The 57,181-nt window shown below is 70.1% G+C and carries 48 protein-coding genes and 1 pseudogene (2 of these 49 running past the window's edge); 28 read left to right on the top strand and 21 right to left on the bottom strand.

Annotated elements, in window-relative coordinates; translation table 11 throughout:
* A protein-coding gene (locus tag ACIREE_RS20570) for a sensor histidine kinase (protein ID WP_404153830.1) crosses the window boundary here: on the bottom strand, positions 1 to 1,072 show its 5' portion. 179 nt of this gene lie to the left of the window's left edge; only the first 1,072 of its 1,251 coding nucleotides appear in the window; its start codon is at positions 1,070 to 1,072; the stop codon falls past the left edge of the window.
* Between the two features lie 5 nt (positions 1,073 to 1,077).
* Positions 1,078 to 3,264 carry an MMPL family transporter gene (locus tag ACIREE_RS20565; protein WP_404153828.1) on the bottom strand — a complete coding sequence of 729 codons (2,187 nt, stop codon included), beginning with the start codon at positions 3,262 to 3,264 and terminating at the stop codon, positions 1,078 to 1,080.
* A 185-nt stretch (positions 3,265 to 3,449) separates the two neighbouring features.
* Between ACIREE_RS20565 and ACIREE_RS20560 the strand changes: the two genes are divergently transcribed.
* The 7 genes from ACIREE_RS20560 to ACIREE_RS20530 all read left to right on the top strand — a co-directional run bounded on the left by ACIREE_RS20560 (position 3,450) and on the right by ACIREE_RS20530 (position 9,462).
* On the top strand, positions 3,450 to 4,280 hold the full coding sequence (locus ACIREE_RS20560) for an ABC transporter ATP-binding protein (protein ID WP_404153826.1): 831 nt from the start codon (positions 3,450 to 3,452) through the stop codon (positions 4,278 to 4,280).
* 160 nt (positions 4,281 to 4,440) lie between these two features.
* Positions 4,441 to 5,283, top strand: a complete 843-nt coding sequence (locus tag ACIREE_RS20555; protein WP_404153823.1) for an ABC transporter ATP-binding protein — start codon at positions 4,441 to 4,443, stop codon at positions 5,281 to 5,283.
* Positions 5,284 to 5,295: 12 nt separating this feature from the next.
* On the top strand, positions 5,296 to 6,633 hold the full coding sequence (locus tag ACIREE_RS20550; protein WP_404154263.1) for an FtsX-like permease family protein: 1,338 nt from the start codon (positions 5,296 to 5,298) through the stop codon (positions 6,631 to 6,633).
* 95 nt (positions 6,634 to 6,728) lie between these two features.
* Positions 6,729 to 7,115 (top strand): cell division protein SepF, encoded by a 387-nt coding sequence (locus tag ACIREE_RS20545; protein ID WP_404153820.1) that lies wholly within the window; start codon positions 6,729 to 6,731, stop codon positions 7,113 to 7,115.
* Between the two features lie 102 nt (positions 7,116 to 7,217).
* Positions 7,218 to 8,387 carry an AAA family ATPase gene (locus ACIREE_RS20540; RefSeq protein ID WP_404153817.1) on the top strand — a complete coding sequence of 390 codons (1,170 nt, stop codon included), beginning with the start codon at positions 7,218 to 7,220 and terminating at the stop codon, positions 8,385 to 8,387.
* 26 nt (positions 8,388 to 8,413) lie between these two features.
* Positions 8,414 to 8,773, top strand: a complete 360-nt coding sequence (locus ACIREE_RS20535) for a nucleotide pyrophosphohydrolase (protein ID WP_404154261.1) — start codon at positions 8,414 to 8,416, stop codon at positions 8,771 to 8,773.
* Positions 8,774 to 8,970: 197 nt separating this feature from the next.
* On the top strand, positions 8,971 to 9,462 hold the full coding sequence (locus tag ACIREE_RS20530; protein ID WP_404153814.1) for a DUF6099 family protein: 492 nt from the start codon (positions 8,971 to 8,973) through the stop codon (positions 9,460 to 9,462).
* A 111-nt stretch (positions 9,463 to 9,573) separates the two neighbouring features.
* Here the strand turns inward: ACIREE_RS20530 and ACIREE_RS20525 are convergent, their stop codons facing one another.
* Positions 9,574 to 9,753, bottom strand: coding sequence for a hypothetical protein (locus ACIREE_RS20525; RefSeq protein ID WP_404154258.1), 180 nt, complete (start codon positions 9,751 to 9,753; stop codon positions 9,574 to 9,576).
* 391 nt (positions 9,754 to 10,144) lie between these two features.
* Here ACIREE_RS20525 and ACIREE_RS20520 point away from each other — a divergent pair, with 391 nt between their 5' ends.
* From ACIREE_RS20520 to ACIREE_RS20495, 6 genes are all read left to right on the top strand, one after another.
* A complete protein-coding gene (locus tag ACIREE_RS20520) occupies positions 10,145 to 11,065 on the top strand; it encodes an LLM class F420-dependent oxidoreductase (RefSeq protein ID WP_404153811.1) in 921 nt (306 codons plus the stop codon).
* Between the two features lie 75 nt (positions 11,066 to 11,140).
* Positions 11,141 to 12,634, top strand: a complete 1,494-nt coding sequence (locus tag ACIREE_RS20515; protein ID WP_404153808.1) for a 3' terminal RNA ribose 2'-O-methyltransferase Hen1 — start codon at positions 11,141 to 11,143, stop codon at positions 12,632 to 12,634.
* Positions 12,631 to 15,183, top strand: coding sequence for a polynucleotide kinase-phosphatase (locus ACIREE_RS20510; protein ID WP_404153805.1), 2,553 nt, complete (start codon positions 12,631 to 12,633; stop codon positions 15,181 to 15,183). The genes ACIREE_RS20515 and ACIREE_RS20510 overlap by 4 nt, the downstream gene beginning before the upstream one ends.
* A 189-nt stretch (positions 15,184 to 15,372) precedes the next feature.
* Positions 15,373 to 16,608, top strand: a complete 1,236-nt coding sequence (locus ACIREE_RS20505; protein WP_404153803.1) for an arginine deiminase — start codon at positions 15,373 to 15,375, stop codon at positions 16,606 to 16,608.
* Between the two features lie 109 nt (positions 16,609 to 16,717).
* A complete protein-coding gene (gene argF / locus ACIREE_RS20500; protein WP_404153801.1) occupies positions 16,718 to 17,734 on the top strand; it encodes an ornithine carbamoyltransferase in 1,017 nt (338 codons plus the stop codon).
* Positions 17,735 to 17,917: 183 nt separating this feature from the next.
* Complete coding sequence (locus tag ACIREE_RS20495; RefSeq protein ID WP_404153798.1) at positions 17,918 to 19,375, top strand: amino acid permease; 1,458 nt, start codon at positions 17,918 to 17,920, stop codon at positions 19,373 to 19,375.
* Here the strand turns inward: ACIREE_RS20495 and ACIREE_RS20490 are convergent.
* Complete coding sequence (locus tag ACIREE_RS20490) at positions 19,329 to 19,715, bottom strand: ATP-binding protein (RefSeq protein ID WP_404153795.1); 387 nt, start codon at positions 19,713 to 19,715, stop codon at positions 19,329 to 19,331. The two genes, ACIREE_RS20495 and ACIREE_RS20490, sit on opposite strands and share 47 nt — an antisense overlap.
* A gap of 391 nt (positions 19,716 to 20,106) precedes the next feature.
* Between ACIREE_RS20490 and ACIREE_RS20485 the strand changes: the two genes are divergently transcribed.
* On the top strand, positions 20,107 to 20,937 hold the full coding sequence (locus tag ACIREE_RS20485) for an enoyl-CoA hydratase family protein (protein WP_404153793.1): 831 nt from the start codon (positions 20,107 to 20,109) through the stop codon (positions 20,935 to 20,937).
* A gap of 7 nt (positions 20,938 to 20,944) precedes the next feature.
* On the top strand, positions 20,945 to 23,245 hold the full coding sequence (locus ACIREE_RS20480; protein WP_404153790.1) for a bifunctional salicylyl-CoA 5-hydroxylase/oxidoreductase: 2,301 nt from the start codon (positions 20,945 to 20,947) through the stop codon (positions 23,243 to 23,245).
* Positions 23,246 to 23,441: 196 nt separating this feature from the next.
* Here the strand turns inward: ACIREE_RS20480 and ACIREE_RS20475 are convergent, their stop codons facing one another.
* From ACIREE_RS20475 to ACIREE_RS20440, 8 genes are all read right to left on the bottom strand, one after another.
* Positions 23,442 to 24,653 (bottom strand): sulfate adenylyltransferase subunit 1, encoded by a 1,212-nt coding sequence (locus tag ACIREE_RS20475; protein WP_404153787.1) that lies wholly within the window; start codon positions 24,651 to 24,653, stop codon positions 23,442 to 23,444.
* 2 nt (positions 24,654 to 24,655) lie between these two features.
* Positions 24,656 to 25,570, bottom strand: a complete 915-nt coding sequence (gene cysD / locus ACIREE_RS20470) for a sulfate adenylyltransferase subunit CysD (protein ID WP_404153784.1) — start codon at positions 25,568 to 25,570, stop codon at positions 24,656 to 24,658.
* Positions 25,567 to 26,139 carry an adenylyl-sulfate kinase gene (cysC, locus tag ACIREE_RS20465; RefSeq protein ID WP_404153781.1) on the bottom strand — a complete coding sequence of 191 codons (573 nt, stop codon included), beginning with the start codon at positions 26,137 to 26,139 and terminating at the stop codon, positions 25,567 to 25,569. Before cysC ends, cysD begins: the two co-directional genes overlap by 4 nt.
* Positions 26,136 to 27,383 (bottom strand): glycosyltransferase family 4 protein, encoded by a 1,248-nt coding sequence (locus ACIREE_RS20460; protein ID WP_404153778.1) that lies wholly within the window; start codon positions 27,381 to 27,383, stop codon positions 26,136 to 26,138. The genes cysC and ACIREE_RS20460 overlap by 4 nt, the downstream gene beginning before the upstream one ends.
* Positions 27,380 to 27,847: a hypothetical protein gene (locus tag ACIREE_RS20455; protein WP_404153776.1), complete on the bottom strand. Its 468-nt coding sequence runs from the start codon at positions 27,845 to 27,847 to the stop codon at positions 27,380 to 27,382. The genes ACIREE_RS20460 and ACIREE_RS20455 overlap by 4 nt, the downstream gene beginning before the upstream one ends.
* Entirely contained in the window at positions 27,844 to 28,734 is an 891-nt protein-coding gene (locus ACIREE_RS20450; RefSeq protein ID WP_404153773.1) for a sulfotransferase family protein, read from the bottom strand. Before ACIREE_RS20450 ends, ACIREE_RS20455 begins: the two co-directional genes overlap by 4 nt.
* 112 nt (positions 28,735 to 28,846) lie before the next feature.
* Positions 28,847 to 29,689 (bottom strand): PaaX family transcriptional regulator C-terminal domain-containing protein, encoded by an 843-nt coding sequence (locus ACIREE_RS20445; RefSeq protein WP_404153770.1) that lies wholly within the window; start codon positions 29,687 to 29,689, stop codon positions 28,847 to 28,849.
* Positions 29,690 to 29,693: 4 nt separating this feature from the next.
* Positions 29,694 to 31,331 (bottom strand): AMP-binding protein, encoded by a 1,638-nt coding sequence (locus tag ACIREE_RS20440; RefSeq protein ID WP_404153767.1) that lies wholly within the window; start codon positions 31,329 to 31,331, stop codon positions 29,694 to 29,696.
* Between the two features lie 159 nt (positions 31,332 to 31,490).
* On the opposite strand from ACIREE_RS20440, the gene ACIREE_RS20435 reads away from it, so the two are divergent.
* The 3 genes from ACIREE_RS20435 to ACIREE_RS20425 are packed head-to-tail and all read left to right on the top strand — an operon-like array spanning position 31,491 to position 33,925.
* On the top strand, positions 31,491 to 32,630 hold the full coding sequence (locus ACIREE_RS20435; RefSeq protein WP_404153765.1) for an acyl-CoA dehydrogenase family protein: 1,140 nt from the start codon (positions 31,491 to 31,493) through the stop codon (positions 32,628 to 32,630).
* Entirely contained in the window at positions 32,627 to 33,052 is a 426-nt protein-coding gene (locus tag ACIREE_RS20430; protein WP_404153762.1) for a RidA family protein, read from the top strand. The genes ACIREE_RS20435 and ACIREE_RS20430 overlap by 4 nt, the downstream gene beginning before the upstream one ends.
* Positions 33,053 to 33,076: 24 nt before the next feature.
* Positions 33,077 to 33,925 carry an alpha/beta fold hydrolase gene (locus tag ACIREE_RS20425; protein WP_404153759.1) on the top strand — a complete coding sequence of 283 codons (849 nt, stop codon included), beginning with the start codon at positions 33,077 to 33,079 and terminating at the stop codon, positions 33,923 to 33,925.
* Here ACIREE_RS20425 and ACIREE_RS20420 read toward each other — a convergent pair.
* From ACIREE_RS20420 to ACIREE_RS20410, 3 genes are all read right to left on the bottom strand, one after another.
* Positions 33,905 to 35,335 carry a hypothetical protein gene (locus tag ACIREE_RS20420; protein ID WP_404153756.1) on the bottom strand — a complete coding sequence of 477 codons (1,431 nt, stop codon included), beginning with the start codon at positions 35,333 to 35,335 and terminating at the stop codon, positions 33,905 to 33,907. The two genes, ACIREE_RS20425 and ACIREE_RS20420, sit on opposite strands and share 21 nt — an antisense overlap.
* 91 nt (positions 35,336 to 35,426) lie before the next feature.
* On the bottom strand, positions 35,427 to 36,956 hold the full coding sequence (locus ACIREE_RS20415) for a helix-turn-helix domain-containing protein (RefSeq protein ID WP_404153753.1): 1,530 nt from the start codon (positions 36,954 to 36,956) through the stop codon (positions 35,427 to 35,429).
* An 85-nt stretch (positions 36,957 to 37,041) separates the two neighbouring features.
* Complete coding sequence (locus tag ACIREE_RS20410) at positions 37,042 to 37,242, bottom strand: DUF4236 domain-containing protein (RefSeq protein ID WP_404153750.1); 201 nt, start codon at positions 37,240 to 37,242, stop codon at positions 37,042 to 37,044.
* Positions 37,243 to 37,591: 349 nt separating this feature from the next.
* On the opposite strand from ACIREE_RS20410, the gene acnA reads away from it, so the two are divergent.
* Positions 37,592 to 40,306 (top strand): aconitate hydratase AcnA, encoded by a 2,715-nt coding sequence (gene acnA / locus ACIREE_RS20405; RefSeq protein WP_404153748.1) that lies wholly within the window; start codon positions 37,592 to 37,594, stop codon positions 40,304 to 40,306.
* 62 nt (positions 40,307 to 40,368) lie between these two features.
* Here the strand turns inward: acnA and ACIREE_RS20400 are convergent, their stop codons facing one another.
* Complete coding sequence (locus ACIREE_RS20400; protein ID WP_404153745.1) at positions 40,369 to 40,599, bottom strand: DUF397 domain-containing protein; 231 nt, start codon at positions 40,597 to 40,599, stop codon at positions 40,369 to 40,371.
* Positions 40,599 to 41,432 carry a Scr1 family TA system antitoxin-like transcriptional regulator gene (locus ACIREE_RS20395; protein ID WP_404153742.1) on the bottom strand — a complete coding sequence of 278 codons (834 nt, stop codon included), beginning with the start codon at positions 41,430 to 41,432 and terminating at the stop codon, positions 40,599 to 40,601. Before ACIREE_RS20395 ends, ACIREE_RS20400 begins: the two co-directional genes overlap by 1 nt.
* A gap of 113 nt (positions 41,433 to 41,545) precedes the next feature.
* Here ACIREE_RS20395 and ACIREE_RS20390 point away from each other — a divergent pair.
* Both ACIREE_RS20390 and ACIREE_RS20385 read left to right on the top strand, forming a co-directional pair.
* Positions 41,546 to 41,935, top strand: a pseudogene (locus tag ACIREE_RS20390) (ATP-binding protein); the annotation flags it as partial.
* 67 nt (positions 41,936 to 42,002) lie between these two features.
* Positions 42,003 to 42,650, top strand: a complete 648-nt coding sequence (locus tag ACIREE_RS20385; protein ID WP_404153739.1) for a dihydrofolate reductase family protein — start codon at positions 42,003 to 42,005, stop codon at positions 42,648 to 42,650.
* A 56-nt stretch (positions 42,651 to 42,706) separates the two neighbouring features.
* On the opposite strand, the gene infA is transcribed toward ACIREE_RS20385, so the two are convergent.
* The 4 genes from infA to ACIREE_RS20365 form a co-directional block, all read right to left on the bottom strand.
* Positions 42,707 to 42,931, bottom strand: coding sequence for a translation initiation factor IF-1 (infA, locus tag ACIREE_RS20380; RefSeq protein WP_404153736.1), 225 nt, complete (start codon positions 42,929 to 42,931; stop codon positions 42,707 to 42,709).
* Complete coding sequence (locus ACIREE_RS20375; RefSeq protein ID WP_404153733.1) at positions 42,931 to 43,695, bottom strand: GNAT family N-acetyltransferase; 765 nt, start codon at positions 43,693 to 43,695, stop codon at positions 42,931 to 42,933. Before ACIREE_RS20375 ends, infA begins: the two co-directional genes overlap by 1 nt.
* A gap of 251 nt (positions 43,696 to 43,946) precedes the next feature.
* On the bottom strand, positions 43,947 to 47,771 hold the full coding sequence (locus ACIREE_RS20370; protein ID WP_404153730.1) for a GH92 family glycosyl hydrolase: 3,825 nt from the start codon (positions 47,769 to 47,771) through the stop codon (positions 43,947 to 43,949).
* 115 nt (positions 47,772 to 47,886) lie between these two features.
* On the bottom strand, positions 47,887 to 48,219 hold the full coding sequence (locus ACIREE_RS20365) for an STAS domain-containing protein (RefSeq protein ID WP_404153727.1): 333 nt from the start codon (positions 48,217 to 48,219) through the stop codon (positions 47,887 to 47,889).
* Positions 48,220 to 49,380: 1,161 nt separating this feature from the next.
* On the opposite strand from ACIREE_RS20365, the gene ngcE reads away from it, so the two are divergent.
* The 7 genes from ngcE to ACIREE_RS20330 all read left to right on the top strand — a co-directional run.
* Positions 49,381 to 50,787, top strand: a complete 1,407-nt coding sequence (gene ngcE / locus ACIREE_RS20360) for an N-acetylglucosamine/diacetylchitobiose ABC transporter substrate-binding protein (protein WP_404153724.1) — start codon at positions 49,381 to 49,383, stop codon at positions 50,785 to 50,787.
* Between the two features lie 7 nt (positions 50,788 to 50,794).
* Positions 50,795 to 51,856: a carbohydrate ABC transporter permease gene (locus ACIREE_RS20355; RefSeq protein WP_404153721.1), complete on the top strand. Its 1,062-nt coding sequence runs from the start codon at positions 50,795 to 50,797 to the stop codon at positions 51,854 to 51,856.
* Positions 51,853 to 52,761, top strand: a complete 909-nt coding sequence (locus ACIREE_RS20350) for a carbohydrate ABC transporter permease (RefSeq protein ID WP_404153717.1) — start codon at positions 51,853 to 51,855, stop codon at positions 52,759 to 52,761. Before ACIREE_RS20355 ends, ACIREE_RS20350 begins: the two co-directional genes overlap by 4 nt.
* A gap of 209 nt (positions 52,762 to 52,970) precedes the next feature.
* On the top strand, positions 52,971 to 54,170 hold the full coding sequence (locus tag ACIREE_RS20345; protein WP_404153714.1) for an ROK family transcriptional regulator: 1,200 nt from the start codon (positions 52,971 to 52,973) through the stop codon (positions 54,168 to 54,170).
* 121 nt (positions 54,171 to 54,291) lie between these two features.
* Positions 54,292 to 55,416: a substrate-binding domain-containing protein gene (locus tag ACIREE_RS20340; RefSeq protein WP_404153711.1), complete on the top strand. Its 1,125-nt coding sequence runs from the start codon at positions 54,292 to 54,294 to the stop codon at positions 55,414 to 55,416.
* Positions 55,417 to 55,597: 181 nt separating this feature from the next.
* The gene (locus ACIREE_RS20335) at positions 55,598 to 56,389 is read left to right on the top strand and encodes an ATP-binding cassette domain-containing protein (RefSeq protein ID WP_404153708.1); all 792 of its coding nucleotides are present in this window, start codon (positions 55,598 to 55,600) and stop codon (positions 56,387 to 56,389) included.
* Positions 56,386 to 57,181, top strand: the 5' portion of a protein-coding gene (locus tag ACIREE_RS20330) for a sugar ABC transporter permease (RefSeq protein WP_404153706.1). Its footprint extends 485 nt past the window's final position; only the first 796 of its 1,281 coding nucleotides appear in the window; it begins with the start codon at positions 56,386 to 56,388; its stop codon lies off the right edge, out of view. Before ACIREE_RS20335 ends, ACIREE_RS20330 begins: the two co-directional genes overlap by 4 nt.

Genomic DNA, 57,181 nt, shown 5'->3' with positions numbered 1-57,181 from the left:
TCTCCAGATCGATCCCGTACGGGCCGGGCGTCAGCACCACGATCACCGTCGAGGCACGCGCGTGCTTGCGGACGTTGGCGAGGGACTCCTGCGTGCAGCGCAGCAGCGCGATCCGGGTCTGCTGGTCGCAGTCGACGTCCGCGAGATCCGCGTCGACCGCGGTGCCGGTGTCCTCGGCGAACCGGTCGAGGGTGCGCAGCAGGGTCGCGGAGACCGAACCCTGGACCGCGCCGCCCGGCGGTGGTGTCGCCCCGACGAGGGCGCGCGCCTCCGCGAGGTTCTCCCGCGCGGTCTGCTCGATGGACGTCAACTGCTGTGTGGTGCGCGCCGGTTCGGTCTCAAGGCCTGAGCGGGCCGCCTCCGCCAGCACGATGATCGAGGCGAAGCCCTGGGCGAGGGTGTCGTGGATCTCGCGGGCCAGCCGCTCCCGCTCGTCCGTCGCGCCCTGCCGTCGATGGGCTTCCGCCAACTCGGCTTGCGTGTCGGCAAGTTGGTCCGTGAGCTGTTGGGCGCGGGCCTCGCCCTGCTCGCTGATCCGGTGTACGAGGAGGCCGACCCCGGCGCCCACGAGGTACCCGAGAACGACGGACACCGTGTTCCCGGTGAGGAGTTGGGGTTCGGGGTCGCGTCCCGCGGCACTCGCCAGTGCGGTGATGACCGCCGCACCGCCGCTGAAGGAGAGGGCGGCGGCGGGACCGGACGCGTAGACCCAGAAGTGCGGCAACGCCACGATGAACAGGGCGGCGCCGCTGCCCATCACATAGGCGACGGCGCCGAGTCCGACGGTCAGGACCGTCAGATACACCGGCGGCCGCAGGACCGGGTTCGAGGGGAACATCGCCACGGCCGCGTAGGAGAAAGTGAGGACGGCCAGCAGCCCGTACGTCGTGTACTTCGTCCCTCCCGCCGCGTCCGAGACCGCGATGGCGGGCGGCATCAGGCCGCACAGCACCCACACCACCGCGTTCCAGCGGTGCGCGACGGGGACGACGGAGACGGGGGCGGTGGACACGGGGACCGCGGACGCGGGCGCTCCCGGGGTGTCGACGACGGGCTGCCGGCTCGGGTCCATGGTGATCAGCCTACGTTCGCCAGTGGCGGGGCGACCGGCGTCCCGGTCTGCCGCCGCGCCCCGCCCATCCCGCGTGAAGGCCACCAACTCGCGTTGCCGAGCAGCAACATGAGGGCCGGCAGGATCAGTACGCGGATGACGAAGGCGTCGAGCAGCACCGCCACCGCCAGGCTGAAGCCGATCTGCTTCATCTCGATGAAGTGCAGCGACACGAAGCTCGCGAACACCGTGACCATCACGAACGCCGCGCTCGTCACGACGCCCGCCGAACTGCCGACCCCGTCGAGCACGGCCTGCCGCGTCGGCACCCCGCGCAGCGCAGCCTCCCTGATCCGGCTGATCACGAACACCTGGTAGTCCATGGACAGGCCGAACAGGATCACGAAGAGGAACAGCGGTACGCGCGAGCCGATCGTCCCGGTCGAGTCGAAGTCGAGCGGTCCTTCGGCCCAACTCCCTTGGAATGTAAGGGTCAGGATGCCCAGCGACGCCGCGGCCGACAGCAGGTTGAGCACGACGCCGACCAGGCCGAGCACCACCGAGCGGAACGCCCACACGGTCATCGCGAACGTCACGAGCAGCAGCGCCCCGATGATCAGCGGCAGCTTCTCCTTCTGGTGCGCGGGGTAGTCGGCGTAGCGGGCCACGTCACCGGTCACGGCGGAATCGACCTTGCCGCTCAACTTGCCCACGGTGTCCGGGAGATAGCGGTCGCGCAGCCGTTCCAGGGAGTCCTGCGCGGGCGGTGCGCTCACGTAGTGCGGGACGGGCAGTTCGAGCGAACTGACACGGTGGTCGGCGGAGGTGCGCAGGGTGTACGTGCCGGCCAACGCCTGGTCGTCCTTCGTGGCGGTCACGGCGAGCTCGCGCAGCGCGCCCCGCACCTCGTCCGACCGGTCGGCGTCGGCGCGTACGACGACCTGATGCACGGCCTTGACCTCGGGGAACGCCGCGTTGAGCCGGTCGAACGTGGGCATCGACTGTGTCTGCCGCGAGTGCGTCTCGCGGCCCATGTCGGTCAGCTTCATACCGAGCACCGGGGCGGCCAGAGCGAGCAGGGCCACGACCCCGACGGTCAGTACGGCGGTGGGGCGGCGGGCGGTGAGGCGCAGCAGGGCGTTGTGGCGTACGGGCTTCGCCGCGGCGGGGCGCTTCCCGCGGCGGGCCGCCCGGCGCTCGGCCCGTGCCCCGATCTTGACGAGCAGAGCGGGCAGCACCGTCAGGGAGCTGACCACGGCCACCAGCGTCACCACGATCGCCGCGGTGGCGATCGAGGAGAAGATCACGTCGTCGGCGAGGTAGAGCGTCGCACTGGAGACGGCGACCGCGAACCCGGAGAGCACCACGGCCCGGCCGGAGGTGGCGGCGGCCAGCTCCACCAACGCCTGCGAGCTCAACTTCCCTTCCGCACGCGCCCGTTCCTCGCGTTCTCGCTTCAGGTAGAAGAGCGTGTAGTCGACGCCGACGGCAAGGCCGATGAGAAGAATGATGTTGGTGCCGACGCCCGCGTCGGGGAAGACGTGCGAGGCCAGCATCGACAGGCCCACGGACGCGATGATCGAAGTGAGCGCGAGCAGCAGCGGCACGGTGGCCATCGCCACGGAGCGGAAGACGAACAGCAGAGTCAGCAGCGTGATCGGCAGCGCGATCATCTCCGTACGCGACAGATCGCTGCCGCGCAGCTTGTCGACGCCCTGGCTGATGGAGGGGCCGCCGGTCTCCTCGACGCGCAGCCCCGGGTGCGCCTTCTGCGCCGCGGCGGTCTGCGCGCGCAGCGGATCGACGTGCTTCTTGCCGTCGAGCTCGGCGCCCTTCAGGGTGACGTCGACGCGGACCGCCCGGCCGTCCTTCGACCACACGGGCGCGGCCACGGACCGCACCTCGGGCAGCTTGCGCATCCGGGCCGCGACCTCGCGGGCGACGGCGCCGCCCTCGGCGCGGTCAAGCCGGGCGGCGGCGTCGCGATGCTCGACGAGGACCCGTTCGACGGGCCGCTGCGCGAGCCCGCCGTCCCGGGCGATCGCCTCACCGCGCCCGGCCTCGCCGACGCCGAAGTCCGCCGATCCGGCAGGGTTCGAGCCGACGGCGATACCGGCGCCCAGGCAGAGAACGACGAAGAGGAACCAGCCGGTGATCGCCCGCCAGGGATGTCCAGCGCTCCAACGAGCCATATGTTCGGGGTAGTTGGTCATGACGTCCATGCTGGTCGCGGCGGTGTGCCGAGGACAGCAGCGGCCGGTTGAACCTGGCGTCCACCGGTCGGTGGACCCCGGGCGGCGGGGCCGCCGCCGGCCCGCGTCCACGACTCGGACGCGGCCGCGGATAAATGCCACCTACAGCTATTCTCCGTCCGGTACGCGACGAATCGGGAGGCGCCATGAGCGGGACGGACGAGCAGGCGGACAGCACGGGGAGCGGGCGCGTCGTCGCCGCCCTGGACGGCGCGAGCATGCGCCGCCTCACCACCGGCCAGGTCATCCTCGACAGCATCGACTGGACCGTCCACCCCGGTGAGCACTGGGCGCTGCTCGGCCCCAACGGCGCAGGCAAGACCAGCATCCTGCGCCTCGTCGGCGCCACCACGTTCCCCACCACCGGCACGGTCGAGGTTCTCGGTCACCGGCTCGGCCGCGTCGACGTGCGCGAACTACGTGCCCACATCGGCCACGTCTCCACTTCCCAGCGCGTCCCGCAGGACCTCCCGGGCCACACCGTGGTCCTGACCGGCCACACCGGTACGGTCCAGCCGCTCTGGAAGTCGTACGACCACGAAGTGCGCGAGCGCGCCCACGAGTTGCTCGCCGAACTCCAGATCAAGGATCTCGCCGACCGGCCGTACGGGGTCTGCTCGGGCGGCCAGCGCGCCCGCATCCTCATCGCCCGCGCCCTCATGGCGGACCCGGCGCTGCTGCTGCTCGACGAGCCGTTCAACGCGCTCGACCTTCCCTCCCGCGAGGACCTCATCGACACCATGCGTCAACTGGCGGTCAGCCGCCCGGAGTTGGCTACGGTCACCGTCACTCATCACCTGGAGGAGCTCTCCCCGGCGATCAGTCACGCCCTGCTCCTGCGCGAGGGCCGCGTCCTCGCCCGTGGGCCTGTCGAGGAGGTCCTGACGGCCGAGCGCATGACGGCCTGCTTCGGCCGCCCCATCGAGGTCACTCGGCACTCCGGCCGCTGGCTCGCCCGCTCGGGCGGCCACCTCTAGGACGCGGGCGTGAGTGCCGGGTGTACCTGTCGGGTGTGCGGACCGGGTGGGTGTACGTAGCGACACCCCCGGTCCGGGCCGTACGCCCAATGTGCCGCGCGGCCGTCGTCCCTAGCGTCGTAGGCGAGGCGCACGGGGCGCCGGACGAGGGGTCGGCGACATGCGCAACCATCATCGGCAAGGACAGGCACACGAGCACGGCCGCGGCGAGGCGCTCCGTCTCGTCAAGGTCACCAAGACGTACGGCGCGGCGGAGGACGGCGCGGGGGCGGCGGGCGGCACGCAGGCGGCGGGCGGCACCTTGGTCAGGGCGCTCGACGACGTCACCCTCACCCTCCCCACCGGCAGCTTCACGGCCGTGATGGGACCCTCCGGCTCAGGCAAATCGACGCTGCTGCACTGCGCGGCCGGGCTCGACCGGCCCGACAGCGGCCTCGTCGTGGTCGACGGCGAGGAGATGACCGGCGGCCCCGGACCGGCCCGCGGCGAGGCCGCGCTCACCAAGTTCCGCCGCACCCGCGTCGGCTTCGTCTTCCAGCAGTACAACCTGCTGCCCACGCTCACCGTCGCGCAGAACACGGTGCTGCCGCTCCGGCTCGCCGGGCGGCGCGTGAACCGGACCGAAGTCGAGCGGATCCTCTCCGACGTCGGTCTCGGCGACCGGCTCGGGCACACTCCCGACCAGCTCTCCGGCGGGCAGCGCCAGCGCGTCGCCATCGCCCGCGCCCTGGTCACCGAGCCCTCCGTGATCTTCGCGGACGAGCCGACCGGCGCCCTCGACACCCGCAGCGCCCGCGACGTGCTGCGGCTGCTCCAGGAAGCGGTGCGACAGCACGGCAGGACCGTCGTGATGGTGACGCACGACCCGGTCGCGGCCTCGTACGCGGACAGCGTGCAGTTCCTCGCCGACGGCCGCCTCGCCGGGCAGCTGGCGGCCCCGACCGTCGACCAGATCGCCGAACGTCTCGCCCACCTCGGCGACGACACGCTCCTGGAGGCATGAGCCATGTTCACGATGCTCGGACTCGCGGCACGCTCCGTACGGCAGCGTCCCGGCCGCTTCCTCGCCACCTTCCTGTCCGCGTTCCTCGGCGCGGCCGTCATCATGACGTTCAACTCGATGCACGACACGGCGGGCGCGCCCGGCGTCGACAAGACCAGCGCGGACACGCTCACCACCGCGGCGAGCGTCGTCGGCGGCTACGGCACCCTCCTCGTCTTCTTCGCGATCGCATCAACATTGACGGTCAACGTTCGTCAACGTACGGACGAAATCAACCTGTTGCGCACCACAGGCGCCACGCCCGCCCAGATCAAGCGCATGGTCGTGGGCGAAGCCGTGGCCGTCGCGCTCGTGGGCACGCTCCTCGCGATCGGCCCCGCGGTGCTCGGCGGAACCGTCCTGCTCGACGTGTTCAAGGACAGCGGCCAGGTCGCCGACACCGTCGACCACTCCTTCGGTCCGATCGCCCTCATGTCCGGCATCGCCGTCACGCTCCTCGCGGCGGCAGGCGCGGCCTTCCTCGCCGTGCGCCGTGCCACGAACGCGGCCGCGGGCGTACGCCGACGCGGCGGACGTGCCCGGAAATTCGCGTCGTGGGCGGCTCTCCTGGCCGGCGCGCTCGCCGTGTCGAGCACCTTCGCCATGAAGGCCACCGACGCGGCCCTGATGGCGGCTCCCGCCTACGGGGCGATCCTGCTCTCCGTCGGCTTCGCCCTCGTCTCGACGAGCCTGCTGCGCACCGTCCTGGGCCGCGTGGAGCCCCTCCTCACCGCCCTCACCGGAGTGAGCGGCTACCTGACCGTGCGGAACATGCGCCGTCGGGCGCCCGAACTCTCCGGCATTCTCATGCCGTTGATCCTCTTCACGGGCATGGCCACCGCGACGCTGTACATGCAGGCCGTCGAGAACGACGCGATCAAGGCGTCCGGGTTGACCCGATCAATAGAGGACAAGAACCTCGAGACGCTCAACTTCACCGTGGTCGGCATCATCGTCGTCTTCGCCTGCGTCATGCTGATCAACTCTCTGTACGCCGCCACGGCCTACCGCGTCCGTGAGTTCGGGCAGCAGCGGCTGGCCGGGGCCACCCCCGCCCAGGTGCTCGCGACGGTCGCGGTGGAAGGCGTCGTCCTGACCGTCACGGGCGTGTTCTTCGGCACACTCGCGGCGCTCGCGGGCATCCTCCCGTTCACCGCCGTCCGCACCGATGGAACGCTGCCCGAAGGGGGCCCCGGCATCTGGATCACGGTGGTGGCCATAGCCGCCGCGGCCACCTTGGTCACCAGCCTGGCCACCGCGCGCCGCGGCGTCCGGGTGCCCGCGGTGGAGGCCGTCGACCTCGCCGCGTGAGACTCCCGTCCGTGTCGGTGTTGGGCTGAACGGGTGACATGGCGTAAGAATTGATCGGTGCAGACAACAGTGCGAGCCCGGACGGGGTGGGAGCAGTGAACGGCCACGACGTCACTGACGAACAGTGGGAAGGGCTCGCCCAGGTAGTACCGCTGCGCAGCCGCAACGAATGGCCGTCGGCTGTCGGCCACCGGGCGCTTCCCGAACCCGAGACCGAGCCGCGCCGCCGCTTCGTCGTCCTGCGTGTCAACGTCTTCGGTGACGCGCGCGACGTCGCCGAGACGGTCATGACCGGCATTCCGGTGCTGCTCGACCTGTCCGGCGCCGAGACCGAAGTGGCCAAGCGCGTCCTGGACTTCAGCAGCGGTGTCGTCATGGGCCTCGGCTGCGGCATGCACCGCGTCGACCGCAACGTCTTCCTTCTGGCTCCACCCGGAACAGAGGTCCAGGGGCTGGTGGCGGGAGCCGGCGCCCTCTCCTGACCCGTGGCTCCGGTGGCAAGCCCGGAAGGCATAGTCCCCCGATCGTAGGAAGGTCGCGGGGATGAACGGTTCTGCCGCCGACGGGCGGCCTACGTTCGCCGCATGACCGTGCTCCACCGGGGCGCGCCCCCGCTGCCCCCGAGCGTGTCCCCGGACCGACCGCGCGTAACCGAACTGCGGCTCTCGGCCTTCGGCCGCCACCGCGGCCTGACCTTCTCCCTCGGCCCGTTCACCGTGCTGACCGGGCCGAGCGGCAGCGGCAAGACCAGCGCGCTGCGCGCACTCGAGGCGCTCGCCGGACTCGCCGGTGGAGCGAGCCTGGCGGACGTCTTCCCCGATCCGCGGCGGTACGTCCCCGAACGCGCCAGGCCGGACGCACAGCACCGCCGCGGGTTCCACCTCGGCTGCACCGTCGAGGGACCGGCCGGACCCGTCCGGCTCGACCTCGCCGTACAGGCCGAGCCCGAACTGCGCGTCGTGGGCGAGCGGTTGACCGGCCCCGGCATCACCTACCTGGAGACCGCGCTGCGCGACCCCGGCCGCCGCCACGTCCAGGCCGCCTGGCACACCGCCGGATCGGTGCCCGTGACGCGCGCCCCGCTCCCCGACGACCTGCTCGGCACGGCGCTGCTCCCGCTGCGCGTCGCCGGCCGGACGGAAGGGCAGCGCCAGGTCCTCGCCGCCGCAGAGCAGGTCGTGGTCGGGCTGCGCTCGGTGTTCGCCTGCGACCCGGACCCGGCCCGCATGCGCGCCCCGGTGCGGACACACACCGACCGGCTCTTCACCGGCTGCGAGAACCTCGCCTCGGTGCTGCGCCGCACCCGCGCCGAATGCGGCACCCGGCACTCCCTCCTCGTCGCCGCGGCCAGGGCCGGGCTCGCGGGGCCGGTGGCGGACGTGCTCGCCGAGCGGACGCCGACCGGTGCCGTACGCGCCGTCGTGGACCGCGGTGACGGGCCACGCACCCCCGTCGAGCGGCTCGCCGACGGCGAGTTGCGCTATCTGGCCCTCGCCCTCGTCCTGCTCACCGGGCCCCGCGTCCTGGAGGTCGACACGGCGGCCGAGGTCCCCGAGGCGTACCAGAACCTCACTGTGCTCGCGGACGGCCTGGACCGTGGGCTCGACCCGGCCCAGAGCACCGAACTCGTCGCGCTGGCGAGCCGGATGTGCGCCCGCGGCCACATCCGGCTCGTCGCCACGGTGGGCGAGGACGGCCCCGCGGTCCGGGCGGCGCGGGAGCACGGCGCGACGGTGGTAGACCTGGAGACGTGACGGACGGAAACAACAGCAATCAGGCCCTGGGCCAGGGCGCCTCGGACGAGGGCCGGGCGCCCGTTCTCGACGTGGCGGGTCTGCAGACCCGGCTCGCGCGCTTCGCGGACGCCCGGGACTGGGGGCCCTTCCATACCCCGAAGAATCTGGCCGCGGCGCTCAGCGTGGAGGCATCCGAACTGGTCGAGATCTTCCAGTGGTTGACCCCCGAGCAGTCGGCCCGCGTGATGGACGACGCGGAGTCGGCGCACCGGGTCGAGGACGAGGTCGCCGACGTTCTCGCGTACCTGCTGCAACTGTGCGAGGTGCTCGGCATCGACGCGCTGGCCGCCCTCGCGGCGAAGATCGACCGGAACGAGAGCCGCTTTCCCGTGCCGGGCGCGTAGAGGACGCATAGATGACGTACGGACGGACCCCTGATCCGCCGACCCGCGATCACAGATCGTCACTCTCCGGAGTCATGGAATTATCCAGAACGGACTCTGTGTCCACAGATTTCGGGCTTCCTCTGGCTTTTCGTCTCGCAGACCCTCACTCTGGGTAGTGGACAAGGGAGTTCGATTAAGGATGGACGGGGACGCGGATGGATGCGGTGCGGCTCACCGGGGTCGGCCGACGGGCCTTGGCACAGAGCCAGGACGCGCCGGACATCATGAGGGAGGCGTGGCAGGCGCAGGCATTGGCCCAGGCGATCGGCGTTCGGCTCGCGCTGCTGGGGCCGCCGGAGTTACGGGGCGAGGCGCGCGGCCTGACCGAGGCGGGGGCGCGCGGCAGCGGCGGCTCGGCGGTCCCGGTGGTGGGCGCGGGCGGGATACGGGCGGCGCAGCTGACCGAACTGGGTGATGTGCAGGCGGCGTTGCGCGGCCTCGGCGCCCTGCTCGGCGATGTCGGTATCGCGCTCGTCGCGGTGGCGAGCGCGTCCTTCGAGGAGGGGGCTTATTGGCAGTGCATGGACGCGATCGACGCGGCGGACGAGTCCAGGGACCGGGTCCTGGAAATACTGCGGCGACTTCCGCAGTGGGACAGCCGCCCGCGCAGGCCCGAGGCGGAGCCCGGCTCGGACTCGGCGGCCTGACCAGGAGTGCGGCGGCTTCACCGGAGCGGAGGGGTGTCAGCAGAGCAGAAGGGTGTCAGCAGAGCAGAAGGCGTCAGCGGGTCGGCACCGCCGCACCATCGCCACCGTCCGTCAGGCGTCCTCTGGGTCCGGCCGCGAGGTGCCGGGGGACCGCTGGATGTCGAGGGGGGACTGCTGGAGATCCGCGTCGAGTCGCGACAGATCGGCGTTGAGCGCCGCCATCAGCTCCTCCATCTGCTGCAGCAGACCCGTCGGTGCACCTTGCTGCTCCGGCACGGTCGTCTCGTGCAGCGTCGTCTCGTGCAGCGATGCCTCGTGCACAGGCATCTCGTGCACAGGCATCTCGTGCACAGGCATCTCGTGCACGGGCATCTCGTGCACGGGCGTCTCGTGCACGGCCTGTTCAGGCACGGCTTCCTGGGACATGACGGCCTCCTCGGCCTTCGCCCCTCCCGCGGGGGGACGGGCTGTCGACGCAAGTGACGCCCGGCAGCGACCGCCGGCGCGGGTGCCGGGCGGTCCGGCTCCGCCCCGGCCAACGATCACGCGAGGCGCCGGGTCACTGGGGCGGTCCGCCGTCGGGCCTCGATGGACGCGTTTTCACCCGACCGTGGGAGCGAGGGACAAGCAGGGCCAGTGGGGTTGACGCACGGTCGCACGCGCGGACGTGCAGGATGGAGGTATGGATCTTCGAATCTTCACGGAGCCCCAGCAAGGGGCCACCTACGACACGCTTCTGACCGTGGCCAAGGCGACCGAGGACCTCGGCTTTGACGCGTTCTTCCGCTCGGACCACTACCTGCGCATGGGGTCCTCCGACGGGTTGCCCGGCCCGACGGACGCCTGGATCACGCTGGCCGGTCTCGCCCGGGAGACCCGGCGGATCCGGCTCGGCACGCTGATGACAGCGGGCACGTTCCGGCTGCCGGGCGTGCTCGCGATCCAGGTGGCGCAGGTCGACCAGATGTCGGGCGGCCGGGTCGAACTCGGTCTTGGCACGGGCTGGTTCGAGGAGGAGCACAAGGCGTACGGGATCCCGTTCCCGAAGGAGAAGTTCGCCCGCCTGGAGGAGCAGCTGGCGATCGTCACCGGGCTGTGGTCCACCGAGATCGGCACCTCGTTCAGCTACGACGGCACGTACTACCAGCTGACCGACTCCCCGGCGCTGCCCAAGCCGGCGCAGGGCAAGGTGCCGGTGCTGATCGGCGGGCACGGGGCGACGCGCACGCCGCGGCTGGCCGCGCGGTACGCGGACGAGTTCAACATCCCGTTCGCGTCGATCGAGGACAGCGAGCGGCAGTTCGGCCGCGTCCGGGCGGCGGCCGAGCAGGCCGGGCGCGCGGGCGGCGATCTGGTGTACTCGAACGCCCTGGTGGTGTGTGTCGGCAAGGACGACGAGGAGGTGAAGCGCAGGGCGGAGAAGATCGGCAGGGATGCCGAGGAACTGAAGGCCAACGGGCTTGCGGGGTCCCCGGCCGAGGTGGTCGACAAGCTCGGCCGGTACGCGGCGATCGGCTCGCGGCGCGTCTACCTCCAGATCCTCGACCTCGACGATCTCGACCACCTGGAGCTGATCTCCTCGCAGGTGCAGTCGCAGCTGTAGGGCGACCGGGCACGAGGTCCCGCGTGTGGCGAAAAGCGCTGGCCAGGGGCCGTGCCGGCGCGGGACACTCGGCTTGTGTTTCTGACGATCAGCACGACCGGCACCCCGGAACGCCCCGCGACCGACCTCGGATTCCTGCTGCACAAGCATCCCGAGAGCGCGCAGGAGTTCTCCACCTCCTACGGCACCGCGCACGTCCTCTACCCCGAGGCGAGCGCGGAGCGCTGCACGGCCGCGTTGCTCCTGGAGGTCGATCCGGTGGCGCTGGTCCGGCGCGGCAAGGGCAAGGGCCGGGGCGGTGCTCCCGACGCGGCGCTCGCGCAGTATGTGAACGACCGGCCGTACGCCGCGTCGTCGCTGCTCGCCGTGGCGCTGAGCAGCGTGTTCTCCAGCGCGCTGCGCGGGGTCTGCACGGCGCGCCCCGAGCGCGCCGAGGAGGCTCTGCCGCTGCGGATCGAGGTGCCCGCGGTGCCCGCGCGGGGCGGCCCCGACCTCGTACAGAAGCTGTTCGAGCCGCTCGGCTGGGCCGTGGAGGCCGAGTCCGTGCCGCTGGACGAGAAGTTCCCGGAGTGGGGGGCGTCGCGGTACGTACGGCTCGTCCTGGAGGGCGAGTTGCGGCTGGCGCAGGCGCTGCGGCACCTGTATGTGCTGCTGCCGGTCCTCGACGACGCCAAGCACTACTGGGTGTCGGCCGACGAGGTCGACAAGCTGCTGCGCGCGGGCGACGGCTGGCTGGCCGAGCACCCCGAGCAGAAGCTGATCACCAGCCGGTACCTCTCGCGGCGCTGGTCGCTGACCCGGCAGGCGACGGAGCGGCTCGAACTGGTGCGGCTCGCGGACGCCGACGACGTGCAGGTCGAGAACCTCGACAATGCCGTCGGCGCCGACGACGAGCAGAGCGGTTCCGAGGAGCGGCCGGTGCCGCTGGTCGTACAGCGACGCGAGGCGATCCTCGACGCGCTGCACGCGTCCGGTGCGGCGCGGGTGCTCGATCTCGGATGCGGGCAGGGCCAGTTGGTGCAGGCGCTGCTCAAGGACGTGCGGTTCAGCGAGATCGTGGGCGTCGACGTGTCCGTGCGGGCGCTCACCATCGCCGCCCGGCGGCTCAAGCTGGACCGGATGGGGGAGCGGCAGGCCGCGCGCGTGCAGCTGTTCCAGGGCTCGCTCGCGTACACCGACAAGCGGCTCAAGGGGTACGACGCGGCGGTGCTCAGTGAAGTCGTCGAGCACCTCGACCTGCCGCGCCTGCCCGCTCTCGAGTACGCGGTGTTCGGGTCGGCGCGGCCCCGCACCGTCCTCGTGACCACGCCGAACGTCGAGTACAACGTGCGCTGGGAGACGCTGCCCGCCGGACACGTCCGGCACGGCGACCACCGGTTCGAGTGGACCCGTGCGGAGTTCCGCGACTGGGCGGAGCGCGTTGCCGGACGGCACGGCTACCAGGTGCGGTACGTGGCGGTCGGGCCCGACGACGCCGAGGTGGGCCCGCCCACACAGATGGCCGTCTTCACCCTGGCCGAGCAGACGAACCCGGGCGCGAACCCCGAGAAGGAGGAGAAGGCGGCATGACCGACACCGAGAAGAGCGGCGCGCGCACGCTGTCCGTCACCGACCTCTCCCTCGTCGTACTGATCGGCGCGTCGGGCTCGGGCAAGTCCACGTTCGCACGCGCCCATTTCGGGCCCACCGAGACCATCTCCAGCGACTTCTGCCGGGGCCTGGTCGCCGACGACGAGAACGACCAGAGTGCCAGCCGCGACGCGTTCGACGTGCTGCACTACATCGCGGGCAAGCGGCTCGCCGCCGGCCGGCTCACCGTCGTGGACGCGACCAACGTCCAGCCGGAGGGGCGCAAGCAGTTGGTCGAGCTGGCACGCGAGTACGACGTGCTGCCGATCGCCGTCGTCCTCGACGTACCGGAGGACGTGTGCGCCGCGCGGAACGCGGCACGCACCGACCGCGCCGACATGCCGCGCCGCGTCATCACCCGCCACACCCGCGAACTCCACCGCTCCCTGCGGTATTTGGAGCGCGAAGGCTTCCGCAAGGTGCACGTGCTGCGCGGCGTGGCGGAGGTCGAGGGCGCGAGCGTCGTACGCGAGAAGCGGTTCAACGACCTCACGCACCTCACCGGGCCGTTCGACATCGTCGGCGACATCCACGGCTGCGCGAGCGAACTGGAGTCACTGCTCGCCAAGTTGGGTTACGAGGACGGCGTGCACCCCGAGGGGCGCACCGCGGTCTTCGTCGGCGACCTCGTCGACCGCGGGCCCGACACCCCGGGCGTGCTGCGCCGCGTCATGGGGATGGTGAGGGCCGGCACCGCGTTGTGCGTGCCCGGCAACCATGAGAACAAGCTGGAGCGCTGGCTCAAGGGCAGGAACGTGCAGCACACGCACGGACTCGCCGAGACCGTCGCGCAGTTGGGGAACGAGAGCGAGGAGTTCCACGAAGAGGTGCGCGCGTTCGTGCGCGGCCTGGTCAGCCACTACGTCCTCGACGGCGGCAAGCTCGTCGTGTGCCACGCCGGGCTGCCCGAGAAGTACCACGGGCGGACCTCGGGGCGGGTGCGCTCGCACGCGTTGTACGGGGAGACGACCGGCGAGACCGACGCGTTCGGGCTGCCCGTGCGCTACCCGTGGGCCGAGGACTACCGGGGCAGGGCGGCCGTGGTCTACGGCCACACCCCGGTCCCTACGGCGACCTGGCTCAACAACACGATCTGCCTGGACACCGGCGCCGTGTTCGGCGGCAAGCTGACCGCGCTGCGCTGGCCGGAGCGCGAACTCGTCGACGTGACCGCCGAGCAGGTCTGGTACGAGCCGGTCAGGCCGCTCGCGTCCGAGGCGCCCGGCGGGCACGAGGGCCGGCCGCTCGACCTGGCCGACGTGCACGGCCGCCGGATCGTGGAGACCCGGCACACCGGCCGGGTCACCGTCCGCGAGGAGAACGCGGCGGCGGCGCTGGAGGTCATGAGCCGGTTCGCGGTCGACCCGCGCCTGGTGCCGTATCTGCCGCCGACGATGGCGCCCACCGCCACGTCGTCGCAGGACGGCTACCTGGAGCACCCGGCCGAGGCGTTCGCCCAGTACGCCGCCGACGGCGTGGCCCGCGTCGTGTGCGAGGAGAAGCACATGGGGTCGCGAGCCGTGGCGCTCGTCTGCAAGGACGCGGACGCGGCGCGCGAGCGGTTCGGCGTCGAGGACGGCGCGGTGACGGGCTCCCTCTACACCCGCACCGGACGCCCGTTCTTCGACAGCCGGGAGACGACCGAGGAGGTGCTCGGCCGGATCCGGGACGCGGCGACCGCGGCCGGGCTGTGGGCCGAGCTCGACACCAACTGGATCCTGCTGGACGCCGAGTTGATGCCGTGGTCCCTCAAGGCGTCGGGGCTGCTGCGCTCGCAGTACGCGGCGGTCGGCGCCGCCTCCGGGGCCGTGTTCCCCAGCGTGCTCGGCGCACTGGAGACGGCGGCCGCGCGCGGGGTCGACGTGGCCGGGCTGCTGGCGCGCCAGCGCGGGCGGGCCACGGACGCCGCCGCGTTCACGGACGCGTACCGGCGCTACTGCTGGAGCACGGACGGCCTCGACGGGGTGCGGCTCGCGCCGTTCCAGATACTCGCCGCGCAGGGCCGCTCGCTGGCCGCGCTGCCGCACGACGAACAGCTCGGGCTCATCGACCGGATGGTCGAGCACGACGGGAGCGGGCTGCTGCGGACGACACGGCGCCTGTACGTGGACACCGCGGACCCGGAGTCGGTGCGATCAGGCGTGGACTGGTGGCTGGAGATGACCGGGCGCGGCGGCGAGGGCATGGTCGTCAAGCCCGTCGGGGCGCTGGTCAGGGACGAGAAGGGGCGGCTCGTGCAGCCCGGCGTCAAGTGCCGGGGGCGTGAGTACCTGCGGATCATCTACGGGCCCGAGTACACGCGTCCGGAGAACCTGGAGAAGCTGCGGCAGCGGTTCCTCGGGCACAAGCGGAGTCTTGCCATCCGGGAGTACGGCCTTGGCCTGGAGGCGCTGGACCGGCTCGGGGAGGGGGAGCCGTTGTGGCGGGTGCACGAGGCTGTGTTCGCGGTGCTGGCGCTTGAGTCGGAGCCGGTCGACCCCCGGCTCTGACGCGTTCGGCTCGGGCCCGTCGCAGGCGCCGACGCGCCGTTACCGGTTGCGGCGTTGGCGCGGGCGCGGCGCCGTCGTGGTTGCCCGCGCAGTTCCCCGCGCCCCTGAGAGGCGCACTGCGTGCGCGGGCTCAGGGGCGCGGGAGCGGAACGCAGCGCATAAGAAGATGCGCCGGGGAAAGATGACGCCATGGGATTCCACGTCGACTCCGAGACCGGGCGGCTGCGCCGCGTCATTCTGCATCGGCCCGATCTGGAGCTGAAGCGGCTCACGCCCAGCAACAAGGACCAGCTCCTCTTCGACGACGTGCTGTGGGTGCGGCGCGCCCGGCAGGAGCACGACGGGTTCGCCGACGTGCTGCGCGACCGGGGCGTCACCGTGCATCTCTTCGGCGATCTGCTCACCGAGACGCTCGAGGGCGACGCGGCCCGCTCCCTCGTCCTGGACCGCGTCTTCGACGAGAAGGAGTACGGCCCGCTGGCCACGGGAGCGCTGCGGGCCGCCTTCGAGACGCTGCCGGCGCAGGAGCTGGCCGAGGCGCTCATCGGCGGGATGACCAAGCGCGAGTTCCTCGACCGGCACGCCGAGCCGACGTCCGTCCGTTTCCATGTCATGGAGCTCGACGACTTCCTGCTCGGCCCGCTGCCCAATCACCTGTTCACGCGCGACACCTCTGCCTGGATCTACGACGGCGTCTCCATCAACGCCATGCGGTGGCCGGCCCGGCAGCGGGAGACCGTGCACTTCGAGGCGATCTACCGGCACCATCCCCTCTTCCGCGACGCGGGCTTCCACGAGTGGTCCGAAGGGCAGGCCGACTACCCGTCGACCATCGAGGGCGGTGACGTGCTCGTCATCGGACAGGGCGCCGTGCTGATCGGGATGAGCGAACGCACCACCCCACAGGCCGTGGAGATGCTCGCCCACAAGCTGTTCGCGGCGGGCTCGGCGCGGACCATCGTCGCGCTCGACATGCCGAAGCGGCGGGCCTTCATGCACCTGGACACCGTGATGACGATGGTCGACGGCGACACGTTCACGCAGTACGCGGGGCTCGGCATGCTGCGCTCGTACACCATCGAACCGGGCGGCTCCGCAACGGAGTTGAAGGTCACCGACCATCCGCCGGAGCACATGCACCGGGCCATCGCCGCCGCGCTCGGGCTGAGCGGGATCAGGGTCCTGACCACCACCCAGGACGTGCACGCCGCCGAGCGCGAGCAGTGGGACGACGGCTGCAACGTCCTGGCCGTGGAGCCCGGCGTCGTGGTGGCGTACGAACGGAACGCGACCACGAACACGTATCTGCGCAAGCAGGGCATCGAAGTGATCGAGATTCCCGGCAGCGAGCTGGGCCGGGGGCGGGGCGGGCCGCGGTGCATGAGCTGCCCGGTCGAACGGGATCCGGTGCCGCACCCGATGTGACCCCCTGCACCGGCAGGTCCGTAGCCGTCGTGACCGTATAGAAATGTGAGAGGTCGTATATACTTCCACTGTTCTCATGTTCTGCCCCGTCGTATCCCAGGAGCGCCCCATGGCGACTGACCAGCGTCCCGACCTCACCGGCCGCCACTTCCTCAAGGAGGTGGACTTCACGGCCGAGGAGTTCCGTGCCCTGGTCGACCTGGCCGCGGAGCTGAAGGCCGCCAAGAAGGCGGGCACCGAGACGCAGCGGCTGCGCGGTAAGAACGTCGCCCTGATATTCGAGAAGGCGTCGACGCGTACGCGCTGCTCCTTCGAGGTGGCCGCCGCGGACCAGGGCGCCGCCACGACGTACATCGACCCGGCAGGCTCGCACATCGGCAAGAAGGAGTCGAGCAAGGACACCGCCCGGGTGCTCGGCCGGATGTTCGACGCCATCGAGTTCCGGGGTGACGCGCAGGGCACCGTCGAGACGCTCGCCGCATACGCGGGCGTCCCCGTCTACAACGGGCTGACGGACGACTGGCACCCCACCCAGATGCTCGCCGACGTGCTCACGATGACCGAGCACAGCGACAAGCCGCTGACCGACATGGTCTTCGCCTACCTCGGTGACGCCCGGTTCAACATGGGCAACTCGTACCTGGTCACCGGCGCCCTGCTGGGCATGGACGTCCGGATCGTCGCGCCGAAGTCGTACTGGCCCGCGGACTCGGTCGTCGCCAAGGCGCGTGAGCTCGCCGCCGGGAGCGGGGCCCGCATCACGCTCACCGAGTCGGTCGAGGAAGGCGTCGTGGGCGCCGACTTCGTCGTCACGGACGTCTGGGTGTCCATGGGGGAGCCCGAGGAGGTGTGGGACGAGCGCATCAAGTCGCTCACGCCGTACGCGGTGACCATGGACGTGCTGCGCGCCACGGGGAACGCGGACGTGAAGTTCCTGCACTGCCTGCCCGCCTTCCACGACCTGGGTACCAAGGTCGGCCGCGAGATACACGCGAAGTACGGCCTGGACTCCCTGGAGGTCACCGACGAGGTCTTCGAGTCGGCGCACTCCGTAGTCTTCGACGAGGCCGAGAACCGGATGCACACCATCAAGGCCGTCATGGTCGCCACCCTCGGCGAGAAGTAACAAACTGGCTCGGCCAGAAGTGACAAACTGCTCGAACAGGTGCTGAACCGCTCGAAGTGGCAGTAACTGGCTCGAATCAGTAGCAACCGTTCAAACTGGTGGACCGGAACACCTTCTCCGGCCACACCGGCCCGCGGCACACCCCGCCGCACCGCACGCACCACAAGAAAAGAGCACCACCCCATGTCGCCGTCGCCGACCCCCACCGGCCTGCGCATCAAGTCCCCCGAGTCCCTTCTCGCCGAGTCGGGCGCCGACCTGGAGGGGCATGGCCTCAAACGCACGATGGGGCTCTTCCAGCTCGTCTGCTTCGGGGTCGGCGCGATCGTCGGCACCGGCATCTTCGTCGGCCTCTCCGACACGGTCGCGGAGGCGGGCCCCGCCGTCCTCGTCTCGTTCGTGCTCGCCGGGATCACCTGCATCTTCACGGCGTTCTCGTTCGCCGAGCTGGGCGGCGCGATCCCGGTCTCCGGATCCTCGTACTCGTTCGCCTACGCGACCCTCGGCGAGCGCGTCGCGTTCCTCGTCGGCTGGTGCCTGCTCCTGGAGTACGGCGTCTCGGTCTCGGCCGTCGCCGTCGGCTGGAGCCAGTATCTGAACGAGCTGCTCGACAGCCTCTTCGGTCGGCAGTTGCCCGCAGCGCTGTCCGCCGGACCCGGTGACGGCGGCGTCGTGAACCTGCCCGCCGTGATCGTGATCCTGATGGCCGCCACGCTCCTGGTGCGCGGCATCCGCGAGAGCGCGCGGGCCACCGCGGCCATGGCGATCCTCAAGATCGGCATCCTGATCGCGTTCTGCGCGATCGGCTTCAGCGCCTTCGAGGCGGGCCATCTGACGCCGTTCATGTCCGCGGGCATCAGCGGCGTCACCTCGGGTGCTTCCCTCGCCTTCTTCTCGTACATCGGCTTCGACGCGATCACCACGGCCGGCGAGGAGGTCAAGAACCCGCGGCGGAACATTCCGATCGCGATCATGATCTGCATCGGCCTCGTGACGCTGCTCTACTGCGCGGTCGCCGTCGCGGCCATCGGCGCGCTCGGCGCGGACGCCGTCGGGGACAAGCCCGCCGCGCTCTCGCTCGTCGTCAACCAGGTCACGGACTCCACCGTCGGCGGCGGCATCATCGCGTTCGGCGCGGTCGTCGCCATCGCGTCCGTCGTGCTCGCGGTGATGTACGGGCAGACGCGCATCCTGATGTCGATGTCCCGGGACGGACTGATCCCGCGGATCTTCGAGCGGGTCTCCCCGAAGACGTCGACGCCCGTCGCCAACACCTGGATCGTCGCGCTCGTCTTCGCGGTCCCTGCGGCCTTCTCCTCGCTCGACGCCGTGGTCAATCTGACCACCATCGGCACGCTCGCCACCATGGCCGTCGTCAATGTCGCCGTCGTCGCCCTGCGCCGCTCGCACCCCGGGCTCACGCGTTCCTTCCGGGTGCCGCTGTACCCGCTCAGCCCGGTGCTCGGTGTGGCGATGTGCCTGTATCTGATCTGGGGGACGGGCTGGACGACGTGGGTCCAGTTCGCGGCGTTCCTCGTCGTGGGCGCGCTGGTCTACGCGTTCTACGGCCGCCGGCACTCGCGCCTGGGCGGGGCTACAGCTCCGACGCCGGACGCTGGCGCGGCACCGCGGGAAGGGTGAACCAGACCGCCTTGCCGGACTCGGTGGGGCGGTGCCCGCACGACGAGCTGAGCATGCGGATGAGCAGCAGGCCGCGGCCGTGCTCCTGCCAGGGGTCGGGCATCTCGGAGTCGCCCGGGTTGGTGAGATCCGCGGGCGGCGCCGGGTCCGGGTCGTGCACCTCGACCTGGCAGCCGGTCTCCAGAAGCTCCACCACCAGCTCGATCGGGGTGTCGCCCGTCGTGTGCTCCACCGCGTTCGCCACCAGCTCCGCCGTGAGCAGCTCGGCCGTGTCCGTGTCGGTCGCCGGCGACTCGATCTCGGCCAGCGCGGTGCGCACGAGGGCACGTGCGACCGGCACAGCGGCGGCCGTGTGCGGCAGGGCAAGACGCCACGACGTGGGAGTGGGGGGACCGGAAGGTGGGGGCAAGGCGAGTCCTGAGTGGGGTGGCTCGGGAGCGGCTGAAGGGCGCGGGGTGAGAGGAGCGGGCTGAAGGGACCGGGCTGGAGGGCGACAGGTCCCAGGGTTGCCGGTCCAGGGATTGCCGTCCTGCTTTCAACCTTATGAATGGTACGGCGTGCGCCGATAGAGGCTCCCGGTGGTGTTCCTCGGGACATTGGTCCCTATGGGCGGACGCGGGGCTTATGCCGGGCCCTGAATTCGGGTTATCGCGCCCTGCTGACGGCGGTCACAAAGCGGTGATAACTTCGAGAGGTAGCCGCCGCGCACGCCCGTAGGAGGCAGCACGCGTATGAGTCCCTTCACCGGCTCCACCCCGCGCACCGAGACCTGGCGCCATCTGTCCTACGCCGTGGACGAGGGCGGGGTCGCGACCATCACGCTCGCCCGGCCCGAGAAGCTCAACGCCCTCACCTTCGGCGCCTACGCCGACCTGCGCGACCTGCTCGCCGAGCTGGCCCGCGAGAAGACGGTGCGCGCCCTCGTCCTCACCGGGCAGGGGCGCGGCTTCTGCTCCGGCGGTGATGTCGACGAGATCATCGGCGCCACCCTCTCCATGGACACCGCCCAGCTGCTCGACTTCAACCGGATGACGGGCCAGGTGGTGCGGGCGGTCAGGGAGGCGCCGTTCCCCGTGATCGCGGCCGTGCACGGGGTCGCGGCGGGCGCGGGCGCCGTGCTCGCCCTGGCCGCCGACTTCCGGGTCGCCGACCCGAGCGCCCGCTTCGCGTTCCTCTTCACCAAGGTCGGCCTCTCCGGCGGCGACATGGGCGCGGCCTACCTGCTGCCGCGCATCGTCGGCCTCGGCCACGCCACCCGGCTGCTGATGCTCGGCGATGCCGTCCGCGCCCCCGAAGCCGAACGCATCGGTCTCATCAGCGAGTTGACCGAGGAGGGCCGGGCCGACGAGGCGGCCCTCGCCCTCGCGCGGCGCCTCGCCGAAGGCCCCGCGCTCGCGTACGCACAGACGAAGGCGCTGCTCACCGCCGAGCTCGACATGCCCCTCGCGGCGGCCGTGGAGATGGACGCGGCGACGCAGGCGCTGCTCATGAACGGCGAGGACTACGCCGAGTTCCACGCCGCCTTCACCGAGAAGCGCGCACCCAAGTGGCAGGGGAGGTGAGTCCACGGTGAGTACGCGGGCGACCACGCGCGCACAGCGCATCGCCGTCATCGGCGGCGGTCCGGGCGGCCTGTACGCGGCCGCGCTCCTCAAGCGTCTCACCCCGGACCGAGAGATCACGGTCTGGGAGCGCAACGCCCCGCTCGACACGTTCGGCTTCGGCGTCGTCCTGTCGGATGAGACCCTCGGCGGCATCGAGCACGCCGACCCGGCCGTGTACGCGGCCCTGCGGGAGGAGTTCGTGCGCTGGGACGACATCGACGTGGTGCACCGGGGCGTGCGCCACACCTCGGGAGGCCATGGTTTCGCGGCCCTCGGCCGCCGCCGGCTCCTGGAGATACTGCAGGACCGCTGCCGCCGGCTCGGCGTCGACCTGCGCTTTTGCACCGAGGCGCCACCGGTCGCCGAACTCCGTGCGGCGCACGACCTCGTCATCGCCGCCGACGGGGTGCACAGCCGGACGCGTGAGACGTACGCCGACGCGTTCGGCCCGCACGTGGAGGAGCACCGCAACCGCTACGTCTGGCTCGCCGCCGACTTCGCCTTCGACGCGTTCCGCTTCGAGATCGCGGAGACCGAGCACGGGGTGATGCAGTTGCACGGCTACCCGTACAGCGCCCACGAGTCCACGGTCATCGTCGAGATGCGGGAAGAGGTGTGGCGGGCGGCGGGCCTCGCGGACCTGGACGTGCGCGAGACGATCGAGCGCGCCGCCAAGGTCTTCACCGACGCCCTGGGCGGCCGCTCGTTGCGGTCCAACAACTCGTCCTGGCTGACCTTCCGAACCGTCACCAACGACCGCTGGTCGCACGGCAATTGCGTCCTGATCGGGGACGCCGCGCACACCGCTCACTTCTCCATCGGCTCCGGCACCAAACTCGCCGTGGAGGACGCGCTCGCGCTCGCCGCGTGTCTGCACGAACACCCCACGACCGAGGGGGCGTTGGAGGCGTACGAGGCGGAGCGCAGGCCCGTCGTCGCCTCCACGCAGCGCGCGGCGCGGGCCAGCCTGGAGTGGTTCGAGGATCTGCCGCGCCATCTCGGGCAGCCGTCACGGCAGTTCGCCTTCAACCTCCTCACGCGCAGCCGCCGGGTCACGCACGACAATCTCCGGCTGCGCGATGCCCGCTTCACGGCGGCGGTCGAGGAGGAGTTCGGCTGTCCGGCGGACACGCCCCCGATGTTCACGCCGTTCGCGCTGCGGGGGCTGCGCCTGCGCAACCGGGTCGTGGTCTCCCCGATGGACATGTACTCGGCCGTGGACGGTGTCCCCGGCGACTTCCACCTCGTCCATCTCGGGGCGCGGGCGCTGGGCGGGGCGGGCCTGGTCATGACGGAGATGGTGTGCGTCAGCGCCGAGGGCCGCATCACTCCGGGCTGCGCGGGCCTCTACACGGCCGAACAGGCGGATGCCTGGGGGCGGATCACGGAGTTCGTGCACGCCCGGGCACCCGGCACGGCGATCGGTGTCCAGCTCGGGCACGCGGGCCGCAAGGGTTCCACCCGGCTCATGTGGGAGGGCATGGACGAGCCACTTCCCGTGCCGGAGGACAACTGGCCGCTGGTGGCGGCGTCTCCGGTCCCCTACACGCCGGGCAGTCAGACGCCACATGAACTGACGCCCAGTGAGATGGGCACTGTCCGTGCAGAGTTCGTCGCTGCGGCGCGGCGTGCGGCGGACTCCGGCTTCGACCTGCTGGAGCTGCACTGCGCGCACGGCTACTTGCTGTCCGGGTTCCTGTCACCGCTGACGAACCGGCGTACGGACGCGTACGGGGGTTCCCTGGACGGTCGGCTCAGGTTCCCCCTGGAAGTGTTCGACGCGGTGCGCGGTGTGTGGCCCGGCGACCGCCCCATGACCGTGCGGATCTCCGCGACGGACTGGGCCGAGGGCGGCACGAGCGCCGAGGACGCGGTGGCGATCGCGCGGGCGTTCGCCGCGCACGGGGCCGACGCGATCGATGTGTCGACGGGACAGGTCGTGGCCGAGGAACGACCCGCGTACGGGCGCTCCTACCAGGTGCCGTACGCCGACCGGATCCGGAACGAGGCCGGCATCCCGGTGATCTCGGTCGGGGCGATCTCGTCCTGGGACGACGTCAACTCCCTGATCCTGGCGGGCCGTACGGACCTGTGCGCACTGGCCCGCCCGCACCTGTATGACCCGAACTGGACGCTGCACGCCGCCGCGGAGCAGGGGTATGCGGGGCCGGGGGTGGTGTGGCCCGAGCAGTATCGGGCCGGGAGCCGCCGCCCCCAGACGGGCCGTCTGGACGCACCCCGGCCACGGTTGTCCTTGCCTGGGTAGGTACGGGCCATGCGACTGCCAGGTGCGGTTGCTCGGTGGCTGCGGGCCGGTGGGGCTTCTCGCGCAGTTCCCCGCGCCCCTGAGAGGCGCACTTCGTGCGGCCTCTCAGCCTGGAGATGCGGCGAAGCCGCATGCCTTCAGGGGCGCGGGGAACTGCGCGACCAGCCACGACGAAACCGTCAGTGGGCAACCGGTCTCAGCGAGGCACTTCGGCCATCCCAGCCGTGAGCGTCGTCCCGTCCGACGGGTCGATCAGCAAGAACGCCCCGGTCCACCGGATCTCCGCGTAATCGTCGACGACAACCGGCTCGGCCGTGCGCAGTACCACCCGGCCCAGATCGTTCGCCGTCAACTGATCCGCCCCGTCGAGCGACTTGACGAGGGCCTGCACCGTGCGCGTGGTGTGCCGCAGCAGGACTCGGTCTCCGACCCTCAGGGGCTTGTCCGCCAGGTGGCAGACGGATCCCCGTACGTCCTGCGTGACCGTCGGTGCGGACGGGCCGGTCGGGGCGAGCAGGTCGCCGCGGGACACGTCCACTTCGTCGGACAGGCGTACCGTCAGAGACGACCCGGCCCACGCCGTGTCCACCGCCGTGCCCAGGATGTCGAGGGCCGCGATCGTCGACGTACGCCCTGAAGGGTGCACGGTCACGGCGTCGCCCACTCGTAGCGTGCCGGACATCAACTGGCCTGCGTAGTAGCGGGATTCGCCGTGTCGGATGACGTACTGGACCGGGAACCGGGCCGGGGCGTCGGGCGGGGCGGCCGCGACCGGCACCGTCTCCAGGTGTTCGAGCACGGTCGGGCCGCCGTACCAGTCCATGTGCGCGGACACTTCGACCACGTTGTCGCCGGCCAGCGCGGAGACCGGGATCGCCGTGACGCGCGGGACGCCGAGTTCCGTGGCGTACGCGGTGAACTCCTCGGCGATCGCCGCGAAGACGGACTCCTCGTAGCCGGCCAGGTCCATCTTGTTCACGGCGAGGACGAGGTGCGGGACGCGCAGGAGGGCGGCGATGGCCGCATGCCTGCGGGTCTGGTCGACGACGCCGTGGCGCGCGTCCACGAGGATGATCGTCAGCTCGGCGGTGGAGGCGCCGGTGACCATGTTGCGGGTGTACTGCACGTGACCGGGGGTGTCGGCGAGGATGAAGCGGCGGCGCGGGGTGGCGAAGTAGCGGTAGGCCACGTCGATGGTGATGCCCTGTTCGCGCTCGGCGCGCAGGCCGTCCGTGAGGAGGGCCAGGTCCGGGGTGCCGGTGCGGGAGATCGACTCCAGCTGGTCGGTGAGCACCGACTTGGAGTCGTGCAGCAGACGGCCCACGAGCGTGGACTTGCCGTCGTCGACGGAGCCGGCCGTGGCAAGCCGCAACGTGTCGGCCCCGGCAGCAGTGGTGGTGGTGCTCATGGTCAGAAGTACCCTTCGCGCTTACGGTCTTCCATCGCGGCCTCGGACATCTTGTCGTCGGCGCGGGTGGCGCCCCGCTCGGTGAGGCGGGACGCCGCGATCTCGGCGATGACCTGCTCCAGCGTCTCCGCGTCGGAGTCGACGGCGCCGGTGCAGGACATGTCGCCGACGGTGCGGTAGCGGACCTGGCGCTTCTGCGGTGTCTCGCCGTCCTTCGGGCCGCCCCACTCGCCGGCCGTCAGCCACATGCCGTGGCGGCTGAACACCTCGCGGCGGTGCGCGAAGTAGATCGACGGCAGCGCTATGCGTTCGCGGGCGATGTACTGCCACACGTCCAGCTCGGTCCAGTTGGAGAGCGGGAAGACACGGACGTGCTCGCCCGGCGCGTGGCGGCCGTTGTACAGCTGCCACAGCTCGGGGCGCTGGCGGCGCGGGTCCCACTGGGAGAACTCGTCGCGCAGGGAGAAGACGCGCTCCTTGGCCCGCGCCTTCTCCTCGTCGCGCCGCCCGCCGCCGAACACCGCATCGAACCGCTCCGCCCGGATCCTCTCCGTGAGCGGGAGGGTCTGGAGGGGGTTGCGGGTTCCGTCCGGACGTTCGCGCAGCACACCTCTGTCTATGTACTCCTGCACGGACGCCACATGGAGGGTGAGCCCATGTGCGTCGACCACCCGGTCCCGGTGGGCGAGGACCTCGGGGAAGTTGTGCCCCGTGTCGACGTGCAGAAGAGGGAAGGGCACGGGGGCCGGCGCGAACGCCTTCAGCGCCAGATGCAGCATCAGGATCGAGTCCTTGCCGCCGGAGAAGAGGAGCACCGGCCGCTCGAACTCGCCCGCCACCTCGCGGAAGATGTGCACCGCCTCGGACTCCAGCACGTCCAGGTGGCTCAGAGCGCCGGAGGAAGCAGACGTACTCATACCAGGCCCCTCGCCGCCATCACCGCGTGCACCGACGCCGCCGACTCCCGCGGCGTCTGGGCTTGCGTCTCCAGGAACAGATCGGGGGAGACCGGCGCCTCGTACGGATCGTCCACGCCGGTCAGACCCTTCAACGCGCCCGCCGCCTGACGGGCGTACAGGCCCTTCACGTCGCGTTCGCTGCACACTTCCAGCGGGGTGGCGACATGGATCTCGAAGTACGGGGTGGAGCTGGAGGCATGGCGTTTGCGCACCGCCTCGCGGCTGTCCGCGTACGGGGCGATGACGGGTACGACGGCGAACACGCCGTTGCGGGCGAGGACTTCGGCGACCAGGCCGATGCGCTGCACGTTCGTGTTGCGGTCCTCGCGGCTGAAGCCGAGGCCCGCCGAGAGGAAGCGGCGGATCTCGTCGCCGTCGAGCACCTCGACGCGGTGTCCCTCCGTGCGCAGTCGCCCGGCGAGGGCGCGCGCCACGGTCGTCTTGCCCGAACTGGGCAGCCCCGTCAGCCAGATCGTGGCTCCCTGGGCGCGGCCTTGTGGGGGCCGGGCCGTCGTGGCCGTTGTCATACGTGCTGTCCTTCCGCGGCGCCGGACGCGGGCCGCTTGCCATCGGGGGTGGTCAGTTCGGTGAAGAGGGCCTCCCAGCGCGGGTGCACCGCGTCGGGCCCGTAGGCCGCCGCCGTCAGGAGCGCCGCCGTGCCCATCTCCGCCCGCAGGTCGCGGTCGCCCATCAGGCGGCCGAGCGCGTCGGCGAGGGCATCGGGGTCCTGCTCCGGCACGAGCAGCCCGTCCACGCCGTGCGTCAGCACGTCCGACGGTCCCGTCGGGCAGTCGAAGGAGACCACTGGGAGCGCGTGGCTCATCGCCTCGATCATCACCATCGGCAGCCCCTCGAAGCGCGAACTCAGCACGTACAGGGAGGACTTGGCGAGTTCGTCGTCGAGCCGGTCGGTGTGGCCCATCAGGAGGACGTGGTTGTAGAGGTGATGCTCCTCGATGAGCGCCCGCAACTGCGCCTTCTTCTCGCCGCTGCCGTAGATCCGCAACTGCCAGTCGGGGTGGGCCCCGACGAGCTTGGCCCACGCGGGGATCAGCAGGTCGAAGCCCTTCTGCGGGAAGAGCCGGCCGGCCGCGACGACGATTTTGGAGCTGTGGTTCGCGAGGGTCTGGTCCAGCGAGTGCACGGCGTTCGGGATGCGGACGACGCGGGTGCCGGGGAGCAGCCGCGCGTACTCGCCGCGGTCCCGCTCCGTGAGCACCGCGACCACGGCGAACCGCTCGTAGGTCTCGACGATGCGTTTCTGCACGTCGGGCCGGTGCGTGCCGTGGTTCATGTGCTCCTGGGCCACCCGCACGACGCCGTTGGTGGCGTGCGCGGCGGACAGGAAGTTCAGGGCGGGGCGGGTCGTGACGAGCACCCCGTCGGTGAGCGAGCGCAGATAGGCGCCGAGGGCCAGTTCGAGGCGCCGGTCGAAGAACCGGTAGCCGAACTCGCCGCTGGGGATCTCCCGCGCGGGGCGGTCGATCCGCTTGTCGCGCCTGCGCGCCCGCCACCAGCCGACGAGGCCGCGCTCCCCGACCCGGACCGGCTCCTCGGCCGGGACCGGCTCCTCGCGCAGGTCGACGACCGTGGTCACCGGTACGCGCTCGTCCAGCGGGAATTGCAGGGCGTCCCGCCGCCGCACCGCGCTGACGATCTCCACGTCCCAGCCCGCCGCCACCAGGGAGTTGGCCTGGTTGAAGACCGTACGGATGGTGCCGCCGCGGCCGTAGGCGTGCAGCAGCAGATAACGAATCCTCGGAGAACTCATGAGCGGCTCCCCAGAGATGAGCGGCTCTCCAGAGACGCGCGGCACTCCAGCGACAGGTTGTCCTCGACCGTGAAGTACGGCCGTACGTCGAAGCCCGCGCCCGGCACCGCCTGCCGCGGGTAGACGAGTACGGCCTTCTTGCCACGGATGTCGTCGAGCTTGCGGCCGACGCGCAGCTTCAGGCGGCCGCCGTCCGTGAGATGCAGATCCCACTGATCGGTACCGGTGAAGCCGTCGTACGCGGCGAGGTCGGCGACGTCCCACTCGCACGCGTAGCGGTCGCCGTCCAGGTCTGCGCCGTAACGCAGGACGTGGTCGGTGCGCGAACGGCGGGTCAGCAGCAGCCGCCAGCCGTCACCGGCGCCCGTGCCCGCGGACAGGCCGTCCAAGCCGTACAGGCGGCCGACGACCCTGATCCGCCCGTCGCGCGGCCACACCTGCTCGACCTCGGCCTGCGGCTTCACTTGAGGTACCCCCAGGCCTTGCACATGGGCCGCAGGAGCTCGGGGATCTCGTCGTCCGCCGGCAGTGCCCGGCCCTGCTGCACGCTGCCGGTGCGGATCTTGTCGCGCCAGTCGCCGAGACCTTTCTGGATCTGCGTCTCGTCGCGCTTGCCGTACTCCAGCATCGACGGCTCGAAGTCCACGCCGAGGAAGTCGCACAGCCCGCGCAGCTTCTTCTCAGGGTCCTCGGTGAGCTCCTCGTAGCGCACGGTGTGCCCGCCGGTGAGGCCCTTGCGGGCGTGGTCGACGGCCTTCATGTAGCGCAGCGCGTCGGCGCACGCCTCCTCGTACGTCCGCTTCTCCGGGTCGCCCTCGTGCCAGGACCGGGCGATGGAGACCGGGTGGCGCAGCAGGAAGACGAACCGGGCGTCGGGCCAGCAGTCCCGGATCCGCCCGTAGACGAAGGCGTTGCTGGGCGTCTTCTCGACGAGGAACTCCTTGCCGGACCTGGTGAGTTCACGGTGCAGGACGCGGTCCCACAACAGGTGCTCCAGATCGCCGCGGCCCAGGTCCAGGGCGTCCATGGCCCGTTCGGACAGCTTGCTGCCGTAGCCGACTTCCAGGCGGCGGATGTGCAGTTCGTGCGGGGCGTGCAGGCGCGGGTGCGCGTCGAGCAGCATCCGCAGCAGGGTCGAGCCCGAACGCACCGGAGACATGATGAAGACCGGCCGCCGCAGCAGCCGGTCGGTCGCGGGGTCGCCGGTACATCGGTACTCGGGCGCCGGCCGTTTCGCGGGTTTCGGTGCCGTGGCCGGCGGGGGCGTCACATGCGGTGCGCTCCCTGCCCGGCGGACCTGGAGTCCCGTGGCCGCGGACAGGGCCCGGTTCAGATTGCGCTTCAGGCTCATGCGGCCCGACGCTAAAGGCGCATTCTGAGAAGAGGGATGGAGAAAGCTGAGGGTTCCCTTAGCACCCTTTCATGTGGTGGGGATCACTCCGGCTGTTTTCTTTGTACGGCGTTCACCGTCGGTCGGCGTTCACGAAGTGGGCGCCGGCCTCGCGCAGCCGCTCGTGCAGCGCCCGGAAGACCTCCGCCGACCGCAGCCCGGGCCAGCCCGACGGCAGCAGCCGGGTCGGCAGCCCCGGGTCCGCGTAGGGCAGGTGCCGCCACGAATCCAGGGCCAGCAGGTAGTCGCGGTACGCCTCCTGCGGCGGGGTGCCGGCGCGCGCTTCCCAGCTCCGCAGTACCGGCGCGTGCTCGTCGAGGAACGCCTCGTGCAGCTCGGCCAGCGCGGCCAGGTCCCACCAGCGGCCCACCGCGTCGGCCGTCGCCGCGAATCCCAGGTGCTCGCCGCGGAACAGGTCGACGTACCCGGCGCAGCCGATCCGCTCCAGCGTGTGCCGCGTCTCCTCGTACAGCCCGGCGGGCGCCAGCCACACGCCGGGCGCGGCCGTGCCGAAGCCGAGCCCGGCGAGCGTGGAGCGCAGCACGTGCCGCTTGGCCCGCTGCGACTCGGGCACGGAGAACACCGCGAGCACCCAGCCGTCGGCCGTCGGCGCGCCGTCGAAAGCCCCGTAGACGCGCCGGTCACCGTCGGCGAGGAGCTGGCGCGCGTCGTCCGACAGGGCGTACCCGGCGGCTCCCGAGGCGCTGCGCGCGGGCAGCAGCAGGCCGCGCCGCTTCAGCCGGGACACCGCCGAGCGCACCGCGGGCGCGTCGACCCCGGCGGCGCCGAGCAGCCGGATCAGCTCGGCGACCGGTACGGGCCCGGGGAAGCCGCGCCCGTAGGCGCCGTACAGCGTGACGATGAGGGAGCGCGGGGTGTGGGCCTGGCCGGTGGGCGAGGGCTGCTGCTCGGACACGTGGTCACTGTACGGTTCCGGGTTCGCGCAGCCGGAACCGCTGGAGCTTCCCGGTGGCGGTCCGCGGCAGCGCGTCCAGGAACACGATCTCGCGCGGGCACTTGTACGGCACCAGCTCCGCCTTCACGAACTCCCGCAGCGCGTCCGGGTCCCGCCGCGCCCCGGCGCGCAGCACCACGCAGGCGACCGCGATCTGGCCGCGCGTCGCGTCGGGTCTGCCGACGACCGCCGCCTCCGTCACGTCCGGGTGCCGCAGCAGCGCGTCCTCCACCTCGGGACCCGCGATGTTGTACCCGGCGGAAATGATCATGTCGTCGGCGCGGGCGACGTACCGGAAGTATCCGTCGGGCTCGCGGACGTAGGTGTCCCCGGTGACGTTCCAGCCGTGGCGCACGTACGTCGTCTGCCGCTCGTCGGCGAGATAGCGGCAGCCGACCGGGCCGCGGACGGCGAGCAAGCCGGGTTCCCCGTCCGGGAGTTCGGCCCCGTCGTCGTCGATGATGCGCGCATGCCAGCCGGGCACAGGGAGCCCGGTGGTGCCCGGCCGGATCGCGTCGTCCGCGGCGGAGACGAAGATGTGCAGCAGTTCGGTCGCGCCGATGCCGTTGATGACGCGCAGCCCGGTGGCGTCGTGCCAGGCGTGCCAGGCGGCGGCGGGCAGGTTCTCCCCGGCGGAGACGCAGCGCCGCAGACTCGTCACGTCGTACGTGTCCCAGGACGGATCCGCGAGCATCGTCCGGTACGCCGTCGGCGCCGTGAACAGGACCGACACCCGGTGTGCTGCGATGGCGGGCAGCAGCTGGCGCGGGCCCGCCTGTTCGAGCAGCAGCGCCGAGGCGCCCGCGCGCAGCGGGAACACCACGAGCCCGCCGAGCCCGAAGGTGAAGCCGAGCGGCGGACTGCCGGTGAACACGTCGTCCGGCGTCGCCTTCAGGACGTGCTGCCCGAACGTGTCGGCGATCGCGAGGACATCCCGGTGAAAGTGCATGCACCCCTTGGGCCGCCCGGTCGTCCCCGAGGTGAAGGCGATCAGGGCGACGTCGTCGTCGGCGGTCGGCACGGCCTCGTAGGACGCCGATTTCGAGGCCGCGAGGCGCGTCAGATCGTCGGGCCCGTCGCCGCCGAACGGGGTGATCCGCAGCTCCGGCGCGTCCGCCTTCGCCAGATCGTCGACCGACCGGGCGTCGCACAGCGCGTGCCGCACCCGCGCGATCTCGCACATCGTGGCCAGCTCGGCAGGACGCGCCTGCGCGAGCACGGTCACGGCGATGCCGCCCGCCTTCATCACGGCGAGCCAACAGGCCGCCAGATAAGGCGTGGTGGGGCCGCGCAGCAGCACCCGGTTGCCGGGCACGACGCCGAGGTCATCGGTCAGCACGTGCGCGATCCGGTCTACGGTGCCCTGCAACTCGCCGTACGACCACGTGGGCCGGCCGGGGGAGTGGAACGCGGGCCGGTCCGCGCCGAACCGCCGCACGGTCGCGTCGAGCAGTTCCGCGCCGCAGTTGAGCCGCGCCGGGTAGCGCAGCCCCGGCAGGTCGAAAGTGAGGCCGGGCCACAGCGCCGCGGGCGGCAGGTGGTCGCGCGCGAACGTGTCGGTGTGGGCGGACGGGTGCAGGGACTGCGGGGTCTGTGGCCTCATCGTGGAGCGCCCCCTTGCCGTGGCGTGGTCGCGCATCGAGCGTATCGTGATGGTGACGACAGTCAACGGGGCGCGATACGGTTCGCGGAGTCGAGGGTCCATCGCAGGGGCCCCAGGGGCGACCGGCCGCCGTCGCCCTCGTGAGAGGAGCTCCGGCGTATGGGCACATTCTCGCTCGCACCCGACCGACTCGCCTGGTGCGCCGAGCTGCGCGAACTCGCCGGGCGGCGCCTCGCCCCGCTCGCCGAGCAGGGCGAGCCGGGCCGCGTCAACCGCCCGCTCATCGCCGAACTGGGTCAACTCGGCCTGTTGGAGCGTCTGTTCACCTCCGGCGCGCTCGACCTCTGCCTGATGCGCGAGTCCCTCGCCCGGGTCTGCACCGAGGCCGAGACCGCCCTCGCCCTCCAGGGGCTCGGGGCGCACCCCGTGCACGCGTACGGCACGAAGGAGCAGCGCGAGCGCTGGCTGCCGGAGGTGGGCGCGGGCCGCGCGGTCGCCGCGTTCGCACTCAGTGAACCGGGCGCGGGCTCCGACGCGGCGGCCCTCGCGCTGCGCGCCGACGGCGACGGCGGAGCCGGCCGGGGCTGGCGCCTGACCGGCGAGAAGTGCTGGATCTCGAACGCCCCCGAGGCCGACTGCTACACCGTCTTCGCGCGGACGGACCCGGACCCGGCCGCGGGCGCCCGCGGCGTCACCGCGTTCCTGGTCCCCGCCGACCGCCCCGGCCTGTCCGGCGACCACCTCGACATGCTCTCCCCGCACCCCATCGGCTCCCTCGCCTTCGACGGCGTACCGGTGGGACCCGCCGACGTGCTCGGCGAGGTCGGTGGCGGATTCCGGGTCGCCATGAACACCCTGAACCTGTTCCGGCCCAGCGTCGGCGCGTTCGCCGTCGGCATGGCCCAGGCGGCCCTCGACGCGACCCTCGCGCACACCGCGCAACGCGAGGCGTTCGGCGGCCCGTTGAAGGACCTCCAGGCCGTCGCCCACCAGGTCGCCGACATGGCGCTACGCGTCGAGTCGGCCCGCCTCATGGTGTACGCGGCAGCGGCGGCGTACGACGAGGGCGCCGAAGGTGTGCCCCGGCGGGCGGCGATGGCCAAGCTCCTTGCGACCGAGACGGCCCAGCAAGTCGTCGACACGGCCGTGCAGTTGCACGGAGCGCGGGCGCTGCAACGCGGCCACCTCCTGGAGCACCTGTACCGCGAGGTGCGGGCGCCGCGCATCTACGAGGGCGCGACCGAAGTCCAACGAGCCGTCATCGCCCGCGAGTTGTACAAGACGGAGGCATCCCGATGAGCTCGCCACAGAACCCGCCGCACAAGGGCCCCGAGCGGCTGAACCCGCCCGAACTCTCCCCGCCCACCGGCTTCTCGCACGCCGTCGTCGCCACCGGCAGCCGGCTGGTCCTGCTGGCCGGTCAGACGTCCCTGGACGGCGACGGCAGGATCACCGGCGGCACGCTGCCCGAGCAGTTCGCGCGGGCCCTGACGAACCTGCTCACCGCCCTGCGGCACGCGGGCGGCACCCCGGCCGACCTCGCGCGCGTCACGGTCTACACGACGGACGTGCCGCGATACCGTGCCGACGCGCGCGAACTCGGCCGCATCTGGCGCGAGTTGGCCGGCCGGGACTACCCGGCGATGGCGGTGATCGGGGTGGCCCGCCTCTGGGACGAAGAGGCCCTGGTCGAACTCGACGGCACAGCGGTCCTCCCCTAGGGAGCGGGGCATAGGCTCGGGCGCATGACGCAACAGGCCGAACTCTCCGTAGGTCCGATCGCGTACGACGACACGGGCGGCGACGGCACGCCCGTGGTCCTGCTGCACGGGCTCGCCCAGGACGGCACGGTGTGGCGGCACGTCGTGGACGAACTCGGCGCGTCCGTGCGCTGCGTCGTCCCGACCCTCCCGTACGGCAGCCACCGCACACCGCTGCGGCCCGGCGCCCAACTCTCGCCCCACACCATGGCGTTGCTCATCGGCGAGTTCGCCGACACCCTGAAGCTCGGCGACGACACCGTGTTCGTGGAGAACGACGGGGGCCGCCTCCAGCAGCTCGTCGCCGCGCGGCCCGAGCGCGTGGGCCGCCTGGTCATCGCGGGCTGCGAGGCCTTCGACAACTATCCGCCGGGCCCCGGCGGCAAGCTTCTCGACGCGGCGTCCCGGGTCCCCGGCGGCCTCGCACTCCTCGCCCAGGTCCTCTCGGTGCGCCCGCTGCGCCGGATGCCGGGCACGGGGTACGCGGCGATGTCCCACCGGCCCGTCCCGCACGACCTGATCGACCGCTGGGTCGAGCCCCTGCGCAAGGACCCGGTGGCCCGCGCCACCCTTCAGCACTACCTCCGCGCGAGCGTGAAGTCGGAGATGATGGAGGCGGCCGACGCCCTGCGCACGTACGACCGTCCTGCCCTCGTCGTCTGGGGCAGGCAGGACAAGATGATGCCGCCCGCCCACGGCCGTCGGCTCGCCGAACTGCTGCCGCAGGGACGCCTGGTGGAGCTGGACGAGTGCGGCACGCTCATCCCGCTGGACCAGCCGCGCGCCCTGGCGAAGGCGATCCGCGAGTTCGCCTCAGACCCCGTCGCCGACTAGAGCGAACGAGGCGACGTCCCGCCCCGACATCCCCGACGTGATCCACCAGTGCGTGGGCTGTCGCCCGTACAGGTCGGACGTCGTCCCGGCCGCCCACCCCATGACCAGCTCGTCCCATCCGTCCGCGTCGAAGTCGGCGGCGGCGTACGGCCGGGCGGGACGCTCCTTCGCCGGGGTCTTCCTGCCGTCCAGGCGGGCGGGGCCCCGGCGCAGCACGGTGCGCCGCTCGGACCCGTCGATCAGCGTGGCGCCGTCGTCCGTGGCGACGAGGATGCCGTCGCGGCCGTCGCCGTCCGGGTCGGCGGCGAGGTACCCGCCGATGTCGGAGCCGGCGGTTGCGCCCGCCGGCAGCCGGTATGTCGACGGAGTGCCCCCGGCGCCCGGGTACACGGACAGCGAACCCTCGACGTCCGGTGCCTCCGTCTCGTACCCCGGCTCGTCGTTGCGGCTGCCGTTGTCGCCGATGGCGAGATCGCGTTTTCCGTCGCCGTCGAAGTCCCCGAAGGCGTACGCGTTCCCCTTGCGGACTTCTCGTCCTGTACGGGTGCGCGGATCGGCGTAGAGCGTGCCGGGCGTCTGCTCGCCGTCGTCCATGTGGTGAATGAGGAGCGCCGTGACCTTCGGCTTCCCGTCCGGATCGAGGGCGTCGGCGTACAGCGTCCCGTCGGCGCCGGGCAGGGTGCCGCTGCGCGCCGGGGCGCCGGACCGGGTGAACGGGCCGTACAGGATCCACACGGTCCCCGTGTCACGGGAGACCCCGGCCACGTCGGGGTGCCCGTCCCCGTCGAAGTCCCCGCGCACATCGATACCGATGCCCGACTGCGAGATGCCGGAGGGAAGTCGCAGCGGTGTCGCCTTCGTGCCGCCCCCGCCGGGGCCGGTCGGCGAACCCCACGCGATGTACGGCGCGCTGCGCGCCATCGAGATCCCGGCGGTCTCCACCGTGCCGTCGGCGGCCGGCGCGACGAAGTCGGGGAACCCGTCGCCGTCCAGGTCGGCGACGGTCACCGCGTCCGCGGCGACGTTGTCGTCGTCGCCGCCCGACGCGGTGTCGGCCGGCAGTCCGAGGTCGCCGCGTCCGTACACCGCCCGGGTCGAGGGATCGAGCCCGTGCGCGGACCCGAACACGACGCCGACCCGGTCGTGCTGGATCCCGGGCCCGTCGTCGGGGTCGGAGCGGGGCGTCACCGGCACGACGAGGTCCCGGTATCCGTCGCCGTTGACGTCGTCGGGATCCTTGGCCCCCTTCCCCGCGGCCGGGGCGTGACTGGCCTTCGGCTCCCGCGGCACGGAACTGCCCTGCGACGCGGCCGACTTGCCCCCATCGGACGCGCCGCCGCCCCCGCACCCGGCGAGCAGGGCGAGGGCGGCGCAGAAGGCAAGGGCGGCGGGGGCGCGGTGGTACCTCATGGGGCCCACCCTCACATCCCGCGTGATCAGCTGTCGCGGGGGTGCTGCGTCCGCGGCGTCAGCTGTCGCGGAACCCTTACATTCCGTGCGATCAGATGTCCCGGAACGTCTCGATCTGCGCGCCCACGGAGTTGAGCCGCTCCGCCAGATCCTCGTAACCGCGGTTGATGACGTACACGTTGCGCAGCACCGAGGTGCCCTCGGCCGCCATCATCGCGAGGAGCACGACGACGGCCGGGCGCAGCGCGGGCGGGCACATCATCTCGGCGGCCCGCCAGCGGGTCGGGCCCTCGACCAGGACCCGGTGCGGGTCGAGGAGTTGGAGGCGGCCGCCGAGCCGGTTGAGGTCGGTGAGGTAGATCGCGCGGTTGTCGTAGACCCAGTCGTGGATCAGGGTCTTGCCCTGGGCGGCCGCCGCGATCGCCGCGAAGAACGGGACGTTGTCGATGTTCAGGCCCGGGAACGGCATCGGGTGGATCTTGTCGATCGGCGCCTCCAGCTTGGAGGGGCGGACCGTGAGGTCGACGAGACGCGTGCGCCCGTTGTCGGCGACGTACTCGGCCGTGCGGTCGTGGTCGAGCCCCATCTCCTCCAGGACGGCCAGCTCGATCTCCAGGAACTCGATCGGTACCCGGCGCACGGTCAGCTCGGACTCGGTGACCACGGCCGCGGCCAGCAGGCTCATCGCCTCGACCGGGTCCTCGGACGGCGAGTAGTCGACATCCACGTCGATCTGCGGCACGCCGTGCACGGTCAGGGTCGTCGTGCCGATGCCGTCGACCCGGACGCCCAGCGCCTCCAGGAAGAAGCACAGGTCCTGGACCATGTAGTTGGACGAGGCGTTGCGGATCACCGTGGTGCCGTCGTGCCGGGCGGCGGCCAGCAGCGCGTTCTCCGTCACGGTGTCACCGCGCTCGGTCAGCACGATCGGCCGGTCCGGCGAGACGTCCGCCTGCACCTCGGCGTGGTAGAGGCCCTCGGTGGCCGTGATGTCCAGGCCGAACCGGCGCAGCGCGATCATGTGCGGCTCGATCGTGCGGGTGCCGAGGTCGCAGCCGCCCGCGTACGGCAGCTTGAAGCGGTCCATGCGGTGCAGCAGCGGGCCGAGGAACATGATGATCGAGCGGGTGCGGCGGGCCGCCACCTCGTCGATGGCGCCCATGTCCAGCTGCGCGGGCGGCACGATCTCCAGATCCACCCCGTCGTTGACCCAGCGGGTGCGCACGCCGATGGAGTTGAGCACCTCGAGGAGCCGGTACACCTCTTCGATCCGGGCGACGCGGCGCAGCACCGTGCGCCCCCGGTTCAGCAGGGACGCGCACAGCAGCGCCACGCACGCGTTCTTGCTCGTCTTCACGTCGATCGAACCGGACAGCCGGCGCCCGCCGACCACCCGCAGGTGCATCGGTCCGGCGTAGCCGAGGGAGACGATCTCGCTGTCCAGGGCTTCGCCGATCCGGGCGATCATCTCAAGGCTGATGTTTTGATTACCGCGCTCGATGCGGTTCACAGCGCTCTGGCTGGTGCCGAGCGCTTCGGCCAGCTGCGTCTGCGTCCAGCCCCGGTGCTGGCGGGCGTCGCGGATGAGCTTGCCGATACGTACGAGGTAGTCGTCTGCCATGGCGGCAGGCTATCTCAGATATGAGATGACGCATGTCGGGTGGTCCGGGCGGGCGCCCCTTCCTGAAGGCATGTCGACGGCGACCTCAGCGCCGCTTCGCCGTATGGGTCCGACGCCACCCGAAGGGGCCCGGCAGGTCCATGGAGGTCGTGCGGCGACCGGTGCTGCTGTGCGTGTGCCGGGGCCCGTGCGAACCGCCGCCCGTCGTGATCGACCACGACTTGCGGTTGATGTTGAGACGTACTCCCGGCAGGATCCGGAAGCTCTTGCGGAACGTGAGCGGCATGACTGCTGGCTCCTCCCGTGCGGGTCTGCGGTCTTCTCCGCATACCCCCGGGCGCCCCGATCAGTCGGGCGGGGAGCCGCGCTGGTGCTTCCCCCGGCCCCGTACGACGATGGAGGGAGGCGGTCCGCAAACGGGCGCGACGGCACCACTCGACGGCACCGCAGGGCGATGTACTACAGTTATCTCGACATCGAGATATCTGCCGAGGCGCACCGCGGCCCCACGGCATCGTCGAGTCTGACGGCGAAGGCAGTAAGGGTTACCTAACTTAGCCTTACCTCAGCATATCGGCAACGTGGCGTGGCGGCAGGATTGCGGTGGAACGCGCACATATATGAAGGAGACTGTCGTGTCGGCGAACAGCTTCGACGCCCGCAGCACGCTGCGCGTGGGCGACGAGTCGTATGAGATCTTCAGGCTGGACAAGGTCGAGGGCTCTGCTCGCCTTCCCTACAGCCTCAAGGTTCTGCTGGAGAACCTGCTCCGCACCGAGGACGGCGCGAACATCACCGCCGACCACATCCGTGCGATCGGCGGCTGGGACTCCCAGGCCCAGCCCTCGCAGGAGATCCAGTTCACGCCGGCCCGCGTGATCATGCAGGACTTCACCGGCGTGCCCTGCGTCGTCGACCTCGCCACCATGCGTGAGGCCGTCAAGGAGCTCGGCGGCGACGCCGACAAGGTCAACCCGCTCTCCCCGGCCGAGCTGGTCATCGACCACTCCGTCATCGCCGACAAGTTCGGTACGAAGGACGCCTTCGGCCAGAACGTCGAGCTGGAGTACGGCCGCAACAAGGAGCGCTACCAGTTCCTGCGCTGGGGCCAGACCGCCTTCGACGACTTCAAGGTCGTCCCCCCGGGCACCGGCATCGTCCACCAGGTCAACATCGAGCACCTCGCTCGTACGGTCATGGTCCGTAACGGCCAGGCCTACCCCGACACGCTGGTCGGCACCGACTCGCACACCACGATGGTCAACGGCCTGGGCGTGCTCGGCTGGGGCGTCGGCGGCATCGAGGCCGAGGCCGCGATGCTCGGCCAGCCGGTCTCCATGCTCATCCCGCGCGTCGTCGGCTTCAAGCTGACCGGTGAGCTCAAGCCCGGCACCACCGCCACCGACCTGGTCCTCACGATCACCGAGATGCTGCGCAAGCACGGCGTCGTCGGCAAGTTCGTCGAGTTCTACGGTGAGGGCGTCGCCGCCACCTCCCTCGCGAACCGCGCCACCATCGGCAACATGTCGCCGGAGTTCGGCTCCACCGCCGCGATCTTCCCGATCGACGGCGAGACGCTGAACTACCTCAAGCTGACCGGCCGCTCCGAGCAGCAGGTCGCGCTCGTCGAGGCGTACGCCAAGGAGCAGGGCCTCTGGCTCGACCCGGCCGCCGAGCCCGACTTCTCCGAGAAGCTGGAGCTCGACCTCGCCACGGTCGTCCCCTCGATCGCCGGACCGAAGCGCCCGCAGGACCGCATCGTCCTCGCCAACGCCTCGCAGCAGTTCGCCCAGGACGTGCGCAACTACGTCTCGGACGACGAGGAGGCCGGCAAGGAGTCCTTCCCGGCGTCCGACGCCCCGGCCACCAGCAACGGCGTCCCCTCGAAGCCGACCCTGGTCACCGCCCCCGACGGCTCGACGTACGAGATCGACCACGGCGCCGTCACCGTCGCCGCGATCACCTCCTGCACCAACACGTCGAACCCGTATGTGATGGTCGCCGCCGCGCTCGTCGCGAAGAAGGCCGTCGAGAAGGGCCTGACCCGCAAGCCGTGGGTCAAGACCACCCTCGCCCCGGGCTCCAAGGTCGTCACCGACTACTTCGACAAGGCGGGTCTCACCCCCTACCTCGACAAGGTCGGCTTCAACCTCGTCGGCTACGGCTGTACCACCTGCATCGGCAACTCGGGCCCGCTGCCCGAGGAGGTCTCCAAGGCCGTCAACGACGCCGACCTCGCCGTGACGTCGGTCCTCTCCGGTAACCGGAACTTCGAGGGCCGCATCAACCCCGACGTCAAGATGAACTACCTGGCCTCCCCGCCGCTGGTCGTCGCGTACGCCATCGCCGGTTCGATGAAGGTGGACATCACCAAGGACGCGCTCGGCGTCGACCAGGACGGCAAGCCCGTCCACCTCGCCGACATCTGGCCGACCGAGGCCGAGGTCAACGACGTCGTCGCCAACTCCATCGGCGAGGACATGTTCAACAAGTCCTACGCCGACGTCTTCGCCGGCGACGCCCAGTGGCAGGCGCTGCCGATCCCGACCGGCAACACCTTCGAGTGGGACGCCGAGTCGACGTACGTCCGTAAGCCCCCTTACTTCGAGGGCATGACGATGGAGACGACCCCGGTCGCCGACATCACGGGCGCCCGCGTCCTCGCCAAGCTGGGCGACTCGGTCACCACCGACCACATCTCCCCGGCCGGCGCCATCAAGGCCGACACCCCGGCCGGCAAGTACCTCACCGAGCACGGTGTGGAGCGTCGTGACTTCAACTCCTATGGCTCGCGCCGTGGCAACCACGAGGTCATGATCCGCGGCACGTTCGCCAACATCCGCCTGCGCAACCAGATCGCGCCGGGCACCGAGGGCGGCTACACCCGCGACTTCACCCAGGATGACGCGCCGGTCTCGTTCATCTACGACGCCTCGCGCAACTACATCGAGCAGGGCACCCCGCTGGCCATCCTGGCCGGCAAGGAGTACGGCTCGGGTTCGTCCCGTGACTGGGCCGCCAAGGGCACCGCGCTCCTCGGCGTCAAGGCCGTCATCGCCGAGTCGTACGAGCGCATCCACCGCTCGAACCTCATCGGCATGGGCGTCCTGCCGCTCCAGTTCCCGGAGGGTCAGACGGCTGAGACCCTCGGCCTGACCGGCGAGGAGACCTTCTCCTTCACCGGCGTCGAGGAGCTCAACAACGGCACCACGCCGCGCACGGTGAAGGTCACCACCGACACCGGTGTCGACTTCGACGCGGTCGTCCGCATCGACACCCCCGGCGAGGCGGACTACTACCGCAACGGCGGCATCATGCAGTACGTGCTGCGCAACCTGATCCGCAACTAAGCGCTCAGGCAAGCAGTTGGGCCGCACCCCGCTCGGCGGGGTGCGGCCCTCGTGCTTTCCCGCTAGAGGTTGAGGAAGGCGGCCCAGGCGTCCGGGCCGACCGTGAAGTGCGGGCCTTCGGGGTTCTTGGAGTCGCGGATGTGCACGGCGGCGGGGTGGGCGGCGACCTCTACGCACTGGCCGCCCTCGCTGCTGCTGTAGCTCGACTTCCGCCAGTCGTAGGCGACTTCGAGGCAGGCGCCGCCTTCGTCGTTGCTGTAACTCGACTTGAACCAGTTCAGTGCGGTGCTCATCACTCTCCTAGCAGCCGGTCCAGCAGGCCCTTGGACTCCTCGGGTGCGAGGGCCTGTGATCGCAGCATCGCATACTTGCGCGCCAGGATGGACACCTCGTCGGGGTCGGAAACCCACTGGCTGCCGCGTTGGGACTCGGTGTAAGCGAGGTGCTGGTGGGCCGGAGTCTCCAGGAGGATGAAAGGGCCGCCGAGTCCGGCGTTTTCGGAGGCGGTAAGTGGCATGAACTGGAGTGCCAGGCCGGGGAGTTCGGCGTACGAGCGCAGAAGTTGTAGCTGCTCGACGCGCGCGGACGAACTGAGGTATCCCAGTTCCAGTGCGGCCTCCCAGACCACGAAGCTCAGGGTGGGCGGGCACTTGCGGTGCAGGATCTCCTGTCGCTGGACTCGCCCTGCTGTCTTGGCGGCGACTTCGTCCTCGTCGTAGGCGGGGACGCGGTTGCGCAGCATGGAGCGGGCGCAGTCCTCGGTCTGCAGGATGCCCGGCACGGTCATGACGTCGTACCAGGACAGAGCAATGGCCTCCCGCTCATGCGCCATGTACTGCTCGGCGTGCAACGGGAACTGGTCGATCTCCGGCAACCCGGCAACCGCAACGGCCAACGCCCCCTTCGTATCGAGGAGTTCGTCCATGGCCCGCGCAAGATCCGGCAGCAACGGCCGCCGCCCCTGCTCGATCGCGGCGATGGTCGCCTCGGTCACCACGAGGCGCTCGGCGAGTGCCGCCTGGGTGAACCCGGCGGCCTTGCGGAACAGCGCGACAAGATCGGCGACCATCCTCATCGCCGACGGATTCTTCGGCGGGTTCTTCGGCGGACGTTTCCCGGGGCTCATGACGGTCAATCTCCCCGCCCCCGTTCTCTCTCGACCCCACTCCGACCCCGACAGAAGATCTGTCGGGGTCGACGTACTGTCGCCAGTGAATCACTCTGAGCGACATTGTGCTCATGAACGAGGAACCGCGCGAACGCTTCTACCGCCGCGAACGCCGATCCGTCCCCGCGGCACGGGAGTTCACGCGCGCGGCGCTCGCCGACTGGGGCGTGGACGGCGGGCGGGCGGACGACATCCTGCTCTGCGTCAGCGAACTCACCACCAACGCCCTGGTCCACGGTGTCCCGCCGGGCCGGGGCCTTCTGCTGTGCGTCATCCCGTACGGGGACGGCGTGCGCGTGGAGGTCCACGACGCCGGCGACGGCGTACCCGCTGTACCGCAAGGCGGGCAGGGCGCCGAGGACGCCGAGGGCGGCCGGGGTCTGCTGCTCGTGGAGGCGCTGGCGGACAAGTGGGGCGTGGGGGAGCGCGCCCCGGGAAAGGTGGTCTGGTGCGAGTTCCGGCGGCGTGCGATGAGTTCGGCCGGCTGGGAGAGTCTCCCTGACGAGACCCGCACTGCAGGAGGAACGCGTGACACAGTTGTTGAAGGTCCAGAACTTCACCGTCTCCAGTGACGGATTCGCCGCCGGTGAGGGGCAGAGCATGGAGCGGCCGTTCGGGCAGGCCGATCCCGGGACGATGTTCTCGTGGGCCGGGGCCACGGCGAGCTGGCCGAACCGCACCGACCCGGGTGGGAGCCGCGGCCTCGACGACTACCTGACGCGGGACTTCGCGCACAACATCGGCGCCGAGATCATGGGACGCAACAAGTTCGGACCGCAGCGCGGACCGTGGGAGGACCACGAATGGCAGGGCTGGTGGGGCGATGAACCGCCCTTCCACACACCGGTGTTCGTCATGACCCACCACACGAGGCCGTCGTTCACGCTCTCCGACACGACGTTCCACTTCGTCGACGGCGAACCGGCCACGGTGCTCGCGGCGGCGAAGGACGCGGCGCGGGGCAAGGACGTCCGGCTCGGCGGCGGGGCCCGCACCGTCCGGCAGTTCCTCGACGCCGACCTCGTCGACACGCTGCACGTGGCGGTCTCCCCGTCGGTGAAGCTCGGCTCGGGCTCCCGGCTGTGGGAGTCACCGGACGACCTGCGTGACCGGTTCCACGTCGATGTCGTGCCCAGCCCGAGCGGCGTGATCCACCATCTGTTCTGGCGCAAGTGAGCGTGCGGGCGGGCGCGGGGCCGTCAACTCCCCGCGCCCAGCCGCCGGTTACCGATCTAGTTGCGGTACCGGTAGAGGATCCGGCCGCGCGTGAGGTCGTAGGGGCTGAGCTCCACGAGCACGCGATCGAACGGGAGAATCTTGATGTAGTTCTTCCGGATCTTCCCGCTGATGTGAGCGAGCACCTTGTGTCCGTTCTCCAACTCCACCTGGAACGTGGCGTTGCGCAGGCACTCGGTGACGGTGCCCTCGATCTCGATACCAGGGTTTGTCTTCGGCATCAGTGAAGTACGACCTCCAGGTTGCTGCCGACGCGCTCGGCGCCGACGCTGTCGAACAGGGCGGCGGCGGCCGCGTTGGCCGCGCCGGTCTCGGCCGTCGCCGCCCCGACACCGGACCGGTGCAGGGAGCCCAGTACGTCGGCCAGGAGCGCCCGCGCGATCCCGCGCCGGTGCCGGGCAGCCCGTACCGCGATGAGCCCGATCCTCGGCTGCCGGGGGACCGGCGCCACCCGCATCAGGCCCACGTACCGGTCGCCCTCGGCGGCCACCGCGTACTTCGTCGGGTCGATCACGGTGGCGTCGTCGAGGCGCGGCAGCACCTCGGCCGGCATCTCCCGCCAGCCGAGCGCCGCCTCGACCTCGGCGCGGATCGTCCGGTCCAGATCGCGCAAGGGGGCCTTGTCCGCCGCACCGAGGGGCAGGATCGTCACGCCCTGCGGCGGCTGTGCCGTACCGAGCCCCGTGCGCCCCGGGTCGGTGGGCACGCGGTACACGAACTCGCGGCGCCCGAGCGTGAATCCCGCCTGCTCCCACCGGGACCTCAGCGCCAGGTCGGCCGCGTCGACCATCGTGTACAGCGGCCTCGGCAGCTCCGCCAGCATGGCGGCGGTGAGCCGGTCGAACGCGGTGTCCCGCCACGCGTCGACGCTCAGGAAGATCCGGCCGTCGTGCCTGCTCCACGCCTCGCCACGGCCGACCACCTGGTCGTCCTCCAGCGCGTGCCACTGCCGGTCGGCGACGCGCGTGATCTCTGTTGTGTCCATAGGTCTCTGCCTTTCGGAATCGCCCAGTACGGGCGCTCCCGGCGACCTATGTCAGTGGCCGGCCCGTGAGAAGGAGGAGAGCACCCACGTGCGTACTGCGGTCATGGGTCCCACCTCCTCGGGCTGCGTCACGGTTCGCGCCAGACTGTAGGCGCCGCGCCGCCGTCCTGTCCACGTAATTGAGCGCGGGGCACCAGGAACGCCGAAGGCCCCGCCGGAAGACGTCCCGGCGGGGCCCGCGCTGGAGGCGGCTACGACAGCAGCTCCACCTCCGCCACCGTCGCCGCCCCACCGGCGAACACCAGCCGGTAGTGCTTGTAGCTGTGCGGCGACGGGACCGAGAAGGCCCGCGTCTGCTTGTCCCAGGTGAAGGACTCGCCGGACCGCTTGTCCAGGGACTTCCAGGACGTGCCGTCGTCCGACGCCTCCAGGGTCCAGCCCGTCGGGGCCTTCGCCTTGTCCGCCGACGTCAGCGTGTACTGCACGGCCTTCGTGCCGTCCGCACCGACCGGCAGCTCCACCGACTCCGTGCTCGCGCTCGTCGCCGAGGAGTTGTCGAACAGCGGGCCCGAGCCCGTGATCGCGTCCTTGCGCGGCGTCGGCACCTTGTCGTCCTTCGTGATGGACGTGGGCGCCGCGTCCTTGCCGGTGCCCCACTTCGACGGCTTCGAGCCCATCGCGAACTCGATGGTCCCGCCCTTGGAGACGACCTCGTTCGGCAGCGAAGTCTTCGACCAGGTACGGCCGTTGACCTTCACGCCCTGCACGTAGATGTTCTTCGCGCTGTTCTTCGGCGCCTTGACGACGAGGTCCTTGCCGTTCTCCAGGTGCAGCGTCATCTTCGTGAACTGCGGGGAGCCGATGGCGTATTCGCCGCTGGCCATGTCGAGCGGGTAGAAGCCGAGCGAGGAGAAGAGGTACCAGGCCGACTGCTCGCCGTTGTCCTCGTCGCCGTGGTAGCCCTGCCCGATCTCGCTGCCCGTGTAGAGGCGGGAGAGGACCTCGCGGACCTTCTCCTGCGTCTTGTACGGCTGGCCCGCCGCGTCGTACATGTACGTGATGTGGTGCGCCACCTGGTTGGAGTGGCCGTACATGCCCATCCGGACGTCGCGCGCCTCGGTCATCTCGTGGATGACACCGCCGTACGACCCGGCGACGTCGGACGTCGCGGTCTCCGGCGTCGAGAAGAACGTGTCGAGCTTCTTCCCGAGACCGTCCTTGCCGCCGTACAGGTTCGCGAGGCCCTTGCTGTCCTGCGGCGCCGTGAAGGCGTAGCCCCAGGCGTTGGTCTCGGTGTAGTCGTAACCCCAGATGCTCGGGTCGAACTTGGCCGAGTCGACCCGCCAGTTCCCCTTGGCGTCCTTGCCCTGGAAGAAGCCGGCCTTGTCGTCGAACATGTTCACGTACTCACGGGCGCGGTTGAGGAAGTACTCCGACTCCTCCTTGTACTGCTTCTTGCCCGTCTTCTTGTAGAGGGCGGCTCCCATCTGGGAGATGCCGTAGTCGTTGATGTAGCCCTCCATCGCCCACGACATGCCCTCGCCGGTGGCGGTGCTCGTGTAGCCGAGGAAGGGGGAGGTCTCCATGCCCTTGCGGCCCACGCCCGAGGCGGGCGGCACCACGGTCGCGTTCTTCACGGCCGCCTTGTACGCGGACTCGGCGTCGAAGTCGACGCCCTTCACGTACGCGTCGGCGAACGCGACGTCCGACGACGTGCCGGTCATCAGGTCGGCGTAACCGGGCGAGGACCAGCGGGAGATCCAGCCGCCGTCCTTGTACTGCTGCACGAACCCGTCGACCAGCTCACCGGCCTTCTTCGGGGTCAGCAGCGAGTACGCGGGCCAGGTCGTGCGGTACGTGTCCCAGAAGCCGTTGTTGACGTACGGCTTCCCCTCGACGATCTTCGCGCCGGTGTGGGTCGGGGTGTCGGGACCCGGCATCGGCGAGAACGGCGACGCGTACTGGTACTTCGAACCGACCTTCTCGAAGCCGGAGTTGGGGTACAGGTACAGCCGGTACAGGGACGAGTACAGCGTCGTGCGCTGGTCGTCGGTGGCTCCCTCGACCTCCACCTTGTTCATCAGCGCGTCCCACTGCGCGCGCGCCGCGTTCTTCACGGACGTGAACGACTTCTTCTGCGGGATCTCCTGCGCCAGGTTGTCCTTCGCCTGGTCGAGGCTGATGAGCGAGGTCGCCAGGCGCAGGGTGACCGTGCGGTCCTTGCCCGCGTCGAAGGTGAAGTGCCCCTTCACACCGGAGGCCTCGGCGTCCTTGACCGGCTTGTCGAAGGTCCCGTATACGAAGAGACGCGTGGCGCCCGTCGACAGACCCGACTTGACGTCCGAGTAGCCGGTGACGACTCCGCTGTCCTTGTCGAGCGTGAGGCCGCCCTGCTCGGAGACGTTGTCGAAGATGACGCTCGCGTCGTCACCGGGATAGGTGAAGCGCAGCGCGGCGGCGTGATCGGTCGGAGCCATCTCCGCCTGTACGCCGTTCTCGAACTTCACGCCGTAGTAGTACGGCTTGGCCGTCTCGTTCTCGTGCTTGAAGGGCAGCGCGCGGCCCGTCCGGGACGTGTCCACCGTGGCCGCGGCCGACGGCATCATCTGGAACGTCTGCCGGTCGCCCATCCACGGACTCGGCTCATGGCTCGCGGCCAGCGCCTCCATCGTGGGCAGGTTGTCCGCGTTGTTGTCCCGCGCGTAGTCGTACAGCCAGCTCAGCGAACCGGCGTTGGTCACCGGCGTCCAGAAGTTGAAGCCGTGCGGGACCGCCGTCGCCGGGAACGTGTTGCCGCGCGAGAAGCCGCCACTGGAGTTGGTGCCGCGCGTCGTGGACGCGTAGTCGCTCAAGTGCGCCTTGGGACGCGTCGGTTCGGCCCGCGCGATGTTGACGTCGTCGAGCCAGCCGCGGAACTTCGACGGACCCTTCGCGGAGTCGTACGCGACCAGGACCCGGTCGATCGTCTTGCCCGCGGCGACCGAGCCGATGCCCGACTTCACGGCGTTCCACTGGTTCACGTACAACCGCTTGGCGTCGCCCTGGCCCTGCGGCGTCAGCAGCCCGCCGTTGGAGTCGACGGCCTTCAGGTCGCTCAGGTACGTGCCGTCGGTGAAGGCGAGGTCGACGGAGACGTTCGTGGCGTCGTAGTCCCGGTCCGCGTCCGCCATCGACGGGAAGACCTTGTACGACAGCTGGGTGTCCCGCTGCACCGCCACATTGACGTCGAAGATCTTGTTGTACGAGTACGCGCGCCCGTCGTCCTTGTGCGTACCGGCGTAGCGCAGCGCGTTCTTGCCGGTGAAGCCCGCGCCCGCCTTGGCCGTCGGCGAGCCGCTCGGCCCGTGGTCCACGAGGGAGAGCATGTCCTCGGGCGCGGGGGTCTGCTCGTCCCCGGTCGACAGCTGGAGGTCGGCGAGCTGGGTGGCGTCGCTCGCGCCGTTGTTCTTCGTGAACTCGACGCGGAAGTGGGCGTACTCGGCCGGCTTCTCGATCTCGTACGTCTTCGTCTGGGACCGCTTGTCGAACGTCTCGCCGGAGCGGGAGTCGAGGGTGGTCCACTCCTTGCCGTCGGCCGAACCCTTCAGGGTCCAGTCCTTCGGGTCGCGCTCGTCATGGTCGTTGGCGGAGGTCAGCGCGTACTTGGTGACTTTGGCCGGGGCGTCCAGGTCGTACTCGACCCACGCGGTCGGCGTGAACGCCAGCCACTTGCTGCTCGGCTCGCCGTCGAGCAGGTTCTCCTTGGTCTCGCCGCCGCCCGTGTTCTCGTCGCTGGCACGGACGTCCGTGACATGTGCGTTGACACTGCCGGGGATGCCGCCGCTGAAGCCGCCGTCGACGCCGCTCGCCCGCTTGCTGCCGTCCTTGGCGGTGTCGACGGTGTTCAGCCAGTCCGGAGCGGGCTGCCCCGCCTCGAAGGACGAGCTGAACTCCTTGGCGGGACGCGGCTTCTGGGCCTGACCGGCGGCCGCGGCCCCTTGCCCTACCGCCGTCAGTACCAGTGCGGCAGCCCCCAGGGCCGCCGTGGTGGCGAGGCGGTGTCTGTATCGGCTGGGTCGGTTTGATCTGCCCTGCATCGGTGAGCACCCTCCGGCGGTGTCGACAACGTTGTCAGTTCGCTGCGCAACGTCCAGTAGGGAGGCAAGTGGACAGCGGTGTCAAGGGTGTTGGCGTGGGTCCTGGGACGGGTCGTCATTCCGAAGTGAGCCGCAGCGTTTCGATCCGGTCCCAGCCACCGGCGGCCAGTCGCTCCCCGACCCGGAGTTCGGGACCGGCCAGGACGCGCAGACACTGGGGCGGGCTGAGACTGCGCGCGAGGGCGACGAGGGTCTCCAGGGCGCTGTTCGCCAGATAGCGGACCTGCGTCAGATCCACCGTGATCTCCTCGGCGGAGCGGCTGTAGTCGGTCACCGCCACGGCCAGCGAGGCTTTGTGGGCACCGACGACTTCGCCGTACAGACGTACTCCGGCGGCGCGGTGCAGGGGGGTGATCAGAAGCAGTTCGTCAACGAAATAACCACGCATGAGGGCTCCCGGAGGCAGGGCGCCGTCCGACAGCGGACAAGGGGGGCCGTCGTGTGTCTGGGGCGGCGCTCATGAAGCGGGATCAAGTACCCGCGAGAGGCAGCCGCTTGTGTGAGGCCTCCTTGGGCCTGAACGATCGCCGGACGAGTGCCACCGCGCTGACGGCGACGTATAGTCCACGGGCTATTACCGAGAGTACTCGCTCACGGCTTGCGCGGATAGCCCCGACCGGTGGTGGAACGGGTGCGGAACGGCTGCGCGGGGCACGGGCTCGAACCGCCCGCAACTGGCCGGAACACGCACCCGAATACAGGCCACGCGTTCACTGCTCGAACGCACGGCGGCGCGTAATGCCCGACATCGCGAATTTCGCGCCGCTCATCCCCACTCGAACGCGTCAGCGGCTTCCCGCCCGTGCCATACCACTACATGCTTTGTAGGCGCGGGAGTTGGGGAGATCGACATCTCCCGGGCTGCGGCTTATTTCCGGGAGGTCTCAACTCGGAAAAGACCAGCGCCCAAACCTGCATTCGATCTTGCCCAGCTCGCAGGGAGTGGACTATACCTGTCGGCGTCTGCCCCGGCCGTGTTCAGGCCGCGGCCGGACCCGGGGGACCAGGGGGAATCGGCGTGACGTGCGGGAGCACCGACAGCCGGGTATCTCTGTCGATCCCGGAATTTTCGGTACCACCCAGCTCCAACTGCGTTCCCTCGGGGCAGAACATTTCCGGACACCGTTCCGGAGATGCCTTTCCGGCCCGGGACCCGGGATTCGATCCCGGCACGACACAGCACATCACCGCGGTGCCGGGGAGGATCCGGTTCACCGCCTGAGTCCTGGAGAAGGCGAGGACTTGAGCATGGGATCCATCCCCGGCGTAGGCCATCGCGAACTGATCAAGAGGAGCACGACCGTTGCTCCGGCCGTGGCCCAGGCGACCGCTTTTCCGGCATCGCTCAGCTGATCACCATCGGCGCCGCCGAGCGGCACCGAGACGACGGCGAAAACGCCCCGGTGTGCATCTCCGCCGATCTCTCAGGCGGCGACCCATACCTGGGTGCGCTCAAAAAGAAAGTGCGGCAAGCGCATGGCCGGCCGGGTCCGGCCGCCGCGCAGGCAGCAAACCCGTACAGATCCATTCGATCAGTGAGGATGCAGAGATGACCATTCGTGCCGGTTCTCTTGATAGGCGGACGCTCCTGCGCGGGGCGATCGCGACCGCGGCCATGGGGTCGTTCGCGGTGGCGTGTGGCTCTCCCTCCAGCAACGATGGCGGTGGCGACGGCCCGAAGGGCGAGAAGGGTGCCAAGAACCCGTTCGGTGTCGCCGAGAACTCCAAGGTCGACGCGGCCATCTTCAACGGCGGCTACGGCACCGACTACGTCAGCTACACCAGCACGGTCGTCGGGAGCCAGGTCAAGGGTCTCAAGGTGCAGGTCAAACCGGTCGTCGACATCGCCCCGGAGCTCCAGCCCCGGTTCGTCGGCGGCAACCCGCCGGACCTCATCGACAACTCCGGTGAGGACCAGATCGGCTTCCTCGGCATCCTCGACCAGCTCGAGGAGCTCGACGACGTCCTCGAGGCCAACAACTACGAGGGCAAGAAGATCGCCGACACGCTCTTCCCCGGCGTGAAGGATCCCGGGACGTTCAACAACAAGTTCATCGCGCTCAACTACGTGATGACCGTGTACGGCGTCTGGCACTCGAAGACGCTGTTCGAGGAGAACAGCTGGACCGCCCCGAAGACCTGGGACGAAGCGCTCGACCTCGGCCAGAAGGCGAAGAAGAAGGGCAAGTACCTCTTCGTCCACGGCAAGGAAGCCGCGACCTACTACCTGACGCTGCTCGTCGACTCGGCGGTCAAGGAGGGCGGCGACGAGGTCCGGATCGCTCTCGAGAAGCTGGAGAAGGACTCCTGGTCGCACCCGGCCATCCAGGGCGTCCTCAAGGTCATGGAGACCATGGTCAAGCAGAAGATGTTCGTCCCCGGCGGCTCCGGCACCCAGTTCCAGAAGGCGCAGGCGATCTGGAGCAACGACCAGAAGGCGCTGCTCTACCCCTCCGGTGGCTGGATCGAGAACGAGATGAAGAAGGCCACCAAGAAGGACTTCCAGATGACCGGCATCCCGGAGATGACGCTCACCGACAAGCCGAAGATGCCCTACGAGGCGCTTCGCGCCGCCGCGGGCGAGCCGTTCATCGTGCCCAAGCAGGGCAAGAACGCGGCCGGCGGCAAGGAAGTCCTGCGGGCGATGCTGTCCCAGGAGGCGGCTGCCAACTTCTCCAAGACGAAGCTGGCCCCGACCATCGTCAAGGGCACCGTGCCCGCCGACGGCTACGGATCTTCCGCGCTGGTCGCGCAGTCGAAGATGCTCGAGGCCGCGGGCGAGAACATCTTCAACTACCTGTTCATCATCGCCTACGGGATGAACACCGACATGCTGGTGCCGTGGAACTCGTTCCTCGCCGGCGACCTCGACGCCAAGGGCCTGACCGCGGCCATGCAGAAGATCTCCGACAAGGTCAGGGAAGACGACTCCGTCAAGAAGCTCGAGGTCAGCTAGTACCGCCATGAAAGACACGAGCACCACCTCCGAAACCGCGAGCCGCCGGCCCACGCCGGCCGCTCGCGGTGGGCGGCCCCGACGCCGCAAGCTCACTTTCGACCGGGTGACGTTCTTCCTGGCGTTTCTCGGCGTCCCGCTGGCCATCTTCGTGGTCTTCGTCCTGTACCCCTTCGTTCAGGCGATCTTCTGGGCGATGACGGACTGGCGCGGCTTCAGCCCGGACTACGAATTCGTCGGCTTCGACAACTTCACCAAGATGTTCCAGGACGACATCTTCCTGAAGGCGTTGCGCAACGTCGCGTTGCTGGCGGTCTGCGTGCCGTTGGTGACGTTGACGCTCGCCCTCGGGGTCGCGGTGGCCATCACCCTGGGCGGGCCCAGCAAGGGCCCGGTCCGGGGGATCAAGGGAGCGTCGTTCTACCGGATCATCTCGTTCTTCCCCTACGTCGTGCCGGCGATCATCGTCGGCCTGATCTGGGCGCAGATGTACGACCCCAACGCCGGCCTGCTCAACGGGATGCTCACCGCGGTCGGCCTCGACGGCTTCGACAAGTTCGCCTGGCTGGGCGAGACGGTCAGCGCGATGCCGGCCCTGATGTTCGTCATCGTCTGGGGGCTCGTCGGGTTCTACGCGGTGCTCTTCATCGCCGCGATCAAGGGAGTTCCCGGCGAGCTGTACGAGGCGGCCAGGATCGACGGGGCCGGCCGGTTCCGGACGACGATCTCGATCACCCTGCCGGCGATCCGGGACACCGTGCAGACGGGGTACATCTACCTGGGCATCGCCGCCCTGGACTCGTTCGTCTACGTACAGGCCATGCTGCCGGGCGGTGGACCGGACAACTCGACCCTGACGATCAGCCAGCGGCTGTTCAGCGTCGCCTTCGCCAAGCAGCAGTTCGGATACGCCACCGCGATGGGGGTCGTCCTCGCCCTCGTCACCCTGGTGTTCGCGGCGCTGGTGTTCCTCGTCAACCGTCTGACGGGCGGTGGCGAGGACGACCGCAACAAGAAAGCGCGTGGGTCGAAGGCTCGGCGTGCCGGAGCCAAGGGAGGTGCGCGGTGAGCGCCATGGCCGCCGACCGGAAGTCGGCGAGTGACCGCAAGCCGGCGCGTGACCGGAAGCTGACGAGAGCCGCCGCGAGCAGCGACCGCAGGTTCGCGGTGATCTCGCACACCTTGCTGATCATATGGTCCGTGATCGTGATCGTGCCCATGCTGTGGGTGCTGGTGTCGTCGTTCAAGTCGACCAGCGAGATCCTGTCATCGCCGTTCAAGCTGCCGCATCGCTGGCGGTTCGAGAACTACGCGCACGCGTGGACCGACGCGAACATCGGGAAATTCTTCCTGAACTCGGTGATCGTCGTCGTCTGCGCGCTGTTCCTGGTGATGCTGCTGGGCGCGATGTGCGCCTACATCCTGGCCCGGTTCGAATTTCCCGGCCGTAGGGTGATCTACTACGTGATGCTCGCCGGGCTGACCTTCCCCGTCTTCCTGGCGATCGTGCCGCTCTTCTTCCAGCTGCAGAACTTCGGGCTGCTGAACACGCGTCCGGGACTGATTCTCACCTACGTCGCGTTTGCGCTGCCGTTCACGATGTTCTTCCTCTATTCGTTCTTCCGGTCACTGCCGCACGACGTCTACGAGGCCGCATTGATCGACGGCGCCGGGGACTGGCGGGCGTTCTTCCAGGTGATGCTGCCTATGGCCAGTCCCGGCATGGCGGCGGTGGCGATCTTCAACTTCCTGGGGCTGTGGAACCAGTTCCTGCTGCCGGTGGCACTCAACACCGACCAGGACAAGTGGGTCCTGACCCAGGGGATGTCCGCCTACGCGTCCTCGCAGGTCTACAACATCGACTACGGCGGGCTGTTCGCGGCGATCGTGATCACCGTTGTGCCCGTACTCGTCGTGTACGTCATCTTCCAGCGGCGGATTGCCGGTTCGGTGTCGCAGGGCACCTTCCGCTGACGCCCGCCTGTTTCACCCTCCGCGTACAGGGGTCCGGCCCCGGAGAGGCACCTCTCCGGGGCCGGACCCTTGCGCGCGTCCGCTGGAACCGATTTCTGTCAAGGGCTTGACGGCGGAGACACCTTCAGCGGAGTTTGGAGTTCATAACTTGTACAAGGGCCGGTCACCCCGTGTGACGCGGGCCCAGGGGCTAAGGGTGGAGAGAGTCAATGGAGACTCCGGGGTCGCAGTCGTCGCTGCACCGGGCCAATCTGGAGCGGGTCGTACGCGCCGTACGGCTCGCCGGTTCGCTCACGCAGGCGGAGATCGCGAGGACTACGGGGCTGTCCGCGGCCACGGTCTCCAACATCGTCCGGGAGCTCAAGGACGGGGGGACGGTCGAGGTCACGCCCACCTCGGCCGGGGGGCGCAGGGCCCGCAGCGTGTCGCTCAGCGGCGACGCGGGCATCGTGATCGGCGTCGACTTCGGCCACACGCACCTGCGCGTGGCCATCGGGAACCTGGCCCACCAGGTGCTCGCCGAGGAGTCCGAGCCGCTGGACGTGGACGCCAGCGCCGCGCAGGGCTTCGACCGGGCCGAGGAGCTGGTCGAGCGGCTCATCGCGGCGACCGGCGTCGACCGGTCGAAGGTCGCGGGCGTCGGGCTCGGCGTGCCGGGCCCCATCGACGTGGAGAGCGGCACGCTGGGCTCCACGTCGATCCTGCCGGGCTGGACCGGCACCAAGCCCGCGGAGGAGCTGGGCCGGCGCCTCGGCGTCCCCGTGCACGTCGACAACGACGCGAACCTGGGCGCGCTCGGCGAGCTGGTCTGGGGGAGCGGGCGGGGCGTGCGGGACCTCGCGTACATCAAGGTGGCGAGCGGGGTCGGCGCGGGCCTGGTGATCGAGGGGAAGATCTACCGCGGTCCCGGCGGCACCGCGGGGGAGATCGGGCACATCACGCTGGACGAGTCGGGCCCGGTCTGCCGCTGCGGCAACCGCGGGTGCCTGGAGACGTTCACGGCCGCCCGCTACGTGCTGCCGCTGCTCCAATCCAGTCACGGCACCGATCTGACCCTCGAGGGAGTCGTCCGGCTCGCCCGTGACGGGGACCCGGGCTGTCGCCGCGTGATCGCGGACGTGGGCCGGCACATCGGCTCGGGCGTCGCGAATCTCTGTAATCTTCTCAATCCCAGCAGGGTCGTCCTCGGCGGCGATCTGGCGGAGGCCGGGGAGCTGGTTCTGGGGCCCATCAGAGAGTCCGTGGGCCGCTATGCGATCCCGAGTGCCGCCCGGCAACTCTCCGTCCTTCCAGGGGCGTTGGGGGGCCGCGCGGAGGTCCTGGGTGCGCTCGCTCTCGCCCTCAGCGAGATGGGCGATTCGACCCTTTTGGACGGCACGGTGCCCGCGGTAACACCTGCCTTCACTTAGAGAACGCATGACACCGTTGCCATCTCGTTAAGGATTTACTCCTTGACGCTGGGGTTGCGGCCGAGTTGACTTCCAGCCACCTCGGCCGCAACGTCGCGGCCTCGTCAGGGAGGTTTCTGAAGTGAACACGCGTACTCGTCGTGCCGCCGTTGCGTTCTGTGCCACCGCCATGGCTGTCTCTCTCGCCGCCTGTGGCTCCGCCAAGGAGTCCAAGGGTGACGACAGCGAGAAGTCGTCCGGCGGCAAGAAGGGCGACGACATCACCGTCGGCCTGCTGCTGCCGGAGAACCAGACCGCTCGCTACGAGAAGTTCGACAAGCCGATCATTGAGAAGCAGATATCCACGCTGACCAATGGCAAGGGCAAGCTCGAGTACCTCAACGCCAAGCAGGACGCGACCCTCCAGTCGCAGCAGATCGACACGATGATCACCAAGAACGTCGACGTCCTGATCCTGGACGCGGTCGACTTCAAGGCCGTCGCCAACGGCGTGAAGAAGGCCAAGGACGCGGGCATCCCCGTCGTCGCGTACGACCGCCTGGCCGAGGGCCCCATCTCCGCCTACACCTCCTTCGACAACGAGGAGGTCGGCAAGACGCAGGGCGAGGCGCTCCTGAAGGCCATGGGCTCCAAGGCCACCAAGAGCAGCAAGGTCGTCATGATGAACGGCGCGGTCACCGACCCGAACGCCGCCCAGTTCAAGAAGGGCGCCCACTCCGTCCTCGACGGCAAGGTGACGATCGCCAAGGAGTACGACACCAAGGAGTGGAAGCCGGAGAACGCCAACGCCAACATGGAGGCGGCTATCTCCGCGGTCGGCAAGGACAAGATCGCCGGCGTGTACTCCGCCAACGACGGCATGGCGGGCGGCAGCATCACCGCGCTGAAGAGCGCGGGCCTGAGCAAGCTTCCCCCCGTCACCGGCCAGGACGCCGAGCTCGCGGGTGTGCAGCGCATCATCACCGGTGACCAGTACATGAGCGTGTTCAAGTCGTACCCGACGGAGGCCGAGACCGTCGCGAAGATGGCCATCTCCATCGTCAAGGACGGCAAGATCGACAGCTCCCTCTCGACGGGCACCGTCGACAGCGGCACCGAGAAGGGTGTCCCGTCCGTGATCGTCCCGGTCGTCTCGCTGACCCAGGACAACATCAAGGACACGGTCGTCAAGGAGGGTTACTACACCCTCGGCGAGATCTGCACGACCAAGTACAAGGCCGCTTGCGACAAGATCGGTCTCAAGTAACCCCCCTGTTCCGCACGGGACTTGCGCGCCGCATCCGGTAGCGCTCCTGTGTGAGTACGTCCGGCGTCCCGCCGCCGACAGCCCCGCAAAGCTCAACGGCGGGGCGCCGGACGGAACACCCCCCTCAGTCTTCTCTTCTGTTCAACCTCCCGCCCGGGTCAGGCCTTTGGCGGCGAAGGAGATGGTTCACGTGTCCGCTACGCCCGTGCTGGCGTTGCGCGGGGTCTCCAAGCGATTCGGTGCCGTCCAGGCGCTCACCGACGTAGAGCTTGAGGTCCACGCCGGTGAGGTGGTCGCCCTGGTCGGCGACAACGGTGCCGGAAAGTCCACCCTTGTAAAGACGATCGCGGGTGTCCACCCCATCGATGAAGGTGTCATCGAGTGGAACGGCAAGTCCGTCTCGGTGAACAAGCCGCAGGACGCCCAGAACCTGGGCATCGCGACCGTCTACCAGGACCTCTCGCTGTGCGACAACATCGATGTCGTCGGCAACCTCTACCTGGGCCGTGAGCTCACGCGTCGCGGTGTCCTCGACGAGATCGAGATGGAGCGCCGCTCCCGCGAGCTGCTCGAGACCCTGTCGATCCGCATTCCCAGCGTGCGGATCCCGATCGCCTCGCTCTCCGGCGGTCAGCGCCAGGTCGTGGCCATCGCCCGCTCCATGCTCGGCGAGCCCAAGCTGGTCATCCTGGACGAGCCGACGGCCGCCCTCGGTGTCGAGCAGACGGCGCAGGTCCTCGACCTCGTCGAGCGGCTGCGCGAGCGCGGCCACGCGGTCATCCTCATCAGCCACAACATGGCCGATGTGAAGGCCGTCGCCGACAAGGTCGCCGTGCTGCGGCTCGGCCGCAACAACGGTGTGTTCGAGGTCAAGACGACCTCGCAGGAAGAGATCATCTCCGCCATCACCGGCGCCACGGACAACGCCGTGACCCGTCGTGCGGCGCGCAGCAACGCGGAGGCTCAGAAGTGAGCATCGACAAGACCAAAGCCCCCGTGGACGCCGCCCCCGCGGCCGCGGGCGCGACCGTGACCGCGGTCGACCCCCGCCTGCTCGTGCGCGAGCAGGGCTTCGCGGGTTACATAGGCGAGTTCAAGCGCAAGATCCGCGGTGGTGACCTCGGTGCCATCCCGGTCGTCATCGGCCTGATCGTCATCGCCGCGATCTTCCAGAGCCTCAACTCGGCCTTCCTGGGCGCGGAGAACCTCAACAACATCTTCGTCGCCATGGTCGCGACGGGCATGATGTCGGTCGGCATCATCTTCGTGCTGCTGCTCGGCGAGATCGACCTCTCGGTCGGCTCCGTCTCCGGTGTCTCCTCGGCGATCATGGCCGTGATGAGCATCACTCACGGGGTCAACGAGTGGCTGGCCGTCCTCACCGCTCTCGCGGCCGGTGCCGTCATCGGCGCCCTGCACGGCTTCTTCTTCGCCCGGATCGGCGCGCCCGCGTTCGCCGTCACCCTGGCGGGCCTGCTGTTCTGGAACGGCTTCATGCTCCAGATCCTGGGCTCCAACGGCACGATCAACATCGACAGCGAAGGCGTCGTCGGCAAGCTGACGAACTACTACTTCGCGGACGTCGCCGCCGCCTACGGCCTGGCCGTCGTCGCGGTCGTCGCCTACTTCGTGCCGACCTTCCTGGCCAACCGGCGCCGCGAAGCCGCGGGCATCCCGTCCCGGCCGCTCAGCGACATCGTGCTGCGTACGGTGCTGCTCGCGGTCGCCGCGTTCGGTGTCGCGATCATCTTCAACCAGTACAAGG

The sequence above is a fragment of the Streptomyces sp. NPDC102467 genome (assembly GCF_044765445.1).
Classification (GTDB): domain Bacteria; phylum Actinomycetota; class Actinomycetes; order Streptomycetales; family Streptomycetaceae; genus Streptomyces.
The sequence above is the reverse complement of the archived record's forward strand: the minus strand, read 5'-3'. Positions and strand labels throughout refer to the sequence as shown.

What these genes read in the sequence shown, in the direction of transcription:
- ACIREE_RS20565 (WP_404153828.1), bottom strand. Translation starts at nt 3,264, where the DNA reads ATGACCAACTACCCCGAACATATGGCTCGTTGGAGCGCTGGACATCCC.
- ACIREE_RS20560 (WP_404153826.1), top strand. Translation starts at nt 3,450, where the DNA reads ATGAGCGGGACGGACGAGCAGGCGGACAGCACGGGGAGCGGGCGCGTC.
- ACIREE_RS20555 (WP_404153823.1), top strand. Translation starts at nt 4,441, where the DNA reads ATGCGCAACCATCATCGGCAAGGACAGGCACACGAGCACGGCCGCGGC.
- ACIREE_RS20550 (WP_404154263.1), top strand. Translation starts at nt 5,296, where the DNA reads ATGCTCGGACTCGCGGCACGCTCCGTACGGCAGCGTCCCGGCCGCTTC.
- ACIREE_RS20540 (WP_404153817.1), top strand. Translation starts at nt 7,218, where the DNA reads ATGACCGTGCTCCACCGGGGCGCGCCCCCGCTGCCCCCGAGCGTGTCC.
- ACIREE_RS20530 (WP_404153814.1), top strand. Translation starts at nt 8,971, where the DNA reads ATGGATGCGGTGCGGCTCACCGGGGTCGGCCGACGGGCCTTGGCACAG.
- ACIREE_RS20520 (WP_404153811.1), top strand. Translation starts at nt 10,145, where the DNA reads ATGGATCTTCGAATCTTCACGGAGCCCCAGCAAGGGGCCACCTACGAC.
- ACIREE_RS20510 (WP_404153805.1), top strand. Translation starts at nt 12,631, where the DNA reads ATGACCGACACCGAGAAGAGCGGCGCGCGCACGCTGTCCGTCACCGAC.
- ACIREE_RS20505 (WP_404153803.1), top strand. Translation starts at nt 15,373, where the DNA reads ATGGGATTCCACGTCGACTCCGAGACCGGGCGGCTGCGCCGCGTCATT.
- argF (WP_404153801.1), top strand. Translation starts at nt 16,718, where the DNA reads ATGGCGACTGACCAGCGTCCCGACCTCACCGGCCGCCACTTCCTCAAG.
- ACIREE_RS20495 (WP_404153798.1), top strand. Translation starts at nt 17,918, where the DNA reads ATGTCGCCGTCGCCGACCCCCACCGGCCTGCGCATCAAGTCCCCCGAG.
- ACIREE_RS20485 (WP_404153793.1), top strand. Translation starts at nt 20,107, where the DNA reads ATGAGTCCCTTCACCGGCTCCACCCCGCGCACCGAGACCTGGCGCCAT.
- ACIREE_RS20475 (WP_404153787.1), bottom strand. Translation starts at nt 24,653, where the DNA reads ATGAGCACCACCACCACTGCTGCCGGGGCCGACACGTTGCGGCTTGCC.
- cysD (WP_404153784.1), bottom strand. Translation starts at nt 25,570, where the DNA reads ATGAGTACGTCTGCTTCCTCCGGCGCTCTGAGCCACCTGGACGTGCTG.
- cysC (WP_404153781.1), bottom strand. Translation starts at nt 26,139, where the DNA reads ATGACAACGGCCACGACGGCCCGGCCCCCACAAGGCCGCGCCCAGGGA.
- ACIREE_RS20460 (WP_404153778.1), bottom strand. Translation starts at nt 27,383, where the DNA reads ATGAGTTCTCCGAGGATTCGTTATCTGCTGCTGCACGCCTACGGCCGC.
- ACIREE_RS20450 (WP_404153773.1), bottom strand. Translation starts at nt 28,734, where the DNA reads ATGAGCCTGAAGCGCAATCTGAACCGGGCCCTGTCCGCGGCCACGGGA.
- ACIREE_RS20440 (WP_404153767.1), bottom strand. Translation starts at nt 31,331, where the DNA reads ATGAGGCCACAGACCCCGCAGTCCCTGCACCCGTCCGCCCACACCGAC.
- ACIREE_RS20435 (WP_404153765.1), top strand. Translation starts at nt 31,491, where the DNA reads ATGGGCACATTCTCGCTCGCACCCGACCGACTCGCCTGGTGCGCCGAG.
- ACIREE_RS20430 (WP_404153762.1), top strand. Translation starts at nt 32,627, where the DNA reads ATGAGCTCGCCACAGAACCCGCCGCACAAGGGCCCCGAGCGGCTGAAC.
- ACIREE_RS20425 (WP_404153759.1), top strand. Translation starts at nt 33,077, where the DNA reads ATGACGCAACAGGCCGAACTCTCCGTAGGTCCGATCGCGTACGACGAC.
- ACIREE_RS20420 (WP_404153756.1), bottom strand. Translation starts at nt 35,335, where the DNA reads ATGAGGTACCACCGCGCCCCCGCCGCCCTTGCCTTCTGCGCCGCCCTC.
- ACIREE_RS20415 (WP_404153753.1), bottom strand. Translation starts at nt 36,956, where the DNA reads ATGGCAGACGACTACCTCGTACGTATCGGCAAGCTCATCCGCGACGCC.
- ACIREE_RS20410 (WP_404153750.1), bottom strand. Translation starts at nt 37,242, where the DNA reads ATGCCGCTCACGTTCCGCAAGAGCTTCCGGATCCTGCCGGGAGTACGT.
- ACIREE_RS20400 (WP_404153745.1), bottom strand. Translation starts at nt 40,599, where the DNA reads ATGAGCACCGCACTGAACTGGTTCAAGTCGAGTTACAGCAACGACGAA.
- ACIREE_RS20395 (WP_404153742.1), bottom strand. Translation starts at nt 41,432, where the DNA reads ATGAGCCCCGGGAAACGTCCGCCGAAGAACCCGCCGAAGAATCCGTCG.
- infA (WP_404153736.1), bottom strand. Translation starts at nt 42,931, where the DNA reads ATGCCGAAGACAAACCCTGGTATCGAGATCGAGGGCACCGTCACCGAG.
- ACIREE_RS20375 (WP_404153733.1), bottom strand. Translation starts at nt 43,695, where the DNA reads ATGGACACAACAGAGATCACGCGCGTCGCCGACCGGCAGTGGCACGCG.
- ACIREE_RS20370 (WP_404153730.1), bottom strand. Translation starts at nt 47,771, where the DNA reads ATGCAGGGCAGATCAAACCGACCCAGCCGATACAGACACCGCCTCGCC.
- ACIREE_RS20365 (WP_404153727.1), bottom strand. Translation starts at nt 48,219, where the DNA reads ATGCGTGGTTATTTCGTTGACGAACTGCTTCTGATCACCCCCCTGCAC.
- ngcE (WP_404153724.1), top strand. Translation starts at nt 49,381, where the DNA reads ATGACCATTCGTGCCGGTTCTCTTGATAGGCGGACGCTCCTGCGCGGG.
- ACIREE_RS20355 (WP_404153721.1), top strand. Translation starts at nt 50,795, where the DNA reads ATGAAAGACACGAGCACCACCTCCGAAACCGCGAGCCGCCGGCCCACG.
- ACIREE_RS20345 (WP_404153714.1), top strand. Translation starts at nt 52,971, where the DNA reads ATGGAGACTCCGGGGTCGCAGTCGTCGCTGCACCGGGCCAATCTGGAG.
- ACIREE_RS20335 (WP_404153708.1), top strand. Translation starts at nt 55,598, where the DNA reads ATGGTTCACGTGTCCGCTACGCCCGTGCTGGCGTTGCGCGGGGTCTCC.